The sequence below is a fragment of the Paenibacillus sp. 10L310 genome, assembly GCF_056395745.1.
The window spans coordinates 230,685-288,355 of sequence record NZ_JBFTKC010000007.1; the positions used below are offsets into that span (position 1 = coordinate 230,685).

A 57,671-nucleotide genomic window follows, 5' to 3' on the forward strand; every position below is an offset into this window, starting at 1 on the left:
ATGCAATGGACAGTATGAAGTATTATGTGTCTGTCATGGGCCGCTCCGTTATTCCGGATCCGTCGGTAACATCATATGAATGGATCATTCAGGCAACGCCGCAGGAAGCGGAGCAATTACTGGGACTGCTGAGCCTCATGCAGGAAAAGGAGGAAGAGGCCTTTCCTGGCATGGTATTCCCATGGCCAGATACACCGGAGGAGTCCGTAAACCGAGCTTATGAAACGGTATTACAACAGGTGTATCGAGAGATTTACCGATTGGGCACACCAGAGACACGATACCAGATTGAACAAAGTACATGATAAGCACAAAGGAAAAGGAGCGCGATGACGAATGTATGCCATTCAAGATGCCAAAATACGCAGATTAACCGAGGTGGATGGATTGTCTTGTGCAGAGGTTGAAGTGCAGCCTGGAAATGCCGGAGATCCGTCGTTACTTGTATACGTGGCTTCAACACAGCCCGGAAATTCGCTGGAAGTTGTTCGGATTGTACGCAATCACTCCGATTCGGCGATCGACTGGTATAACAATAATATGCATACTGCGTTTGAAGAGGCGACAGATACCGCATTTGAGAACAGCGAAGGTATGACAGTAGAAGAAGATAAAGCTCGGTTTCAAAGTGAGTTGTTTTCCTTTGGTTTACTTGGTCCAACACTTCAGCGTTATCTGATCGGGCAGGCTTAACAGGTAACGCTCCAGCAACACATGTGGCGATAGTGGGATAGAGTTCGATGTTGAGCTATATGTAGATGCGACCTGTTGCTGTTGCTGGTTGCTCTGACTGTATCTGTAACTGGAAAAACCCGCCGTTGTTGAACGGCGGGTTTTGTTATGCGATGGTCAGATCAGGTGGAGATGTGATCAAGCATACTCGCGCAGCACTTGAATCCCTTTAACCACATTGTACACAAAGCTTAATCCGTAAATCACAAAGAATAGAATGACAAACCCAACGGCGGAACCCAGACTATGCGCAGTCACGAAGAAATAAAATAACGGAATGGCAGCGAGAAAGGGGAATACATGTGAGAATAAGGCGCGTTTTGCATGTCCCTCAATGTAATCATCCTTGGCAACAATCCATATAATGATCGGAAACAGGAACGGGGCAAAGAAAATACTAAAGTAGGATAAGGCTGATAAAAGTTGTCTCATGACGATTCTCTCCTTCAATGGATCATTGAAATGTATGTATGCAAAAGATTACCCAGCAATTCTGACATTGAAAATGTCTGATGTTAATCTTACTCTAAATGTCCCAATCTCCTCAATATAACCTGGTTCAAGCTATCATATTCTCCAAGGGACTGAAGTATGAGAATAACACCGAAAAGTACATTTATCGCCTTTGATTACGAATGATGCCTAGTGGCATCATCAACATCGAATATGGAATTCAGCCGAAATATGCGGATGCTTACGAAGGTTGTTTCCTTTGGAAACAATGTAGTTGCTCACGTAGTTTGCCTACGCTCCGCTACTCCATTTCTAGCTTCATTCCATCTTCTCGGTACTGAAAACCGGAGTTTTTGAACCCGCATTTAAGTATAATTATTAATTTTTTATAAAACTATTGAAAAATATAGAAATCAGAGTATAATAAGAACCGCGCCGAAAATTTATTATACATATTTGTCTCAGTAGCTCAGCTGGATAGAGCAACGCCCTTCTAAGGCGTCGGTCGGGGGTTCGAATCCCTCCTGGGACGTAAAAAAGAAGAAGCTTCCTTCGGGAAGCTTCTTCTTTTTCGTTCAGGGGAAGAGAACCCCAACGGTTCGTCGGAGCATTCGCTTCGTTAGCACCACTTCGCAGTCTCGACTGGAAGGAGAGTATCCCTCCTGGGACGTAAAAAAAGAAGAAGCTTCCTTCGGGAAGCTTCTTCTTTTTCGTTCAAGGGAAGAGAACCCCCAATGGTTCGTCGGAGCATCCGCTTCGTTAGCGCTACATCGCAGTCTCGACTGGAAGGAGAGTATCCCTCCTGGGACGTATTAAAAAGAAACTTCCTTCGGGAAGTGTTTTGCGTTCAGAGGAAGTCTTTTATTGGTTATACCTATAAATAATATAGAATTTATATATTTAAGGAATAAACAATTCTATGCCACAATGAGGATATCAATAACGAAAGCGACGGTGGTATCCATGAAATCATTAAATCAATGGGAAGCAGATGAGTATGACAACAAACTGGCTTTTGTGTCCGGATACGGCAAAAATCTGATCTCTTGGCTTCAACCCCAAAAAGGGGAATACATTCTTGATCTGGGTTGCGGGACGGGGGATTTGACGCATGAAATTTCTCTGACTGGAGCTGAAGTTATTGGCATGGATGCATCGACGGACATGATTCGCCGTGCGAGGAAGAAATTCCCTGAACTTGAGTTCGTGGAAGGAGACGGTCATCAGTTTGAGACGAATAGACTGTATGATGCCGTCTTCTCCAATGCAGCCCTGCACTGGATGCGAAGCCCGCGATTAGTGGTGGATAGTATATGGAAATCTTTGAAGCCCGGAGGGCGTTTTGTCGCAGAGTTCGGTGGTAAAGGGAACGTGCAGACCATTGTGAATGCATTAGAGCAGGTTATGGAGCGAAACACGGGCATTCGTGCATCGGAACGCAACCCTTGGTACTTTCCTTCGATCGGAGAATATAGCCATATTTTAGAGCAACGTGGATTTGTGGTGCGACAGGCCTATCACTACGACCGTCCTACGAGACTAGCAGATGGTGAGCAGGGTATAGTAGGCTGGTTGGCTCATTTTGGAGGGGACTATTTTGAGAGTCTCAGTCATGAAGAGATACAACAAATATGCCATGAAACCAGTCAGATCGTGATGTCTCACCTTTGGAAAGATGATGCGATGTATGCTGATTACAAGCGCCTGCGTATTGAAGCCGTGAAGCCAGAATAAAGTAAAATTTTGTGATATGTAGCAATTTTTATCGATGTTAAACGAATTATCGTGATTCTTTGTATACTAATTACGCTTCCCCTATATACCAGGAATCTCTTTCGGATAAAGAGGCTCTTGGTCTTTTTTTTGATGCATTATTTTAAAAATGAAATATTCAAACGACAAATAATTACAAATGGATATTTTTATCATACTGAAGACCCATATAAGTAATTTCTATATCATATTTGTAATTATTTAGAAGGAAAATGTGGTATTTTGATAGAATAATTTACCAAGGGTCAATCTTCTTGCAGATAGGCGGTGAAATTGGAGTGTGTATTGCAGTACGCACAAACAGCAGGAACCCATCATTTGGTGACGTATTCACATTTAAAAGGAGGGGCAAAGCCTTGAGTAAACGATTGATATCCACGTTATTAAGTGTTCTGATGGTCTTTTCCATTATTCTCCCCGCGGCTGGAGCCGCTCCCGCAGATTCAGTTATTCAGCTTGACAACTTACCCAGTACAGCCGAAGCCAAACAATGGAGAGAGATTCTTGCAGGACGGGAAGCGAAACTTGCCGCAGATCCATTTTTGGATAAAAGCTTGGAAGGTCTGGGTGGAGAGAACACCCGAGTGATCGTTGAGCTTTCCAATAAACCTGTTGCAGTAGCGCAAGGTGAATCAACCCTCTCCGGAAAATCTTTTACCTCCTCTATGGAAACAAAGGCTGTGACTCAAGTTGAGCAACAACAACAGTCATTTGTACATAGCCTCACTCAGAAGAAAATCAAACATGAAGTATTGGAAGAATATGCATATGCCCTGAATGGTGTAGCGATTGAGCTTAAAGGAAACCAGGTGGGACAATTGCTTCAAATACCTGGCGTGGTCAGCGTATATCCTGACCTTGAAGTTACAATAGCGCCAGAGACAGATGAAGTGAACCCGTACATGAAAGACACAGCGCCTTTTATTGGTGCACCTGAAGTATGGGATCTGGGTTACAAAGGAAATGGCATCAAAGTGGGTGTCATCGATACAGGGATTGACTATGAACATCCTAATTTGCAGGAAGCTTACAAAGGCGGATGGGACTTTGTTGGAAACGACAATGATCCGTATGAAGCGACATATCAGGAATGGAAAGCTTCGGGTGAACCTGAGTTCAATGCTACTGGAAGCGCCTATTACACCTCCCACGGTACGCACGTAGCGGGTACCGTTGCTGCTCGTGAAGCAGGGGACTACGGTATTGTTGGTGTTGCTCCTGAAGCAGACATTTATGCTTACCGTGTACTTGGACCGTATGGTAGTGGTCAAACCTCATGGGTACTCGGCGGAATTGATCGTTCTGTTCAAGATGGCATGGATGTAATTAATCTCTCGTTGGGTAACGCCGCCAACGACCCGAGTTATATTACTTCAGTTGCTCTGAACAATGCGATGTTGTCTGGTGTGACAGCAGTTGTAGCAAGTGGTAACAGTGGACCCAACCGTTATACTCTCGGTTCTCCGGGTGCGTCTGCAATGGCTATCACGGTAGGTAACTCTACAGGACCTAGCCAGCTGATTACAGCCGATACTCACTTCTGGATTGGTGAGGAAGGCGAAGAGACACAACCTGAACAACAACCGGTGCCAGAGGTTGAACAATCTCCTGAACTGGGGACGGCACCTGGAACAGAAGAGCCTGAAGGTTCAGAGCAAGGTGTACCCGCAACTGCTGATGAGGAAAGTGCAGCGGCTGTGCAGGACGCAGTTTCTAACGAAGCTGAAGTTCCGAATGTAGAAGAAGCTACAAAGGAAGAAAATACTCCATCTGCATCACCTTCTGCACCGGTGGAAGCTTCTCCTGAAGCTGCTCCAGTGGAAGAAGAGTCTGTAATTGCTCCGACTGAAGCTCCACTGGCTATTACAGAGTCGGTTTACCGTCTGGATCTGATGGGATGGAGTCTGTCAGCAGATCCTGAAACTGTTTTGACAGGGAAATATGAGCTTGAATTTGCAACACTGGGTAAGCCAACTGACTTTGAAGGTAAGGATTTTACAGGTAAAGTGGCATTAATACAGCGTGGTGAAATCGCATTTGTAGAGAAAATCGCCAATGCTAAAGCGGCCGGAGCCGTGGCTGTTATTGTATATAACAACATTCCGGGTCCAATCGGTGTAAGTCTGGGCGATAACTTTGAACTCATTCCAACACTGAGCATGTCCAAGGAAGATGGAGATGTGATCAAGGCTGAGCTGGACGCAGGCCAAACCGTTGAAGTGAGCTTTAGTGATTTTGAACGTTCCCAAACTCCGGGCGATGAAATGAATTCATCAAGTTCACGTGGACCTGCTAAGGTAACACTGGATATCAAACCGGATATTGTTGCACCAGGTACAAGCATTCTGTCTACGATTCCCGCCTACGGCAAGGATGAGCCAGATGCAGATTACGCACAAGCTTATGATCGTAAATCAGGTACAAGTATGGCTACACCTCATGTAGCAGGCCTGATTGCGCTGTTGATTGAAAAACATCCGGACTGGACGCCATTTGATATCAAAGTTGCGCTCATGAACAATAGTAAGGTGCTGGATACAACCAAGTTTGATGTATTTGATCAAGGTGCTGGCCGCATTCAGGCTGTAAACACCATCGATCCTGCTGCTTTTGTCAAAGTGCTTGATGTAACTCAATACACAGAAAGTGGCTCTGTTGTTGAAAAGGAGAATATCACCGGAAGTATCAACTACGGTAATTTCCTGAGCACAGATGAAAAGACGATTACCAAAACGATTAAAGTTGAAGCGCTGAATGGTAGTGGCGGGGATTACACCGTAAATGTGAATCCAACTCGTAATGTTGCTGGTGTATCCGTTGCGGTAGACAAGAGTTCCTTCACACTGAATGGTGAGGAAGAACTTGCAGTAACAATCACCGTACCACGAGGGGTTACTGCGACTACAGAAGCACAAGGATACATCGAGTTGTCGAACGGAACCAATACCTTTTCGGTGCCATATGTTGCTCATTTCAACGTTACGTTGACTGGAGTTAAATATATTGAAACCGTAAAAGGAACTGAAAAAAATCCTTTCCACTATCCATTGAAGGCTGATGGTACGTTGGATACGCTTAATGTAGCAATGGAATTCTATAATCCGATGACATTTGCCCTGATTGAGATTTATGATGGTCTTAATCCGGAAGGTGGATATTATCAAGATGGTTATATCGGCTCCATTTTCGGTAACTATTTTAACTTCAATGCCAATGCAAGATACAACCTTGCTTGGGACGGCTCATATGCAGATTACACAACCGATGAAGTGACTGAGATTCCGGATGGTTTATATACGGTAGACATCACTACGATTGGTACGGACGGCAAAACCTATAAGGAAGACACTTCGCCATTTTTGGTGAAAAAGACAGCTCCGGCTGTAACTGCACCAGAAGCGTTGGAGTTCAAAGAGGATGAGTCTGCTGTCCTTAATGGTAGCGTGGAAGATTTGTACTTCCGTGTAGCTCCTGCGCTTGCCAGCGGATGGGACATCACGTTTGATCCGGCAGCTTCCCTGGAAGCAACGTATGTTGTGAAAAAAGAGGATGGATCGGTTTATAAAGAAGGAGTCTTTGAAGTACAAGCTGATGGCAGCTTCAGCCTTCCTTTGGAGGGAATTGTAGCGGGTGAGTATGCTGTTGAACTTACCGTAAAAGACCAACAGGGGCTTTCGGGCACAACCAATACGGCACTGAAATTGGAAGCCGTGGAGACCGAACCTGAAACTCCGGCAACCAAGGCCCCAGGTACGCCTGTATTGTCTCACAATAACTGGGTAGGCAACGGCCTGCCAGAGGGCGCGTATATCGTTACAATGAACCTGTGGTGGGGCGAGAACGCAACTAGCTACAAGTTATATGAGGACGGGGTTTTGGTTGATACACAAAAGTTGACTTACAACGCGCCTTGGGCGCAGTTTGCTCAGACGAAGATCACGGGCAAAGCCAACGGCACATATACGTATGTGGCCGAGTTGATCAACGACAAGGGAACAACGCGGAGTCAGACGTTGACTGTTCAGGTTACCAATGCAACGCCAGGCAAAGCGGTTCTCTCTCAAGATAACTGGGATGGCGATGGCCATTATAAGGTGACCATGAACCTGTGGTGGGGGACCAACGCTACAGAGTATCGTCTCTATGAAAATGATAAGTTGATCGATACGCAAGAACTCCGTTCGGCTACACCTTATGCGCAAAGTGCTGTGACTACACTGTCCGGGAAAGCATCGGGTACGTATACGTATCGGGCAGAGTTAATTAACGCAGCCGGAGTTACAAGCACAGACACGATTAAGGTAAAAGTGAAGTAAGTTCATTCCTCATTGAAATTGATTTAAATTGATTAAATTAATGAAGGAATTGTTCTATGCATAAACGGCCTCCATCCTGATTTGCAGGATGGGGGCCGTTTTGTTTTTTTATAAATGAATTATATGACTAACCGATCATCCTATTTTTGCTGGCTTGAATCCCTGCGATTAACAAAGCGATGGCCAGAATGACCTGTATTAGCAACGGCAGGGTCCATCCTTTTGTCCAGTCATGAAGCATACCGAACAGTAGAGGTCCAACTGCGGCCAGCATATATCCGAAGGATTGGGCCATCCCGGACAGGCTGGCAGCTTGTCTGGCATCTTTTGTGCGAAGGACGAAGAACATCGTTACCATGCCAAATGAAGCTCCAGCGCCTATTCCTGCCAACGTGACACCAATGGTAACGAGCGAAGCGATGCCACTTAACAATAAAGCATACCCGACAATTAAAGAAGAGCACGTTATCGCGGTTAGAACACGCTGATCTCGCGTTCGGCCGGCGAGGATTGGAACGATAAAGGTAGCTGGTACACTAACCATCTGCATCAGGGAGAGCATCCACCCTGCTGAGGTGGGGCTGAATCCTTGCTCAGCGAGAATCTCGGGAAGCCAGGTAATCGTTGTATAGAATATTAGAGATTGAAGACCCATAAATAAAGTAATGAACCAGGCCAGGGAAGATGTCCGTAGACGTACAGGTGTCCCTTCACTCTGTGTGGCTATGAATAACATTCGCTGACGTCCTGCGGCGATCTGGGGGAGCCACAAGAGAAGCGCCAATATGGACAACAAGGCCCACATGCCTAACGAAGCACGCCAACCCATAGATGTGGCTCCTGCTACGGGCACACTCACACCTGAGGCGATGGCGCCAAATATGTTCATGGATACAGAGTATAATCCGGTGACGATACCTACCCGTAATGGAAAATCACGTTTGATCAAACTTGGCAAAAGCACGTTGCTTAATGCAATGCCGCACCCCAAAATTGCGGTTCCTGCATATAAGGAGAGAACGGAAGGCAACAAGCGTAATGCCACCCCAATGGTTACGATCATAACAGCCAATAGCAGAGCAGATTCGAGTCCTAACCGCTTGGCAAGACGTGGTGCAAAAGGAGAGACTGCTGCAAAGGCGAGCAAAGGAAGTGAGGTCAGAAGCCCGACCATTGTATGGCCGATACCTGTATCTGAGCGGATCATCTCCACAACGGGACCCGTTGCAGTGATCGGTGACCTCATGGTAGCGGCGATGACGATAATGCCTGCTAACAACAGGCCGAATCTTTTGGATGTCGAAGAATGTTCTTCCTCGGTATGGATAGATGAGTGTTGCTGTATTGAAGATGACATTGATAAAATCTCCTGTTTCCTAAGAAGTTAATATGTATGGATTGTTACATTACCCACTGGGTAAGCATAACATTCTATGTCAATATTGAGCAATGAAATGAAAAAACACCCAATCGACAATGGGTGCCTTGACTCCCCTGTGAACTCTAACGAATCCGCGAGGTCTTATAATGGGTAAAACCGCTATTTTCAGATTCTAACGAACCTCAGCGACGTTAATCAGGCTACGAAGTGCGAATAAGTGAGTTAATACCCCAGAATGGTGAAATAAGTTCTCTAAGATTCGTTAGAATTCCACAATGCTGAATTTGGAGCAAATAAAGTGTCCTGTGTTCGTTAGAACATCGATACTTCAACGTGTTGCTTATAGAATGAGCAAATACGGATGCTCCAATGCAACGACATAGAGCATGTAACGAAGCGAATGCTCCGACAAACCGTTGGGGTTCTCATCCCCAGAACACAAAAAAAGCTTCCCGAAGGAAGCTTCTTTTTAATACGTCCCAGGAGGGATACTCTCCTTGCAGTCGAGACTGCGAAGTGGTGCTAACGAAGCGAATGCTCCGACGAACCGTTGGGGTTCTCATCCCTAGAACGCAAAAAAAGCTTCCCGAAGGAAGCTTCTTTTTAATACGTCCCAGGAGGGATACTCTCCTTGCAGTCAAGACTGCAAAGTGGTGCTAACGAAGCGAATGCTCCGACGAACTGTTGGGGTTCTCATCCCTAGAACGCAAAAAAACTTCCCGAAGGAAGTTTCTTTTTTATACGTCCCAGGAGGGGGACTCTCCTTGCAGGCGAGACTGCGAAGTGGTGCTAACGAAGCGAATGCTCCGACGAACCGTTGGGGTTCTCATCCCCAGAACGCAAAAAAAGCTTCCCGAAGGAAGCTTCTTTTTATAACGTCCCAGGAGGGATTCGAACCCCCGACCGACGCCTTAGAAGGGCGTTGCTCTATCCAGCTGAGCTACTGAGACATGAATTTTTTCAAGCAAAATTGATTTTATCATATGCATACAGGAATATCAAGCATTTTATTTTAAACTATTTTTCATATATGATATTTGGCGGCAGTAACGTTTTTTTCATTATATTTAAGGTTATGTTAGAATATCAGGAGAACTCAGAAAATAGATCAACAATCGTTTTAATATATACATCTATTTATGTTGATTCCGACTGGAGATTCAGGATATAGAGGAGGTGCTCCCATTAAGGAATCCACGACCCCGGAAACCGAGCATAACAACAATATTGTGCTGTTTCCTAAGACGCTGGACTATTACCAGATTCAATTGACAGTTATGCTTGAAAATGAACGGTATGGTGAAGCGATGAAATTGCTTCACTTTTTGTTGCAATGTCAGGGACAGGAAGAGCGCCATTATGATGAATGGCGGGCTCTGCTCGAATGGCTTCAGGCTGCGTTTCCTCAATATGAAGAAACCTCGCCTGCCGTTCTTGGAGAACGAGAAGAGGAAGAAGAGATTAGTGAGGAAGACATGGCACGGCAGCATGCCCGAATGAAGCTTGAACAGGATGATGGTTATGCAGATAAGATGCTTCGCACAGTAATGGAGGAGCCGCTGTCTGAACAGACGATGCTGGCTTTGGAGCAGCTGGCCTATCTTGATCTACCGAAGATTGACGAGGCACTTACGAGTTGGTTAAAAGATAAGTCGCTTCACCCACTGCTTCAATTTCGGGTGTTGCAAACCTTGCGTCGACGAGGTGTTCAAGGTATGATCCTGTTTACGAGAGGCGAAGAGCAGGTTGAAGTCGAGATCGACACCGTGCCTCTTAGACCAGAGGAATTCCCGCTCCAAATCGTTCAGATTCTGGAACGAGTGGCAGATCAGACGGAGGTTCATGAACCTACGCTCTTTTATTTTGCCCAAGAACTGTGGATACAATATGTCATGGCGGTGTATGGAACCCGTGATTATGTATCGATGCTGGAAGAAAATGATTCCATGACAGATATATGGGCAGCAGCTCTACATATGACCGTTGCAGACAGTCTGGGTGGTTCGCATGATGAGGAAAATACCCGCTCAATGTATGCTGTGACAGGCGCGATGCGCTTTCGACTGGAACAGGCTTATCGTTCTATGAAACAGTTTGTATCTGCCGGTTTGGATGGTTAATCGAGGCCGGAAACGTTTTCCTTAAACTGTATCAAGGGATTCCCCTTGAAAAAGAATCTAATCTTGTTTATACTAAAATGGTTATTTTGTACGTGATTGCCTACGTGAACATGTGAATTTTGGAGGGGAAAGTATACAATGAAAGCAACTTGGGAAAAGATAGAGAAGAACCTTGGGGTTCTTGAGGTTGAAGTGGATGCAGATCGTGTAACTGCAGCACTCGACAAAGCTTTTAATAAAGTGGTTAAACAAGCAAACGTACCTGGATTCCGTAAAGGTAAAGTACCACGTTCCATTTTCGAAGCACGTTTTGGTGTAGAGAGCCTTTATCAAGAAGCAATCGACATTTTGCTTCCTGAAGCTTATACAGAAGCAATCGACCAAACGGATATCTTCCCGGTTGATCGTCCTGACGTAGATGTTGAACAATTTGCTAAAGGACAAACATTCAAGTTCAAAGCAAAAGTAACTGTGAAACCTGAAGTTACTCTTGGTGAGTACAAAGGAATCGAAGTTGCTGTAGCAAAAGGTGAAGTAACTGACGCAGAAGTGACTGAAGAACTTGAGCGTCTTCAACAACGTCACGCTGAACTCGTTGTAATTGACGAAGGTTCCGCTGCTAACGGCGACGTTGCAGTAATCGACTTCGACGGTTCCGTTGATGGTGTACCTTTCGAAGGTGGACAAGCTGAGCGTTATTCCCTGGAACTGGGTTCCAACACATTCATTCCTGGATTTGAAGAACAAGTTGTGGGTCTGTCCACAGGTGACTTCAAAGACGTAGAAGTGACTTTCCCGGAGAGCTACCATGCAGCAGAACTTGCTGGCAAACAAGCGGTATTCAAAGTGAAAATTCACGAAATCAAACGCAAACAACTTCCTGCATTGGATGATGAGTTTGCTAAAGATGTTAGCGAATTCGACACACTTGAAGAGTACAAAGCTGATCTGAAAACACAATTGGAATCCCGTAAAGCTGACGAAGCCAAAGCTGCACAAGAAAATGCAGTTGTAGAAAAAGTGGCTGAGAACGCTGAAGTGGACATTCCTTCTGCAATGGTAGAGAGCGAAGTACAAAACATGATGCGTGATTTCGACAACCGTCTTCGCAACCAAGGGATGAACCTTGAAATGTTCCTGAGCTTCTCTGGCCAGACACAAGCTGACCTGAGAGGACAAATGCAAGAAGATGCTTCCAAACGTGTTCGCAATAACCTGGTGCTTGAAGCTGTAGGTAAAGCGGAAAACATTGAAGTGTCTGATGAAGAAGTGAATCAAGAACTCGAAAAAATGGCTGAATCTTACAAGCGTCCTGCTGATGAGATCCGTGGCATCCTCGAGGGTAATGGTTCCCTGGACAGCCTTCGTGATGAAGTAAAACTGCGTAAAACGATTGACGTTCTCCTTGAGAACAGCACAGTTGTTGAACCGGTTGAAGCTCCAGCTGAAGAAGTTGTTGCAGAAGCTGACGAAAAATAAGACAAGCTGTTATCAACTTGTCAGTTGAATAAACGATAAGGCACGTGAATTATTGCGTGCCTTATTTTTAAATTATGACATCCATTTTATAGAAAATGAAGTAATTATATGGATGAACACTAATTTTATTGATCCGCGTACACTTTTTACATACCTATGTACTTCATGCAAATAAAAAACGGCAAGACGGCATAGGATGGCTTCAATTTGCACATACATAGAAAACATGGTTAAATATGATCAGGCTAAAAAAGTAAACAAATTGATGTCTCACCCCTCTTGTGAAAAATGACATTGTCACAGGAAAGTGTTAGAATGAATTTGGGTTTGCTTTACAGGTGGCCTATGTCTAATTACATGTAGAAAAGAGGTTGGTCTCATGAGTCTGGTGCCAATGGTTATAGAACAAACCAATCGAGGCGAGCGGTCTTACGATATATATTCACGTTTGCTGAAAGATCGCATTATCTTTCTAACCAGTGCGATTGATGACGATGTAGCCAATCTTGTCATAGCACAGCTTTTGTTTTTGGCAGCCGACGATCCTGAGAAGGATATCAGCTTGTACATTAACTCACCTGGTGGTTCTGTCACCGCAGGGATGGGTATATACGATACGATGCAATTTATCAAGCCGGATGTATCTACCATTTGCGTAGGGATGGCAGCAAGCATGGGCTCGTTATTGCTGACAGCCGGTGCACCTGGCAAGAGATATGCGCTGACAAACAGCGAAGTAATGATTCATCAGCCGCTTGGCGGCATTCAAGGACAGGCTGCGGATATTAAGATACACGCAGAATGGATTATTAAAACACGTCAGAAACTGAATCAAATATACGTCGATCGTACGGGTCAGCCTCTTGAGAAAATTGAGCGGGATACCGACCGTGACTTCTTCATGAGCGCTGAAGAAGCTAAGACGTACGGCATTATTGACCAGGTGCTCAGTAGACCGATCAATTCCTAAAGGGGTGGTTTCATGTTTAAATTTAACGATGAGAAAGGGCAATTGAAATGCTCTTTTTGCGGTAAATCTCAGGAGCAGGTACGCAAGTTGGTCGCTGGACCAGGCGTGTACATCTGTGATGAATGTATCGAACTTTGCACCGAAATCGTTGAGGAAGAACTTGGTCATGATGAAGAAGTAGACCTGAAAGATATTCCGAAACCAAAAGAAATTCGTAATATTCTGGACCAATATGTTATTGGACAGGAACAAGCGAAAAAATCATTGTCTGTTGCGGTGTATAATCACTACAAACGGATCAACACACAAAGCAAAATTGAAGACGTTGAATTGTCAAAGAGTAACATTTTGCTGTTAGGACCAACAGGTTCTGGTAAAACGTTGCTTGCGCAAACGATGGCAAAAATTTTGAATGTTCCTTTTGCTATTGCGGATGCTACGTCATTAACAGAAGCGGGTTATGTAGGTGAGGATGTAGAGAACATCCTGCTCAAACTGATTCAAGCTGCTGATTATGATGTGGAAAAAGCAGAGCGTGGCATTATTTATATCGATGAGATTGATAAAGTAGCGCGTAAATCCGAAAACCCATCCATTACTCGTGATGTATCGGGCGAAGGTGTGCAACAGGCTCTCTTGAAAATTCTTGAAGGAACTGTGGCTTCTGTACCACCACAAGGTGGTCGTAAACACCCTCATCAAGAATTCATTCAGATCGATACAACAAACATCCTGTTCATTTGCGGCGGTGCCTTTGATGGTCTGGAGCAAATGATCAAACGCCGGATCGGTAAAAAAGTCATTGGCTTTAATACCGTTTCTGAGCAAAAAGATCTGAAACCAGGTGAATACCTGGGTATGGTATTGCCGGAAGATTTGCTGAAATTTGGTCTGATTCCGGAATTTGTAGGCCGTCTGCCAGTCATCTCCACTTTGGAGCCGCTGGATGAAGATACGCTGGTACGGATTCTTTCCGAACCAAAAAACGCGCTTACCAAACAGTACCAAAAACTGCTTGAGCTGGATAATGTGAATCTGGTATTTGAACCAACTGCATTGCTTGCGATTGCAAAAGAAGCAATTAAACGTAACACAGGTGCACGTGGATTGCGTGCCATCATTGAAGGTATCATGCTGGAAATCATGTATGAAGTGCCTTCACGTGAAGATGTTACGAACTGTGTCATTACCGAAGAAGTTGTTGAGAAAAGAGTCGTGCCTGAACTAAGCCAATCGAAGGACGATAAGCAGGAAGAGAGCGCCTAATAAAAGGCCTGAATCCCGTTGAACTCTGAAATATAGACTTGTCAGTTCTCCACTTTGGCAGAAGGCGAATTCTTGTCTCTGTCAGGGTGGAGCTTTGACGTTGTGGGGAGAGAAATCACTCATGTATTTAAGACAGGATACACGTCCCGTGAAAGTGGGAAACGTAACGATCGGTGGCAGTAACGAAGTCATTATCCAGAGTATGTGTACAACCAAAACGGCAGACGTTGAAGCAACGGTTGCAGAGATTCTGCGACTGGAAGAAGCGGGCTGTCAAGTGGTACGTGTAACGGTGAATAATGAGGAAGCTGCCGCAGCCATCAAGGAAATCAAGAAACGCATTAATATACCGCTCGTAGCGGACATTCATTTCAACTATAAGCTGGCTTTACTTGCGATTGAGAACGGCATTGATAAAGTTCGGATTAATCCAGGTAACATCGGTAAACGTGCAAAAGTGGAAGAAGTGGTTAAGGCTTGTAAAGACCGCGGCATTCCGATTCGTATTGGAGTAAATGCGGGTTCTTTGGAAAACCATCTCCTTGAGAAGTATGGGTATCCTACGGCAGATGCTATGGTAGAAAGTGCATTGTATCACATTGGTATTTTGGAAGAGCTTGATTTCCATGATATCATCGTGTCTCTCAAAGCATCAGATGTGCCGATGGCAATTGAGGCGTATACCAAAGCAGCTCAAATCATTCCGTATCCGTTGCATCTCGGGATTACCGAAGCAGGTACACTGTTCTCCGGTACAATCAAAAGCTCCGCAGGTATGGGAGCTCTATTGTCCATGGGTATTGGTTCTACGATGCGGATCTCACTGAGTGCGGACCCGGTAGAAGAAATTAAGGTCGCTCGTGATCTGCTCAAAACATTTGGACTTATTACAAATGCAGCTACATTGATCTCCTGCCCAACGTGTGGACGTTTGGATATCGACCTGTTCTCCATTGCCAACGAAGTGGAAGAGTATATCTCCAAACTGAAGGTGCCGATTAAAGTATCGGTGTTGGGTTGTGCGGTTAATGGTCCAGGTGAGGCCAAAGAAGCGGATATCGGAATTGCCGGTGCTCGTGGAGAAGGTCTCTTGTTCCGTCATGGTAAGATGATTCGTAAAGTGCCTGAAGAAATCATGGTTGAGGAATTAAAAAAAGAGATCGACAAAATCGTCGAAGCCTACGAAGAGACAGGTGTTATTCCTGGTCGTTCGCACTGATTGATTCATATCTTGTTACAACAAAAGCTCGCCAGCGATGGCGGGCTTTTTATTTTCTCGCATACAAATTCCGCATCGCCCGTTTACGTCGCGTTGAAAAGGCTATACTACCAAGTATTAGCATGATCTCATATGAGAATAGCGACAAAATAGGAGGATGTGAAGACATGGAATTTGGTATGGTCATCATGTTGATTCAGTTATTTTTTGGAGTGGTGATTGGTTTGTATTTCTGGAACCTGCTGCGTGGCCAGAAAACAAACCGCAGTGCCGTTGAGCGTGAATCTCGCAAGGAACTGGAGAAGCTGCGCAAGCTGCGTTCGATCTCACTCACCAAGCCGTTGTCGGAGAAGACGCGTCCAGCTACCATTAACGATATTGTTGGGCAAAAAGACGGGCTGCGTGCCCTTAAAGCTGCTTTGTGCAGTGCTAATCCGCAACATGTTATCATTTATGGCCCTCCCGGAGTCGGGAAGACAGCTGCCGCAAGGGTCGTTTTGGAAGAAGCTAAGAAGAATCCAACATCGCCTTTCAAGCCAGACGCCAAATTCACGGAGCTGGATGCAACAACAGCCCGTTTTGATGAGCGTGGTATTGCGGACCCCTTAATTGGTTCGGTCCACGATCCGATATATCAGGGAGCAGGAGCTATGGGCGTTGCAGGTATTCCCCAACCGAAACCGGGCGCTGTGACGAAAGCGCATGGGGGAATGCTTTTTATTGATGAAATTGGTGAATTACATTCGATTCAGATGAATAAGCTGTTGAAAGTGTTGGAGGATCGCAAGGTGTTTTTGGAGAGTGCGTACTATAACTCGGAAGACACGCATACTCCTGCTTATATCCACGATATTTTTCAAAATGGCCTGCCGGCCGATTTCCGCCTTGTTGGAGCAACGACACGTTCGCCTCATGAACTGCCACCAGCTCTGCGTTCCCGTTGCATGGAAGTTTATTTCCGTCCTTTGTTGCCTGAGGAGATTGGGCGAATTGCAGAGGATGCTGTTCAGAAAATAGGGTTCAGTCCATGTCCGGATGCCGTTGATGTGGTCAAGCGATATGCAACCAATGGACGTGAAGCGGTCAATATCATCCAGCTGGCTGCTGGACTTGCGCTGACAGAGAAGCGTGAGACGCTTCAGGCGTCTGATGTGGAGTGGGTGGCGGGTAGCAGTCAGATTCAGCCACGACCTGATCGGAAGGTCCCTACACAGCCGCAGGTGGGTTTTGTTAACGGCTTGGCGGTATACGGACCGAATATGGGAACCATTTTGGAGATCGAAGTGTCTGCTGTTCCGGCTCTTAAAGATCAAGGCCGAATCAACATTACAGGCGTTGTGGATGAAGAAGAGATTGGAGGCGGTTCGCGTACACTCCGGCGAAAAAGTATGGCCAAAGGCTCGGTTGAAAATGTGTTAACCGTATTAAAAGCCATGGGTATTCGTCCGAATGATTACGATTTACACGTGAATTTCCCAGGTGGGACACCTATTGATGGTCCATCCGCCGGGATTGCCATGGCGACTGCCATTACATCAGCCATTCAGAGGCGTCCTGTGGATCATGAGACAGCGATGACTGGCGAGATCAGTATTCATGGTCGGGTTAAGCCTATCGGTGGCGTGCTGGCCAAGGTCGAGGCTGCCTTTCAGGCAGGAGCGAAGACCGTTATTATTCCTGCGGAGAACTGGCAGTCCATTTTTGAGAATCTGGATGGCTTGCGCGTTATCCCGGTAGATACGGTGCAGGATGTATTCCGTGAAGTGTTCGCCTGGGTTCCGGAATCACAACAAATGGAACAAACGAAGCTTGCAGAGGAGACAGTTGCACCTGCACCGGAGATTTTTCCACCGGCATCCGCTTCCTATTTGCGTGCGGACGTGCCTCGTCCAGGACAGGTTACAGATTCGGGAAGCTGCTAAGCGCTTCCCTTCATTGGTTTTTTATGTGAACATTTGATAGAATAATGAATGACTACAACCTGAGAGCCATTGGAGGTGCGAAAGCGATGGGACCGAGCAAAGCGAAAGGTCGTCGTTTTCCTTTACTGCCTTTAAGAGGACTTCTCGTCTACCCGAGTATGGTACTGCATCTCGATGTGGGCCGGGAGAAATCGGTCAAGGCTTTAGAAAAAGCGATGGTAGAAGAACATCTGATTCTCCTATGTTCCCAAGCCGAAGTAAATATTGAAGAACCAACACAAGAGGACATTTTCAGAATCGGAACCGTGGCCAAGGTCAGACAGATGCTGAAGCTTCCGAACGGTACGATTCGTGTACTCGTTGAAGGCTTGGAACGGGCTGAAATTATTGAATATACGGACAACGAGGAATATTATGAAGTACTGGCTAAAGAGCTGCCTGAAGAGGAGAATACCCATCCGGAGACGGATGCCTTGATGCGTACCGTTCTGAACCAGTTCGAGAATTATATTAATCTGTCCAAAAAAGTGACACCAGAGACACTCGCAGCGGTGTCTGACATCGAAGAACCAGGGCGTCTGGCCGATGTCATCACGAGTCACCTGTCCTTGAAGATCAAGGATAAACAGGAAATTCTGGAGACCATCGACGTTCGGGAACGTCTGGAGAAATTGCTGGATATCCTGAACAATGAGCGCGAAGTGCTGGAGCTTGAACGCAAGATTAGCCAACGTGTGAAGAAACAGATGGAGAAAACGCAGAAGGAATATTATTTGCGGGAGCAGATGAAAGCGATCCAGAAAGAACTGGGTGAAAAAGAAGGCCGTGCGGGTGAGGTCGAGGAACTTCGCACTCAGATGGAAGAACTCGGCTTGCCGGACAAGGTGAAAGAAAAGGTCGAGAAAGAAATTGATCGACTGGAGAAAATGCCTGCAAGTTCAGCCGAGGGCGGAGTCATTCGCAACTACGTGGATTGGCTGCTTGGCCTTCCTTGGAGTCAGATGACAGCGGATGATCTGGATATCCAAAAAGCCGAAGATGTGCTCAATGCAGATCATTACGGACTGGAAAAACCCAAAGAGCGTGTGCTTGAATATCTGGCTGTCCAGAAGCTCGTCAAGAAGCTCAAAGGGCCAATTCTCTGTCTGGTTGGACCTCCAGGGGTCGGTAAAACATCACTTGCTCGTTCGATCGCGAGATCGCTGGGTCGGGAATTTGTAAGAATATCTCTTGGCGGCGTGCGGGATGAAGCCGAGATTCGTGGTCACCGGCGCACCTATGTAGGGGCTATGCCTGGGCGTATCATCCAGGGGATGAAAACGGCAGGGTCACTTAATCCGGTATTCCTGCTGGACGAGATTGATAAGATGGCTTCAGATTTCCGCGGAGATCCTTCCGCAGCGTTACTTGAGGTACTTGATCCGGAACAAAATAATACGTTTAGTGATCATTTTGTAGAATTGCCGTTTGACTTATCCAACGTTATGTTTATAACAACTGCCAACACGGTACACAATATTCCGCGTCCATTGCTGGATCGGATGGAAATGCTCAACATCCCTGGTTATACGGAACTGGAGAAGCAACAAATTGCGAAAAACTATTTGTTGCCCAAACAGAAGAAGGACCATGGTTTGGAAGAAGAGCAATTGGAAATCCCGGATGACGCGTTGTTGCGTGTAATTCGTGAATATACACGGGAGTCAGGTGTGCGTAATCTGGAACAGCAGATGGCTTCGTTGTGCCGGAAAGCTGCCAAGAACATCGTATCGGGTGTGGAAGGTCAGATTAACATCTCATCCGATGAGATCAAAGACTACCTTGGACCTGGCAAGTTCCGTTATGGTATGGCCGAACTGGAAGATCAGATTGGTACCGTAACGGGTCTGGCGTGGACTGAAGTGGGTGGAGATACCCTTATCATTGAAGTGACTGTTGTGCCTGGAACAGGTAAATTGACTCTCACAGGTAAACTGGGGGATGTCATGAAGGAATCGGCACAAGCCGCATTCAGTTACACCCGTTCCAAAGCTACACAGCTAGGAATTTCGCCTGACTTCCATGAGAAGAACGATATCCATATCCACGTTCCGGAAGGAGCGATTCCGAAGGATGGTCCATCTGCCGGGATTACGATGGCAACAGCGTTAATCTCAGCCTTGACGAACAAACATGTGTCCAAGGATATCGCGATGACTGGTGAAATAACACTGCGTGGACGTGTGCTGCCGATTGGTGGTCTGAAAGAGAAATCACTGGCGGCCCATCGTGCCGGCTATAAAAAAATATTATTGCCTAAGGATAACGAACGGGACCTGCGTGACATTCCAGACAGCATCAAGGAAGATGTGGAGTTTGTCCCTGTAGCCCATATGGATCAGGTATTGCAACATGCACTTGTTGAGCAGACAGGAATTCACCTGTAATCCACGTATCCGAAAGGTTCGTATGAAGATTAGACCGTTCTGCGGAGGCTTCGGCGTCCGCTGGAACGGTTTTTTTGGTATGATAGAACAATCCATGGCATAATACCTTCAACAGGTGATGCATAGCACAGGCGTTCAAGAGAGGAAAGATACAATATGAAAGTAAATCAATCTGAATTTATTATCAGTGCCGTTCGGCCTGAACAATACCCCGAGGATGGTCTGCCAGAGATTGCTTTGGCGGGACGCTCCAATGTGGGGAAATCTTCCCTGATCAACCGATTGATCAATCGTAAAAACTTGGCTCGGACGAGCTCAACACCGGGTAAGACACAGCAACTCAACTATTATAAAATTAATCAGGATCTCTACTTCGTCGATTTCCCGGGATATGGCTACGCTAAAGTTTCTAAAGAGCAACGCTTTGCCTGGGGTAAAATGATGGAGAAATACTTGTTGGGACGCGAGGAATTGAAACTGGTCATGCAGATGGTTGATATGAGACATGAACCGTCCAAAGAGGACAAGATGATGAACGAATGGCTTCGTCATAATGGACTGCCATTGGTTGTCGTAGCAACCAAGATGGACAAGATTCCAAAAACCCGCAGAGCCAAATATATCAAAGTCATTAAGGAATCACTGGGTCTTCGTTCAGGGGATTTGTTTGTGCCGTTTTCATCCGAAGAGGGATTGGGGAAAGAAGAGTTATGGGACATCATTACCCGCCATGCCCGCATAGATAAGTATGCACCAGTGCTGGATGCAGAGGGTGCTTCTGATGAGGAAGAAACCAACGGAATTAACGGATAACCGAGATAGTATACCGTTTTAGTGCAGGAAAGTGAGCATGCTAAATGAATCTTTGATGAGATCCAGATTAATCCGGTTTTTTAAGGAATTTCGTGAGAATTCATCATCTGGGTCTGGAGAAAAATAACGTTAGGGTAGTGTATAATGAGCATAGGTGCATATTGCCAACAGTACCAAAATTACCGGCCATGCCGGCCTGAAGAATTTTGAGATGACTGCTACATGTGCAGGAAGGCAAAACAATCGGGAAAGAATTGAGGGATTTGTATGGCTCAGCGGTTAGCCACAGAGTACGTTAAGGCCACTATGAAATTGTCAGAACCCCAGATGCATCAGTTTTTGCGCATGACAGAAGACGGCAGGCTTCATCACCGGGTTAAGGTGTTGGACAATGGTTGTCAGGAGGTTGTGCTGGGGGATGTAAGTGGAGAAGAAGTGCATTTCCCTTTTGACCGCATAGAAGGGTTTTATATCTGTGAATTATCTTGCCGCCTGGTGAATCTGCATCTGACCAACGTTGTCCGGAAGCTCTTTGTGACTTTTAAGGGTGACGGGGTCGTTCATCGGATCTATAAAGGGTTCACCATGACGTATGTTTATGCTCAAGGCACTGTCCGCAAAATTGTGGAGAAGACCGGGGAGAACACCCGAGTGATCTATGAATACAAAAATACGTTGCTTGAATTGCAACATCTGTTCCAGGCCAGAGATGTAGAACGCGAAATCAACCGTGTGTATGCCGAGATCGATTCACTACTGGACACTAGAAAAGATGCGACTGCTGATCAGCTCCATCAGATTGATGAGACCCTTGCTCGTCATCAAAAACGGTTGTTTGAGCTTGAAGCTTATTAGCTTAAAATTGTATGTTTATAAACGTATATGTATATAATGAATTCCCTTGTATCTTCCGTGCAGTGGCACTCGCCAATGTGGAGGTTGCAGGGGGATTTTTTGATGTGAGATGGAATATTCCGAATTGAAAATATTTATTTTACAATCTTCTGGAAAAGGGTTGATTTCACTCTGATTCAATGTTATTTTTAATCTCGTTGAAAACAAAATAGGAACCAGGATTCACTCAGGACATTATATGTTGCGAGAGATTTTTCCCTCGGGAAGTGAATGACGTAGGTCCTAGCGGATGAAATTTTTCAAACATTTTATTCCTAGGAAGGGGGAACCGAAGGATGGAATATTCAACTTTCGGAAGACACGTTGCTGTTGATACTTGGGGTGTTGACTTTAATCTACTGAACAATGCAGAGTATCTGGAAGCCCAAATGATTGAAGCAGCAGAGGCATGTGGCGCGACAGTGATGTCCGTACAATCCAAGCAGTTTGATCCACAGGGAGCGACCGTACTTGTACTATTGTCTGAGAGCCATCTCTCCATTCATACGTATCCTGAGAGAGGTTTTGCAGCGATTGATTGTTACACTTGTGGGGAGACTGTAGATCCACAGCTTGCTATTGACTACCTGGTATCCGTATTAAAGCCTGAAACAACGTATGCAAAGAAGTTGGTACGTGGTTTGGGCGAATTGCAAGTTGAAACACCAGACATGAACAACCAGATTGAACGGGTTTAAATAAAAAGTATATTGCATACACAATGTTCACATATCGGGATGGACACATAACCTCCCAAACTCTAATAGTCATGGAATAATTCCATGGCTATTTGTTTTAATATGCGTATCGTTATGAATATTCATAATGGACACTTTTTAACGCATAACGGTGAACTTTGGTGAGACACTACAATAAATGACAGTGCATATGATGATGAACATGGTGATTTCATAAACATTTCATAAAAATGACCCGGTCATGGCTATGATGTGTGATATAATTAACCTTGTCAATCATAAATGGATAGACATATGCAGTAAGCACTTTGATTGGAAATTTATTAGGCAGGTGAACTTGCAATGCACATCGTTGTCGTTGGTTTGAATTATCGCACGGCGCCTGTAGAGGTTAGGGAACGATTCACATTTGCAGAAAAGGATTTGTCTGAAGCGCTGCAGCAGCTCAAGCTGACCAAGAGTGTATTGGAAGGTGTAATCGTAGCCACATGTAACCGTACCGAGTTGTATGTTGTGGTGGACCGTCTTCACATGTGTGGTTATTTTATTCGAACATTCATGGAACAATGGTTTAACGTACCACGGGAAGAATTTACGCAACACTTATATATATATGAAGATGATCAAGCCATGCGCCATTTGTTCCGCGTCATCTGCGGACTAGATTCCATGGTCATTGGTGAGACTCAGATTCTTGGACAGGTGAAACAGGCTTTTCTTAAAGCGCAAGAAGAGAAATCAACAGGTACCTGGTTTAATATGCTGTTCAAACAGGCAGTTACGCTGGGCAAACGGGCACATTCGGAGACTTCCATCGGGGAGAGCGCCGTATCTGTCAGTTATGCTGCTGTTGAACTCGGTAAGAGGATTTTTGGCATGTTCACAGACAAGAAGGTGCTCATTTTGGGTGCCGGCAAGATGAGTGAACTAACCGTAAAACATCTCTATGCCAACGGGGCATCCGAGGTCATCGTGGCGAATCGAACGCTCGCAAGAGCTGAAGAATTGGCAGCCAAGTTCCGGGGGACACCTTGTACGATGGAACAGGCATTAGATCGACTGAATGAAGTTGATATTGTGATTAGTTCGACTGGAGCTGAACGTTATGTCATGGATGCAGCAGTGGTACGGGAGAGCATGAAGCGTCGTCAATCTCGTCCATTGTTCCTGATTGATATTGCGGTTCCACGCGATATTGATCCGGCGATTGGTGAATTATCCAACGTATTTCTCTATGACATTGATGATCTGGAAGGAATCGTGGAGAGCAACCTGGAGATGCGTAAGGTGGAAGCTGCCAAAATTGAGAGAATGATTGAGCTTGAGATGGAGGATTATTACCATTGGCTCAAAACGTTGGGTGTTCGTCCCGTTATTCGGGCTTTGCAGGAAAAAGGTGTCTCCATTCATGAAGAAACGATGGATAGCCTGTTTAATAAACTGCCTGAGCTCGATGAACATCAACGTAAAGTCATTCGTCGTCTGACCAAGAGTATTGTGAACCAAATGACGACAGATCCGATTAATCGGATTAAGGAAATGGCAGGCACGAAGCAAGGTGATGAAGCTCTGCGCATGTTTACTCAGATTTTCGCTCTGGAAGATGCAGTAGAGATGGCCGCTGAAAAAGTGAGTCAGAGTGATGCCACAGCTCTGGCGAAACCAGCCGCTCACCTTAACGAAAACCGGCAAGACCCCGTGCCGGCTTATGCTCCGGCAGGCGTATAAGGCGGGTGGGCAGCTTGACCCTTGCTGAACAAGTTTATGAAGCTCTAATCTATATGTATGCCCTGAGCCTACTGTTCTATTTCTCGGACTGCATTCGACGCAATGCGGGGGCGAAGCGGACAGGCACAGGGTTTCTTGTCGTTGTTTGGGGATTGCAGGTAACGCATGTCATATTGCGCATGTGGACTGAAGGCCATTTCCCCATCTATACCACCTTTGATTTTTTGTTTATATTTTCATTCAGTATTGTGCTGATGTCTCTCGTCATGACTCGCATCCAGCGTTCCGAATTTGTGATTTTGTTGCTGAATGTTGTAGGTTTTTCCGTTACGGTATTAAACCGACTGTGGTTTACGGCCGGAGAGATATCACTGCATAACTGGCAAACGGTACATGGATTACTCATTATGCATATTACCTTGGCGAATCTTGGTTTTGCGGCGTTAACCGTTGCTACGGTATTTGCCATGTTATATCTGTTCCTGCACCGTAAGTTGAAGAAAAAAAAGTGGAATGATACGATGCGACGGATGCCAAGCCTGGAAGTGATCGGCAAATACATGGATGGTGCTAATTTCATAGGTACACCGCTCCTTGGTGTTTCTGTGATGCTTGCCGTATTATCCATTGTGGCGGAAAGACGCTGGATTCTACTCTTGGATCTCAAAGTTATTGCGACAGGTCTTGCTATAGCCATCTATGTGGGGTACTTCGTATCCAAGAGAAGGAAACAGTTCTCTACAATTATCATGGCAAGATGGACACTGATCGGGTACGGATTTGTCATTATAAGTTTTTTATCCAATGCGTATTCAGCGTTTCATCGTTGGACGGGAGAGTGAAGGGGATGGACCGTTACACGCCCATATTTGTGAATACTTCAGGCAAGAAATGCTGCGTGGTTGGTGGTGGACGTGTTGCCGAACGTAAAATTAAGGGATTACTGCATGCTGAGGCACAGATTACGGTCATTAGTCCGGAGCTTACTCCCGTATTAAAACAACTGTATCATGAATCCCGAATTCAATGGATAGACCGGTCCTACCGCAATGGAGATTTGCGGGGGGCCTTTCTCGTATATGCAGCGACTGACCATTCAGAGGTTAATTCAACTGTGGTTCGGGATGCGGAGGCTGCGGGCATACTGGTGAATAACGCGATGTCTTCGGAGCACAGCAACTTTATTACGCCAAGCGTGGTAAGGCGTGGGAGATTAAGCATAGCGATATCCACAGCAGGAGCGGGACCGGCAGCAGCTGCGGAGATACGTGCCACACTCGAACGACAGTTCGGTGATGAGTATGAGACGTACCTTGAGTTTTTGCACCAGATGAGGACTGAGGTGAAGTCACGCGTATCTTCTTCAAGTCTCAGAAGTACGTTGCTTCGGCAATTAACTGAAATGCACATATTAGAAGATATTCGTACAGGCCATTTTCGGTGGTGGACCGAAGAAGAAATCGGGGACTGGATATCCCGTAATCAGGAGGAAGTGTAGATATGCGTACAATTAAAGTTGGAAGTAGACAGAGCGCGCTTGCGCTAACCCAGACAGGTCATGTCATTCAGGATTTACGCGATATTTGTGAGCGGGAAGGATTAGCTTTTGACTTTGAAGTACATAAGATTGTTACCAAGGGAGATCTCATTCTGGATGTAACGTTGTCAAAAGTGGGAGGCAAAGGTCTGTTTGTCAAAGAGATTGAACAGGCGATGCTTGATCGTACGATTGATATGGCTGTGCATAGCATGAAAGATATGCCCTCCGAGTTACCCGAAGGATTAATCAATGGTGCTATTCCCCGTCGTGCAGATCCACGGGATGCGCTGATATCTAATGGTGGACTAACTCTGGATCAACTGCCAGAAGGAGCTAGAGTCGGAACAAGCAGTCTGCGCCGATCGAGTCAATTAAAGGCCTATCGTCCAGATTTGCAATTGGAATCGATTCGCGGCAATATTGATTCCCGTCTGCGAAAGCTGGAGACCGAAGGATTCGATGCGATTATTCTGGCAGCTGCAGGATTGTACCGTATGGGCTGGGAAGACCGAATCACAGAGTACCTGACGGAAACAGCTTGCCTTCCGGCAGTGGGTCAAGGCGCGCTTGGTATCGAATGTCGTGAAGACGATGAGGAACTATTGCACTTGCTGCAGCTGTATAACGATCCCGAGACAGCATTTCCTGTACAGGCGGAACGCCGTTTTCTCAGTGTATTAAATGGGGGCTGCCAGGTTCCGATTGGTGCTCATGCGGTGTGGGTGCCTCAGCAAGATGCAGATTCCCTGAATGGTGAAAACACGTTACAATTAACAGGTATGGTCGGCACACCGGATGGTGGACTGATTCTTAAGGAAGCTATGATCGGCAAGGACCCGGTTCGTCTGGGAGAAGAAGTGGCGTGGAGATTGATCGAACGGGGAGCAGAGCAGATACTGGCAGAAGTTAGGGGATGAAGACATGGTGGGAAAGGTCTTTTTGGTAGGGGCAGGTCCTGGGGATGCAAAGCTGATTACGGTAAAAGGGTGGGAATCCATCGGGAAAGCCGATGCTGTAGTCTATGATCGTTTGGCAAGTCCGAGATTGTTGAAACAAATGAAACCCGGCGCAGTCAAGATTTACGTGGGCAAGCGCCCGGATCGGCATACGATGAAACAGGAAGAGATCAATCAACTGTTGGTTGATCTGGCTCTTGAAGGCAAGGTTGTGGTTCGGCTTAAGGGCGGCGATCCAACTATCTTTGGACGCGTGGGCGAAGAGGCGGGTTTGCTGCACAAAAACGGAATTCCGTTTGAGATTGTACCTGGGGTTACCGCTGCAATAAGTGTACCTGCGTATGCTGGAATTCCTGTGACTCACCGTGACTATGCATCTTCCATCTCTATTATTACGGGGCACGAGAGTCCGGACAAGCTTGATCGCAGTATCCATTGGGATAAAGTGACGAATGCAACGGGCACACTTGTATTTATGATGGGGGTTGCCAAAATTGGATATATCAGCGAACAATTGATTCGTCATGGTCGTCCAGCGCAAACACCAGTAGCTCTAATTCGTTGGGGAACACGAGCGGAACAGGATACCCTTACAGGTACCCTTGAGGATATAGAAGCGAAAGTGATCGAAGCCAATTTCCAACCACCAGCTGTTATTGTGGTGGGAGATGTTGTCAATCAGCGGGAACAATTGAAATGGGCAGAAGCGCTGCCGCTGTTTGGCAAACGAATTCTGGTAACCCGTGCTCGCAGTCAGGCGAGTGAACTGGTGAATCGCATTGAGGAACTCGGCGGCGAACCGTATGAGTTTCCGGTCATTGAGACGGTCATGCCGTCCAGTGAATCTGCCAAGCAAAGTGTCAAAGACGCCTTCAGTGCTTTAAATACCTATGACTGGGTGTTTTTCACAAGTGTGAACGGCGTGGAGTTTTTCTTCCGTCATCTGGAACAGGAAGGCAAGGATATTCGTTCGATTCATCAAGCGAGAATTACTGCCGTAGGACCTTCCACAGCGGACGCTTTGCGCAAACATGGCATCGTAGCTGAAGTTGTCAAAGGTCCTTTCCAGGCCGAAGGCATGCTTGAGGCTTTTGAAAGCGAGCTGAAGGAAGGCCAGAGAGTACTGCTTCCGCATGGTGATCTTGCACGTACGTGGTTACGTGACCAGTTGAGAGAAAGAGGGCTTCAGGTCACCGAAGCCATCACCTACGATACGATCCTCGCTGGTGAGGATGATGACGAACTACTCAAGCTACTTGAAGAAGGTGGTATTCATGCGGTGACCTTTACAAGTTCATCGACGGTTACCAATTTCATGAGTATGTTGAAACGTATGGGGTTGCAAGATCCACTGCCTTTATTGAAAGATGTGGAGGTTGCGTGTATCGGGCCTGTTACAGCGAAAACGGCAGAAGCCGCTGGACTAAAGGTTACACTGATGGCAGAGGAAGCAACGATGGATAGCTTGATCACAGTGCTATGCGACTGGAAACGGACAGGCACCAAAGAAGGCGCTCTTCGAAATTAATACACATGTAATCATGTCAACATATGAAGCGTGCTGAATTCGATAGGATACCAGCGCGCTTCCCTTTTTGCTCTATTTAACTTTCAGGGAGGTTTTACTCGTATGAGTTTTCCAATTGTACGGCATCGCCGTTTACGTCAATCCACAGGTATTCGCAATATGGTCAGAGAGACCCATCTAACCGTGGATGATTTTATTCAACCAATCTATGTGACGTATGGAGAAAATGTGAAATCTGAAATTAAATCCATGCCTGGCGTATTCCGCTTCTCGCTGGATCGTCTTCAGGAGGAAGTAACGGAAATTGCCGAGCTGGGAATTCCAGCCGTGTTATTGTTTGGTATTCCCGAGACGAAGGACAGTGTGGGTTCATCTGGCTTCGCTGAAGATGGCATTGTGCAGGAAGCGACGAGATTGATCAAATCCTGGTATCCAGAACTGCTGGTTGTTGCGGATACTTGTCTGTGTGAATTCACGGATCACGGTCACTGCGGTATGGTACACACCGTGGAGATTGACGGTCACATCTGCGGAGATGTGTTAAATGACGAATCACTTGATCTGCTCGTGCAAACGGCAGTGTCTCAAGCCAAAGCAGGAGCGGACATTATTGCACCATCCAACATGATGGATGGATTTGTACAAGCGATCCGCGCGGGGCTGGATGAGAATGGATTCAGTCACATTCCGATTATGTCTTACTCTGTTAAATATGCATCCGCATTCTATGGTCCATTCCGTGAAGCTGCGGATTCCACACCACAATTCGGAGACCGCAAGTCATATCAGATGGACCCGGCGAACGCGCGTGAAGCCTTGCGTGAAGCAGAGACGGATGTGCTCGAAGGAGCGGATATGCTAATGGTTAAACCTTCGCTGTCCTATCTTGATGTCATGCGTACGATTAAGGATCAATTTGATCTTCCGCTTGTTGCCTATAATGTAAGTGGCGAGTATGCCATGGTGAAGGCGGCGGCGATTCAAGGCTGGATCGATGAGAAAAAAGTTGCCATGGAAATCCTGCTCAGCATGAAACGCGCAGGTGCAGATATGATCATTACCTACTACGGAAAAGACGCTTCACGCTGGTTGGCTGAGAAATAAAATAAATTACATTGAGGAGGATATTCATGACTGCACAACAAGGTAATCGTCGCAATGATGAGCGCTCACGCAGCGCGTTTGAGGAAGCGAAGCAGTACATACCCGGGGGTGTGAACAGCCCTGTACGCGCATTCAAATCGGTGGGACTTACTCCGATCTATGCAGAACGTGGTGAAGGGTCCAAAATCTACGATATTGATGGCAATGTTTTTATTGACTATGTGGGATCGTGGGGCCCACTCATTATGGGACATGCACACCCTGACGTTGTAGAAGCTTTGCGTGAGACAGCCCTCAAAGGAACAAGCTTTGGTGCGCCTACCTTGCTGGAGACCGAGATGGCAAAACTGGTCTGTGAGCGTGTACCTTCTATCGATATCGTGCGGATGGTTAATTCTGGAACTGAAGCAACGATGAGTGCCATTCGACTGGCACGCGGGGTAACCGGACGCAGTAAAATTCTGAAGTTTGAAGGATCATATCATGGACATGCAGACAGCTTGCTGATCAAGGCTGGCTCAGGTGTTGCAACGCTGGGTCTTCCAGATAGTCCAGGCGTGCCTGAAGGCGTAGCTGTGAATACCATTACGGTGCCTTATAACGATCTGGAGTCCGTGAGACTTGCTTTTGAACGTTATGGTGAAGAACTGGCGGCTGTTATTGTGGAGCCTGTGGCAGGTAACATGGGGGTTGTTCCTCCGGCTTCCGGTTTCCTTGAAGGGCTGCGCAGTTTGACGACCCAATATGGCAGCCTGCTTATTTTTGACGAAGTCATGACCGGTTTCCGCGTAGGGTTGAACTGTGCTCAGGGACGGTATGGGGTTACACCTGACCTGACTTGTCTGGGTAAAGTTATCGGTGGCGGCCTCCCGGTTGGCGCTTATGGTGGTCGTCGGGATCTGATGGAACAGATTGCTCCAACAGGACCAATCTATCAGGCAGGTACATTGAGCGGGAATCCGCTGGCTATGGCAGCAGGGTATACAACGCTCAAATTGTTAACACCAGAGGTCTATGACCGTCTGGAGACATTGTCTGCACGTCTGCAAGCCGGATTCGAGAAAAATGCAGCTGAGACGGGTATTGCGATAACCATTAACCGTGTGGGTTCCATGGTTTGTCCATTCTTCAGTGCCGTTCCAGTAACCAATTATGATATTGCCAAAGAAAGCAATCTGGATCAATTCCGTCGTTATTTTGCGGCCATGATTGATCAAGGTGTGAGTGTTGCGCCTTCGCAATACGAAGGTATGTTTGTCTCTGGTGTGCATACGGAGCAGGATATTGACGATACGATTGAGGCGAATCGTAAAGCTCTTCAATCGCTATGACCATCAAAAGTTGGAAACGCCGCGGGGAATGGCTTGAGCTGATGCCAGGGAAAGCCGTAACAGGCAGCTCGGACAAACCGATGGCCGCAGAGCAATGGTTATTGTCTGAGCTTCAGTTTCCGGAGAAACTGCTCCGTCAGCTGAAAGCAAACCAAGGAATACAACTTGCAGGGGACCGGCTTCGGCTGGCCCTTTTTGCGTCCCAGCCAATCGATGTTGAGCCACGCTGGGCTGATGTGGATGTATTATATGAGGATGATTTCTGTCTGGTTATGCACAAACCGGCAGGCATGAAACTGCATCCAGATGGAAGCCGTGCTGATCAGGCGATCACGCTGGATCATGTGGTTGCCTCTTATTATGAAATGAACGGAATCCAGGCGAGCGTTCGCCATGTTCATCGACTGGATGAGGATACAACCGGACCTGTCCTGTATGCCAAAAATGCTTTTGCCCTCGCCAAACTGGATGAAGCGATGCGTCGTAAAGAGATTGGCCGCCATTATGTAGCTATTGCAGGTGGACAAATTCCCCTTGAACTCCACAAAATTGATGCTCCGATTGGCAAGGATAGACATCACAAGCAGCGCAGACGTGTCTCGGAAGGTGGACAGGAAGCTGTTACTCATGTGGAGACCGTCGAAGTGTGGGAAAGAGCAACCCTTGTACGATTAAAGCTGGATACAGGACGAACACACCAAATTCGTGTACACCTGAGTTACGCGGGACACCCGCTCATTGGTGATTCGTTGTATGGTGGTAGAGCGGATGCCATTGGGCGACAAGCACTTCATGGAGAGATGCTTAAGTTTAGTCATCCGTTAACCGGAGCGATGATTGAAGTGAACGACCGTTGGCCATCCGACTTCACACAATTGGCAGAGCGAGAGGGGTCTTACTAGTACACTATATAAGTTCGACTAACTATTTACACGAAAACGGAAAGGACAGAAACAACCAGAAGAAGTAAAGCGTTCGCCTAAAAGCTTTCTGAAAGAAAGCTACTTCGGAAGCATAAGCTATCCCCGGTTTTTCCCTTTGAAGAAGGGAATCAAAAAAAATCTGGGGATAACAGTGATCGGAAGGTTGTTCTGTCATTGGAGTGACAGTGTAAATAACCATGAGTTGAACATATATAGCAAGGTTTTTCAAAAGGTGGCATGCTCCTCTCATTCAAGGCATATAGATGGGGTAACGAAGGATTTGGACCATGGATCAGTCCCATGAGAAGGATCATGGTGAACATATGCCGAAAGGAGGACGCCACCTTTGTTGAATCAACCTTATGGTTTGCGGTTCGATATTTATGAGCGCGTTCATTTGTCTGAGGGAGTCCCTGCGATTGAGGAACTGGAGGAGATTGAACTATACCCGCGCATTCAAGTCATAGGGCAGGATGATCATGCCACGTTAAGAGGACATCTTTTACTTACAGGTGCGTACAGAGGAGAGAATGAGGCTTCAGAGGAGCTCAAACATTTCATTCCCGTGGAGATCACAGTGCCGCTGAACCGGGTCAGATCGATTGAAGATATTTCCATCGAGATCGAAAATTTTGACGTGGATCTGTTATCCAATCGCAGTCTGAATATTACAGGCGTGTTGTCGCTACGAGGTATCGAAGGTTTTCCTGTTGAAGAGCCACAAGTGTGGTCAGCAGATGAGTTTACAGTTGTTCATTCACCTGATGCTCAGCAATCCAACCGTTCCGATGAAGCAACACAGGCAGGTAGCGATCCCAACACATTTGCACAAGAGTACCTGCTCCAGCGGAGTGAGGAAGAGAGACTTACGAATGCAGCAGAACTTGCATATGGTGCTCCGGAATTCGCTGACCTGTCCACACGGGAAGAGACATTAAGGAATAGCGAAGAATGGCAGCAGGATTATGCGAATGCGTCATCCGCAGAGCCACTTCAATCTGAGGAGCTAAGTGCGGAGTACGTTAACGAAAACAGACAACCTGATGCAAATGAAGATCCCGCATCTCTGACAGCGAATGGAGATGAATTGGCATCTCATGAGCAATACAGCGAACCTTCTCCGATCTCGTCATTTATGGCTGAGACCGCAGATCGATTAGCTTCTTACCCTGAGTCGGAACCATTGTTGCCTCTGGAAGATGAGTCTTCGGGTTGGTCCGAGCCTTCCGTGGATGCATTGCCTGCGAACTCGAGAAGTGCAGATCAAGCAGTCTCAGAGCCTACTGCTCAATCATCTAATGAGTTGGCATCACCGGATGTACCGGACGCACCAGAGGTATGGCACTTCGAATCCGCGAGATCTGTACCTCAGCAGGAGAATCAGGCAGTTGCCGATGTCCCGGGCGAATCACAGGCGGAGAACTGGCAAGGTGTATTTGCTTCGTCCGAACCAGGCAACGCTGAGGAAGACCGGCCATCTTTTGAAGCGACTGGGGTAGACGAGTTCGTACAGAACGAAGCATTTGTTCCTGAACCTGTGGCTGAGACGGAAGACAAGCCGGAGCTGAAGGTTGCTTTTGGCAGCAAAAAAGAATCCGCACCACGGCAAGAAGAGGGCGTAGGTATCTCTTCTTTGTTATCCTCCGGTAGAGCGGCACGCGATGCTGAAGTGGAGCGAGGCGATGAGGTTCCTGCGGGTGTGGTACAGGAAGAAACGTATCCAGCTGATGATGTGGAATGGAAGAACCTGTTCCTGGGAACGATCGTGGACCAGACCCCGTTCCGCAAGGTGAAACTTTGCATCGTTCAGCGAGAAGATACACTGGATGCTATTGCAGATCGATATCAATTGAGCACGAGGGAACTTCAGTTGTATAACCGATTATCTGAGCAGGTTGTGGAAGAAGGTCAGATATTGTACATCCCTTAATCCGTAGTTAAAGCCTTCGTTACGACCCGTGATCCCCTTGAGGATTGCGGGTTTTTGCATGATTCGTCCTAAACCTGCATTCCAGCGCTCTTTATCCGCTGTTGTCAGGTTGACTATCGCGCACGAGCAAGGTATGATGTGTGTAGGTTTTTTGAAGAACAACGTGGAACGGGAGTAGTAGACAGTATGACCTTTCAGAGAGTGGAATTGCAACGCTGTGAGATTCCGCAGGAACCAACTGATCGAAGTCGCCCGGGAGTTGCCTGTTTGAATACAAGGGATGAATGAGATCTATCGTCATTTATTTCTGAGGTAGGATGGGCCGGTAGCAGCCGTTATCTGCTTGAAGTGTCACGTCATGTACAGAGGGTGAAGTCTATCTTGCTGTAGGCGTGAAACAAAGGTGGTACCGCGAAAGCTAACCTTTCGTCCTTTGATGGATGAAAGGTTTTTTTGTTTTTTTTGGCGAAGATGATGAAGTAACGGAGGAATGACACATGTCTGAGGAAAAAAAATCAGCTACAACAGAAATGCCGACCACTTACGATCCTAAGGCGGCAGAGGATAAATGGTACTCCACCTGGATGGAACGTGGATATTTCAAAGCCGGTCAACGTAAAGATGCCGAGCCGTATACGATTGTAATTCCACCCCCAAATGTGACCGGGATGCTGCACATTGGGCATGCGCTTGATTTTACACTGCAGGATATTCTGATCCGCACCAAACGGATGCAAGGTTATGACGCACTGTGGCTTCCGGGTTCCGACCATGCAGGTATTGCTACCCAAACCAAAGTGGAGCAGAAGCTGCGTGAAGAAGGTCTGACTCGTTATGATCTGGGACGTGAGAAGTTTCTGGAGAAGGTATGGGACTGGAAAGATCAATATGCCACTACCATTCGTCAGCAATGGGGCAAAATGGGATTGTCGCTTGATTACTCACGTGAACGTTTTACGCTGGATGAAGGTCTGTCCCAAGCGGTTCGTAAAGTATTTGTTCAACTGTATGAAAAAGGCCTTATTTACCGAGGCAAACGCATCATTAACTGGGACCCGGTGAACCGGACAGCTCTGTCCGACATTGAGGTTGAATATAAAGAGGTTCAGGGTCACCTGTACCATCTGCGGTACCCGCTCAAAGACGGAAGTGGCTACGTTACAGTGGCAACAACGCGTCCTGAAACGATGCTGGGTGATACAGCGGTTGCTGTTCATCCGAAGGATGAACGTTATGCAGATATGATTGGTAAAGTACTTGTACTGCCTATCATTGGACGCGAAATTCCAATTATCGCTGATGATTATGTGGATAAGGAGTTTGGAAGTGGTGCAGTTAAAATCACGCCTGCGCATGATCCAAATGACTTTGAAGTAGGTCTTCGTCATGATCTGCCTCAGATTACGGTAATGGATGAGAGCGGCACAATGAATGCTGAGGCAGGCAAGTATCAGGGACTGGATCGCAGTGACTGCCGCAAGCAGATTGTTGCTGACTTGAAAGAGCAGGGCGTATTGATCAACATTGAGGATCACACGCATCAGGTTGGACACAGTGAGCGTACCGGAGCTGTTGTTGAGCCGTATCTGTCTACACAGTGGTTCGTTGAGATGAAGCCACTTGCAGAGAGAGCGATTAAGAAACAACAGAGCGGCGAAGGGGTTAATTTTGTTCCAGATCGTTTTGAGAAAACCTACCTGAACTGGATCGAGAACGTTCGTGACTGGTGTATTTCCCGTCAACTGTGGTGGGGACATCGTATACCTGCTTGGTATGATGAAGAAACAGGTGAAATCATCGTATCTGCTGAAGATCCAACAACGCTGCCAGAGTATGCTGGACGCAAGCTCAGACAGGACGAAGACGTACTCGATACTTGGTTTAGCTCCGGCTTATGGCCATTCTCGACACTAGGCTGGCCGGAAGATACGGAAGACCTGAAACGTTATTATCCGACAAGTGTACTTGTGACAGGGTATGACATCATATATTTCTGGGTTGCACGTATGATTTTCACTGCATTGGAATTCACCGATGAGATTCCGTTCAAGGATGTGCTGATGCATGGTCTTGTCCGTGATGCAGATGGACGTAAAATGTCCAAATCACTGGGCAACGGTGTAGATCCGCTGGATGTGATTGAGAAATACGGCGCAGATGCAATGCGTTACATGATCTCAACCAGCAGCACGCCAGGTCAGGATCTGCGTTTCCGTTGGGAACGGGTGGAGCAGGCTCGTAATTTCGCCAACAAGATCTGGAATGCTTCGCGCTTTGCATTGATGAATCTGGAAGGATTCACCTATGAGGAACGTGACATTAGCGGAGAGCTTGGTACAGCGGATTATTGGATTTTGCACCGTCTGAACGAAACTTCCCGCGATATTACGCGTCTAATCGAAGCGTATGAATTTGGGGAAACGGGTCGTGTGTTGTATAACTTTATCTGGGATGACCTGTGTGACTGGTACATCGAGTTTGCTAAGCTGTCCTTCTATGGGGAAGATCCGGTTGCCAAGAAGAAAACACAATCCGTGCTTGCTTATGTGCTGGATCAGACCATGCGCCTGATTCATCCGTTTATGCCATACATCTCCGAAGAGATCTGGCAGCATCTGCCGCATGAAGGTGAGACCATTACGTTGGCATCATGGCCGGAATATGATCCTGCTCTTGAGAACCCAGAGGCTGTTGCCGAGATGAACCTGCTCATGGATACCATTCGTGCAGTGCGAAACATTCGTGCAGAAGTGAATGTGCCGATGAGCAAAAAGATCGAGCTGATGGTCAAAGCAAATAGTGCGGAGACGTCCAGCATCATTGCACGTAACAGTCACTACATCAAACGTTTCTGTAATACGTCCGAGTTCGATAGTGGGCTGGATTTAAACTCACCGGATAAGGCAATGACTGCGATCATTACGGGGGCAGAACTATACTTGCCGCTCGCAGGTCTTATTGATATCGAGCAGGAAGTGGCTCGTTTGGAGAAAGAGTTGGAGAACCTTGAGGGCGAAGTTCTCCGTGTAGAGAAAAAACTGGCGAACGAAGGCTTTGTTGCCAAAGCTCCTGCCAAAGTTATTGAGGAAGAGCGCGCCAAACAAGCAGATTATTCCGATAAACGGGATAAAGTGATTGCACGAATCAAGGAACTTAAAGGTTAATATATGTGGGTCGGATGGAGAGCCATTATGCCATCCGGCCGCTTTTTTCACTCAAACTCGGGACCGAAGGTGAATCAGATGACGGAATTAGACGGGACAGATGCAGCAGCTCCTTTACTTACGTACAACGAGGCCGTGGACTGGATCAATGGCCTTATTCCTTTTGGCATCCGACCTGGATTGGAACGAATCGAGAGTCTGATGTCCATGTTAGGCAATCCACACCAACGTCTCAAATTTATTCATGTCGCGGGAACGAACGGCAAAGGTTCGACTTGCGCTTTTTTGACGTCAGTGCTTCTTCAGGCTGGATATGATGTGGGTACCTTTACGTCGCCTTATATCACCAAGTTTACAAACCGTTTTCAATACAACGGTGAGGATATTCCTGAAGAAATCCTGCTTAAGCTCTCGAACCGATTACATCCACTGGTCATGGAAATGGCCTCCACTCCGCTTGGATCACCCACGATGTTTGAGGTGTCCACGGCTCTGGCGCTTCTGTACTATGCAGAGGAGTGTTACCCTGACGTTGTGGTATGGGAGACGGGGCTAGGGGGAAGGATGGACGTAACGAATATTGTCGCACCTGTTGTGTCCGTCATCACGAACATTGGTATGGATCATACGGATGTGCTTGGAGATACGATTGAGCAGATTGCTGGAGAAAAGGCAGGTATTATCAAGCCGGGAGTACCCGTTGTGACTTGCGCGACTCAACCCGAAGCTGTGAAGGTGATTCAGGAGAAAGCACAGCAGCTTCAATCAAGCGTGTATTTGGCTGGAGATCAATTCTCTTATCATAGACTGGACAGCAATGAGAACGGACAATCTTTTCATTTTACAGGCCCGTTCCGTGATCTGGACGTTCGCATACGCATGCAGGGCTCACATCAATGTGACAATGCAGCGGCCGCACTTATGGTGCTTGAATTGCTTAGACAATACATGGCATTTATGCTGGATGACAACGATATTGCACTTGGACTGGAGAATGCTTTCTGGGCAGGAAGATTCGAAAAAGTCGTCGATGAACCCCGAATTGTGCTAGATGGAGCACATAATCCGGAAGGGGCAGAGTCACTGGCCAAGAGCATTATGGATGTCTATCCGCACAACAAGTTAATTTTGATGATGGGTATGTTGGCAAATAAGCATCACGAAGCGTATTTGCAGCATATACTGCCACTAGTGGATACGCTGATCCTGACCGAGCCAGATTTCCGACGCAAAATGGATGCAGCCGAATTGCTGCAGATTGTCGAACGGGTACGTCCCGCCATTGCGAAGCAGGAACTGGAAATCATCGTCGAGCCCGAATGGGCAAAGGCACTTGATCTATTGAAGTCACGGACGGAAGCGGAAGATCTGGGGGTGGTCTCCGGCACACTGTACCTGATTGCGGATGTGCGGGCAGCCCTTTTGCATCAAACCGATTCTGAAAAAGGTTGGTGAAAGTTTTGTTAAATACATCGGAACACGTTCATTTTATAGGGATTGGCGGATATGGCATGAGTGCCATCGCAAGAGTTATGTTGGAAATGGGATACACCGTTACCGGATCGGATGTCGCTTCACAGGAGTTGACCGAGAAGTTGGCAGCCAAGGGAGCGAAAATATATATCGGACATACGGCAGAGCACGTCACTGGAGCAGATCTTGTTGTCTACTCTACGGCAGCGCCTGCTGATAATGTGGAACGGGTAGCAGCTGCAGAGCTGAACATTCCGATTCTGCATCGTTCCCAGATGCTTGCACGTTTGTTGAACGAACGTAAAGGTGTGGCTGTAGCTGGGGCTCATGGTAAAACAACCACTTCATCCATGATTGCACTTGTTATGGATAAATGTGATACAGATCCGACATACATTATTGGCGGAGAAATCATGAATGTGGGTACCAACGCGAAGGCCGGTCAAGGAGACTGGGTAGTCGCTGAAGCGGACGAGAGCGATGGTTCGTTTTTGCAGTACCATCCATGGCTCGGTATTGTAACCAATATTGAGGCAGATCATCTGGAGAATTACAACAGTGATTTTGAGGAGCTCAAAAGGGCTTATGTGCAGTTCCTGAGCCAGATTCGTCCGGAAGGAACAGCGATTGTGTGTTCTGACGACGAGAATGTTCAAGCGATTTTGCCAGAACTCAAGTCACGGATTACAACCTATGGTATTGATCGTGCTGCGGATTATACGGCAACGGATATTGTACTGGGCGATCGCCGTATCTCCTTTACGATGAATCATCAGGGTGCTGCTATGGGCACGGTGGAATTATCAGTGCCGGGTAAGCATAACGTTTATAATGCAATGGCTACTGTGATTACCTGTTTGGAAGCAGGCATTCCATTTGAGAAGATTGTAGCAGCCATCATCCAATTCCACGGAGCCAAACGCAGATTCCAGGTATTGGGCGAGGCGCGCGATATGCTGATCATCGATGATTATGCTCATCACCCGACTGAGATTGAAGCTACCATTAGTGCCGCCAAAGCAACGGGCAAACGAATTATTGCGGTATTCCAGCCACAGCGTTATACGCGGACGTTCTTCCTGCTGGATGCGTTCAGTCGTGCTTTCGCGGAAGCGGATGAGGTGCTTATTACGGACATCTATTCTCCTGCGGGCGAAAAACAGATCGAAGGGGTAACCTCAGCCCGACTGGTTGAACTGATCGTTCAAAACAGTAATGCTTCTGCACGTTACCTTCCTACAAAAGAAGAAGTGGTAGCTGATCTGCAACATCGTCTGCAGCCGGGAGATCTTGTGATTACGATGGGCGCAGGTGATATTTGGAAAGTCGGCGATACACTTGCCAAAGGTTTGAAATAGATTAATTGAGAAATCGCCTGTCTTCGATACGAAGCAGGCGTTTTTTGCGTTATATGGAATGTATTCTCCAGTCTCTGCATATAGCTTATATAAATGGGACAAAGGAGAGGGTACGGGTGAGCAATGCTAGAATGACGTTTCGCTTCGGGGATCATGAGTCGGACAAGCCTGAAAACAAGAGGATATCTGCGTCCAGTCCATTGGTGACGTTAAGTGAAGAATTACCGCATAATCAACCGCTAACGCCTAAGATGGATACAACCCCATCATGGACGCCTGAGGATATCCCCGGAGACTGGGGAGAGACGGTACTGACAAGCTCTACTGTACCTGAACCTGACGAGCGGGTGAGTCATGATTCGAACTTGAACTTGGATGAGGCCCATTATTTTGGGAACCGTTCCGGTTACGGTTATGTTAATCACACCGATAATCCGGAGGAAGAGCGTCGTGATCTGCCCAATATCCATGATGATCAAGGCCACGACTGGCTTGCAGATTCGGAGAACTATTCCTATAAACGCAATCGCCCTCCAAGGGGATGGAAAATGATTGGTTCTGTCACTGGGGCACTTGTTACCGGAGCGCTTTTTGGTATGGTTATTCTTTCATTTTTTAATAAAGAAGGAGCCGCGAAGCCAGGCGATCTTCTGCCCGTCAATCAGGCAGTTTCTACTGTGACGGGTCAGGAGGGGCCTGCAGGTACAGAACAGCAACTTCAGACAGCTACGACTGGCAGCACGTATTATGCACTTCAATACGGTGTATTCAGTTCTCCTGAACGTGCTGAGCAGGCCAAGCTTGAGCTCGCTCAGGCAGGTATAGCCGCAGGTTCTGATCCTGAAGATGGCAATCGAGTATATGCAGGCATTTCGGCTGATCGTGAAGAGGCCAAGCTACTTAGCTCCAGGCTAAAAGCCCAGGGAGTTGAACTGTATGTCAAGGAGATTGTGAACCCAGAGATCAATCCGGCTATATTCGGTGGCAAGCAAGAGGATGTGCAGCTTTTCTTCACAAACAGTTCTGCACTGGTGGAACAATTATCTACCTTGTCCATTCAGCAGCTGGGACAGTCTGTTCCGGCAGCAGTTTCTACAGAAACGATGACCGCGATTCAGAATAAGCACGAGTCATGGCTGACGGGATTGAATAGTCTTACACCTGGCCTGACCGCAGATGTACAACCTATTATTGGTGGAATGGAGAAATCAATGAACAGTGCAATTACGGCTATAGCGGAGTACAACAAAAACCCGGATGATGTACACATGTGGTCCGTGCAGTCCGATCTGATGGAATATGTACTGCAGCAGAAAAAATGGCTCGAAGCGATAAAGCAGTAACATGCTCTTTCCCATAACAACGCTTGGAAATACCCATCCGGCAAGGAACTGGAAATAGTTCCCCTTGCCGGATTTGTGTTTGTATTGACGTACAAAACCCCGTATAATAATGTGGGTGTCAAAAAATGGCGAGGGAAGATTACCGATGAAAAAAAACTTCGGCATGTTATTGCTGTTTCTGCTGCTCGGCTGGATGGCCGGAGCGTGGATCGCCAAGGCACTGCAGCCTGTAAAGGCAGTAGCCTTTCTTACGAAAGCCACGACCATACGTTGGTCGCCACAGGCTGATCTGGATATTATCAGTTATGATATTTCACTTCAATTTCAAATGAGCCTTCTGAGTCTGATCGGTATGATTGCCGCTGTGTGGCTTTATCGCAGACTGTAGGAGAATGACGAGTTATGACGAAAAAAATTAAACCAGTGACATCTATTATCGTGATCCGGACAGGATGTTGCCGTGGCATAAGGAGCCGTTCATTTTGGATAACACACAACAGCGCCCTATTATTCTGGCCTCCACATCGCCTCGGCGCAAAGAACTGATCGCATCACTCCACCTAGCGTTTGATGTAATACCAAGTCATGCCAATGAAGATACACCACCAGAGTGGACACCTGAACAGACGGTACAGGAACTTGCTTTGCGCAAGGCGCTTGCCGTGTATCGTGGGCTTGAAGGCCGCGAGCAGGAAGCCATTATTGTTGGTAGTGACACCGTTGTTGTTCTGGATGGTGAGATTCTAGGCAAACCCTTAGACGAAGCGGATGCTGAACGTATGTTATCAAGGCTGCAGGGCCGCGTACATCGGGTGTTCACGGGTGTCGCTTGTATTGATGCGGGCAATGGACAGTCGTTAGTTCATTACCGCCAGACCGATGTAACGATGAAAGAGCTGTCGGATGCGACCATCCGTGCTTATGTGCAGACAGGTGAGCCTTCAGATAAGGCAGGATCATATGCCATTCAGGGCATTGGTGCTTCACTGATCGACCGCATTGAAGGATGTTACTTTAATGTGGTTGGCTTGCCGCTATCTTTGCTAAGTGATATGTTGGACGGGTTCGGCGTACATGTGTTGCCACGAACATGAATGAAGCCAAATGTTGTGAAATGAAAAGAGGGAACATATGGAGTCGCCTCAATACATGATGCGCGACATCCCCCAGGAAGAACGCCCGAGAGAACGCATGATGGAATACGGGGCGGGCGCCTTAAGCCATGCTGAATTGCTGGCAATTTTACTTCGAACAGGCACAAGACAGGAATCCGCGGTGCATATGGCACAGCGGATTCTGGCCGAAGCGGGTGGCATTCGCTCGTTGATGGATTTGAGTCTGGAAGAACTGACCGCGATGAAAGGGATCGGCAATGCCAAGGCTGTGCAATTAAAAGCTGGCATTGAGCTGGGTCATCGGATTGCCAAGAGCAGACTAACTCAGTCGACTTCAATTCGTACACCGCGTGATGCAGCTGATATCCTGATGGAACAATTGCGTTACTTGCAAAAAGAACATTTTGTGTGTCTCTTTCTGAATAGCAAAAATCATATTATTGCCCAAGAAACACTCTCCATGGGCAGCCTTAACGCTTCGATTGTACATCCACGTGAAGTGTTCCGGGCTGCCATCAAATGCAGCAGCGCATCGATTGTGTGCGCACACAACCATCCGAGTGGTGATCCTACGCCCAGTCCGGAGGATATCCAAATAACCAAGAGACTGATTGAAGCAGGCGCTATTGTTGGCATTGACGTGCTTGATCATATTATTATCGGAGATGGAACGTACGTAAGTTTGAAGGAGAAGGGCTTAGTATAATATAATGGTTGGCGTTGATGTTTTCCTATGAATGTTAACGGCGTTGTCCGTAAAAGATAGGTTCACTTTACAAATGAAAAAAAACAAATGCGAATATTAGCTCCACGTATTGCGTGGGAATAAAATTATTACGCTCTGGATCAGAATGGAGCGGCTATATGAGGCAGAAAAGGAGATTATGTTATGTTTGGTGGTTTTACGAAAGATTTGGGTATTGACTTGGGGACAGCAAATACGTTGGTTTATGTACGAGGAAAAGGAATTGTGGTGCGAGAACCTTCGGTTGTCGCTATACGGACAGATACAAATAGCATCGAGGCAGTAGGTGAAGCCGCCAAAAAAATGATTGGACGTACACCAGGTAACATTCGTGCCATTCGTCCAATGAAAGATGGCGTTATTGCCGATTTTGATACAACGGCAACGATGATCAAATATTTCATCCGTGAGGCGCAAAAACAACGCTCTATGTTCCAGCGTCATCCAAACGTGATGGTATGTGTACCATCCGGGATCACAGCAGTAGAACAACGTGCGGTTGAAGATGCAACCAAACAGGCTGGAGCACGTGAAGCCTATACGATTGAAGAGCCTTTTGCTGCTGCAATCGGTGCAGATCTGCCTGTATGGGAACCAACAGGTAGTATGGTTGTCGATATTGGTGGCGGTACAACGGAAGTGGCTGTTATCTCTCTTGGTGGTATTGTAACGAGCCGTTCGGTTCGTGTAGCAGGTGACGAGATGGATGAATCCGTTATCCAGTACATCAAACGCCAATACAATCTCATGATCGGTGAGCGTACATCGGAGCAATTGAAGATGGACATCGGATCAGCAATGCCATTGGAGCAAGTAGAAACGATGGAAATTCGTGGACGTGACCTTGTAACAGGTCTGCCGAAGACAATTACGATTACTTCGGACGAGATCAGTGAAGCGCTGGCTGATACCGTGAATGCAATTGTTGAAGCGGTAAAAGTAACACTGGAAAAATGCCCGCCTGAACTTGCTGCCGATATCATGGATCGGGGTATCGTTCTTACAGGTGGTGGGGCTTTGCTTCGCAACCTGGACAAGCTTCTCGCTGGTGAGACAGGAATGCCTGTCATTGTGGCTGAGAACCCGCTGGATTGTGTAGCCATCGGAACAGGTAAAGCGCTTGAGAATATTCATTTGTTCAAAAGCAGAAGCAGTTCGGCAGTTCGTTCCAAACGTTAATTGGTATTTGCCTAACTTGGCATAGCGACCAAGTGGCAAGATATCTTTATAGAGGACCCGGTTAACCCCGGGGATGAGCTATTACCCGCTTAACAGGGGAGGATCGGCTGATATTCTCGCAGGGACTACAGGTCTGACAGTCTCCCCGCCGGGCATGGCTCGGAAGAGAATATGGATGTTAGAGGGTGTTCGAACTGTTTAAACTGCTAGGCAACAAAAGACTTTTTGTTTTGCTGGTGGGCCTTGTTACATTTATCGCGTTAATGGGCTTTACGCTCAGTCCGCGAACCACTCTATCCTGGCCGGAGAAATTCCTGAAGGATTCAGTTGGATTTGTACAATACGTATTTTACAAGCCCGCTTCCTATGTAGCGGGCTTTTTCAAAGATGTAGCGAACATGCGTACGGTATATGATGAGAATGAAGAGCTTCGCATCGCGATGGGTCACTATACCCGGGATCGGCTGAAGTACAATGATATGGAGCAAGTGAATGAGCAACTTCAGAAAGCGCTCAATTTCACAGAAGAACAGAAGAATCGCTATAATTACGGTTCACGAATTGCTCAGGTTATCAGTGCTAATTCGGATCCAAACAGCAGAACCATTAACATTGATATCGGTGAAAATGCGGGAATCAAGCCGGGGATGGCCGTTACCTCCCAGGAAGGGCTGGTCGGCGTGATCAGTCATGTCAGCTCATATACATCAACGGTTAATCTGTTAACGTCCATGGACGCCAATGATCCGACATCCAATGCCATTGCAGCAACGGCAGTAGGTAAGGAGAAAGTATTTGGTATGATTGAGAGTTATGATCCGAAGACGGGCATGCTCAAAATGACCAAGATCTCGGAGGATTCTAATATCAAAGAGGATGATGAGATTATCTCCTCCGGAATTATTAACAATTTTCCGAAGTACATGCGGATTGGTAAAGTGAAGAGTGTCGAGAAAAGTGAGTATGGTTTAACAAAAACAGCTACAATTGAGCCATATGCAAGTTTCCTTGACTGGAAAGAGCTGATTGTCATTATCCCGCCTGAGGTAAAAGAATAATGGTAACGCGCAAGCAAGTTCTGTTCCTGTTACTATTCGTTTTGTTCATTGCGGAAGGCACAATTTTACCGCTGCTCATCCCTTCTGGCTGGCAGATGCGTATTTCTGCCAATCTGGTCTATATCGTAATTTTGTTTATCGCTGTATATCATCATCGTCACACGGCACTAGTACTCGGTATATTTTTTGGACTATTGCATGACGTTGTATTCTACGGCGAGATGATTGGACCTTATGGATTCTCGATGGGATTATCGGCATATATGATGGGACTCATTTTTCAAGCACCACGTGCACCACTGCCGGTTATGGTATCGGTTGTCATTTTGGGAAGCCTGCTTAATGACACCATGCTATTTTTCCTGTACAAGCTCTTCCAACTTAACCACGTGACCTTTGACTGGGCGTTGATTGAATACATGATTCCTAATTTGTTCATTCATTTTGTGTTTGCCTTGATCATTTATGTCCCGCTTCGGAAACAACTGGAGCGGATCGGCAAGAGACGGAGCAAGACAGAAGAAGCTTCCTAAATACATTTATGGAGCGCAAAGCAGGAACTTGGGGCCCCGGGCACGAAATGTAATGAGATGGGAGGGACAGGCTTATGACGGTAAAATCGAATCACGTAACGATTAAAGGCATCCGAGACGGCCTGGTTTTCCTGTTGGACGATCAATGTGAATTCGAGGAATTGCTCTATGAGCTCCGCTATAAGCTGGAACACAGCCATCAAAATATTTTGACCGGACCGATTGTTCATGTGGATATCAAGTTGGGTGCCCGCGAAGTGACAGAGGACCAGAAAGAAGCAATCCTCGATATATTGAAGCAAAAAGGGAATCTGCTTATTCGATCCATCGACTCACCTGCACTCCAACCGGAGGTTAAAGGACCACCGCCGATTGTAACCATGTGTGGTATGGTGCGTTCAGGTCAGGTGCTTCATCATGAAGGAAATCTCCTGTTTCTTGGGGATATCAATCCGGGGGGCACAGTGACGTGTACCGGAGATATATATGTGTTGGGTTCACTCAGAGGTATGGCTCATGCCGGAATTGGCGGGGACGAGGAAGCGATCATTGCCGCTTCGGTATTTGCACCGACGCAGCTGCGGATTGCGGATATCATCAGTCGTCCTCCCGATGAATGGGAGAGCCGAGAGACCGGAATGGAATTTGCTTACTTACAGGACAATCAGATGCAGATAGACAAAATGAGCAATATCGTTCGGTTACGCCGAGATTTTAATGTGTTTAAAGGAGTGTAGCTCATGGGAGAGGCGATCGTGATCACTTCGGGTAAAGGCGGCGTGGGTAAAACAACCACCTCGGCAAACATCGGGACAGCGCTGGCGTTGCTCGGCAAAAAGGTTTGTCTGGTAGATACCGATATCGGCCTTCGTAATTTGGATGTCGTGATGGGACTCGAAAACCGTATTATTTACGATCTGTGCGACGTTGCGGACGGCCGCTGCCGTCTGAATCAGGCTTTGGTCAAAGACAAGCGTTTCGAAGAATTATATATGTTGCCTGCGGCGCAGACGAGAGACAAAAACTCAGTGTCGCCAGAACAGGTCAAGGATATTATCCTTGAATTGAAAAAAGATTTTGAATACGTCATTATTGATTGCCCAGCCGGCATAGAGCAGGGTTTCAAAAATGCGGTAGCAGGAGCAGATCAGGCCATCGTGGTCACTACACCGGAAAATGCTGCAGTACGTGATGCGGATCGTGTCATCGGCCTGCTGGAGAGTTCGCACATTCAATCACCAAAGCTGGTGGTGAATCGAATTCGTAATAATATGGTTAAATCGGGTGACATGTTAGATATCGATGGTATTTTACAAGTACTTAATATTGACCTGATTGGCATCGTGCCTGATGATGAACTGGTCATCAAAGCGGCCAATTCAGGAGAACCTACGGTCATGAATCCGGATTCACTTGCGGCAATTGCGTATCGCAACATTGCACGACGCATTCTGGGAGATACGGTCCCATTGATGCAGCTGGAGCAGAAAAAGGGTGCTTTTACTCGTTTCAAAAAGTTCTTGGGAATGGGTTAACTCATTTAAATGGACTTATTCATTATCTGATTACATGACAGCCGTGGCTTATAGCCCGGCTTTTTTTGTTACCTGCGGGCAGGCTTGTTCATATTATCAACCACCTCTTCATAGGATGTAGTAAACAAGCCTCGGCGGGAGGACATTCCATGAACACGAAACTCAGAATCAAGCAGAGACGAGAAGAACGTATCCGGCGACTGATGGATGGTGCCACTGTGGAGGTCTTACAGGAGCAGAAATTAGGTTCACTGTTGGACAAGAATGAGATCATACACCCGAAACCATTTACGCCGCCTAGTGAGGGGACACAGGAAAGAGATCCGGAATGGTTGTGGAAAAAAGAGAATGGTCATTTCGTTCCAGGGGGGCATTCGAGATTCAACCTGTTCAAGTCACTTCTCAAACGGACGGTTATTAGCGCTTTGATATTTGGCGGAGTATGGGGTCTATTTCAGTTGGATACATCGTGGACGACATCACCCAAAACAGTAATTGCGGATGCACTCCATCGGGATATGGATTTTGCCTCAGCAGCGGCTTGGTATGAACGGCATTTTGGAGGAACGCCTTCGTTTCTTCCGGTCCTCGGACATACGACGGATGCCGTGAACGGATTGAAAGTAAGGCAGTTACTGGGCAAACCGATCTCAGGCACAGTGGTTCAGCCATTCGCGCTGAGCATGAAGGGAATTGAGATCGTTCCGGATGCCGCAGGTGCAGAACTTATACAGGTCGCAAGTTCTGATGCTGGGCGTGTCATGGAGGTTATCGGAGATGCAGCAAGTGGATTCACAGTTGTCATCCAACATACAGGCAATGTCACGGCAATATACGGTCGGCTGAACGAAAGTGAAGTGAGCGTGAATGATTGGGTGGAAGCGGGGAATCCAGTGGGGAGTCTCAAGGCTACGGGTGGTGAACAACCGGCCACGCTCTATTTTGCAGTCAAAGAGGGGGAGGAGTACGTAGACCCGGCGGAAGTTGTTGCCCTTGATTAGGGTGTGGGGAGTCCATATTACGTTTCATCCGTTTTTTGTAATTATCATGATGGCCTCCCTTCTGACTGGACATTTTATTGAGCTTATTACGTTGTTTGCCATCGTATTCATTCATGAATGTGGACATGCTGCGGCGGCAGCACTTGTGGGCTATCGTGTCTTGTCGATCCAGATGCTTCCTTTTGGAGGAGTTGCGGTTATCGAAGATGGAGGTACGATCACGGCCTACCGGGAAATCATGATTGCTCTGGCTGGTCCATTACAAAACATCCTGATGGTTGGCGTGGTTATGCTGTTGCAGTATGGCAATCTGGGCGATCCGGTATTTCTCAACTATATCATTCAGGGGAACCTGCTCATTGCCCTATTTAATCTGTTGCCTGTACTTCCTCTGGACGGAGGTAAAGTTGTTCAGGCACTTGTCAGTCTGTGGGCACCTTACTATACAACATTAATGTGGACTTACAGAATTAGCATTCTGTGTAGCGTAGGGGTTATTTTATATGCTATCAGCCGATGGTTTACTGGAGACTACGGCCTACCGCTCAACATTCTGTTAATCGGCCTTTTTTTGTTCTATTCCAACGTAACGGATTACCGAAATGTGCCCTATCGCTTTATTCGTTTTCTGATGAATCGAGAGGGTGCGTTTGCTCGTCACGCGGCTACTGGCAGTTTGGCGCAGCCAATAATCTCATTCCCGGCGAAACCTTTGGACACTATTTTGCGTCTATTAAAGAGAGAAAGATACCATATGGTATACGTGATGAACAGACAGGGTCGAATTATGGCCGTCTTGCCTGAGCAACGGATTATCGGTTCCTATTTTCAACAAAATGGTAATAAATTGTAGTGTTCTGGTGGACCTGTTCTGAAATGGGTTAATATATGTACAATGAGAACTGAAAAGATACTGAAATGGATGTGGATGATTTGAATTGTCTTCTAGAGGTGAAGCCATGAAACAAATGATAGTACATAATGAACATAACCTCATGCAAATGGCGCTTCTGGAAGAAGGCAAAGCTGTGGAATTTACGGCAGAGCGTACACGTGATCGTGGACTGTTGGGTTCCTTTTTCAAGGGACGGGTCGTGAATGTGTTACCAGGTATGCAAGCTGCTTTTGTGGATATTGGTCAGAAAAAGAATGCGTTTCTCTATGTGGACGATGTGTTGCATCCCCATCTGGAGAAACAGCCCAAGGTGAAGCCTTCCATCTCGGAGTTGCTTCGTCCGGGTCAGGAAGTCATTGTTCAGGTTCTGAAAGAACCGGTAGGAGGCAAGGGAGCCCGGGTGACGACTCATTATTCACTCCCGGGCCGTTGGCTTGTCTACATGCCTGTTGCTGACTATGTAGCGGTATCCAAGAAAATTGCCCGTGAAGGGGATCGTTCCCGTCTTAAGGCACTTGGGGAGCAACTGAGGCGGGATGAAGAAGGACTTATTATTCGGACCGTATCTGGAGAAGAGCAGCATGAAGCCATTAAGTCGGACTTGGAAACATTACGCGCGCAGTGGTATCTGATTCGTGAAAAAGCGGACAGTTTGCCTTCACCAAGCCTCTTGCATAGGGATCATAGCATGGTACAGCGAATCATCAGAGATGTGTATACGCCAGGGAGTGACGAAGTCATCACTGATAGTGAAGGACAAGCCCGTGAGGTAAAAGCATTGCTCGAAGAGATTAGTCCTGGTCATCAACCCAAAGTACAGGTGTATCGGGGAACAGAATCCATCTTTGCTGCCTATGGTGTGCAGGAACAGTTGAATAAGGATTTTGCTCGGAAAGTGTGGTTGCCCGGAGGCGGATACATTGTTATTGATCATACCGAAGCTCTGACTGTAGTGGATGTGAACACGGGTAAATATACGGGAGCAGGCGGTGACAGTCTGGAAGAGACCGTGACAGAGACCAACATACAGGCAGCAGTGGAGATTGCCCGTCTAATGCGCCTGCGGGATATCGGTGGCATGATTATTGTCGACTTCATTGATATGGAGGAAGCTTCGAATCGGCATGAAGTCGCAGCAACCTTGGAGGGTGAGCTCAAGAAGGATCGGACCAAAGCATTTGTAATGGGTTGGACCAAACTGGGTTTGCTCGAACTTACCCGTAAGAAAGTGCGGGAAGAAAGTACGTTGCCCTATGTGGAGCCGTGTTCTTCCTGCCATGGAACGGGAAAAAGATATATTTCACCTTTGCATTGATTTTTGATATATTGCGTGATATAATCTTCAAGTATGTGTTTAGCCTAATGGTCTTGCACATGCTGTAACCGCACTGGCCGGGTATAAGAACAGTTCCGCAAGGACACTGTCACCTGAGAACGGGCGAGTCTGAGACATGAGGAGGTGCAAGGCAAATGTACGCAATTATTGAAACAGGCGGCAAACAGTACAAAGTCCAAGAGGGCGATGTTCTGTTCATCGAGAAATTGACTGCGAACGATGGCGAAAGCGTAACGTTCGACCGTGTCCTGGCTGTATCTAACGATCAAGGTTTGACAGCAGGTACACCATTGATTTCCGGAGCTACTGTAACGGCTAAAGTGGAGAAACATGGCAAAGGACAAAAGGTTATCGTATACAAATACAAACCTAAAAAGAACTACCATGTGAAGCAAGGTCACCGTCAACCGTACACTAAAGTAACTATCGAAACAATCAAAGCGTAAAGAAGGTGCGATAAGTGATTATCGTTCAAATCTTTCGTGATGAGGACGGGAACATCGAACGTTTTTCCATTGAAGGGCATGCTAATTTTGCCAAGCGGGGAGAAGACATCGTATGTGCCGGGGTATCCGCTGTTACAGTGGGTACGGTGAACTCGATTGAAACATTGACCGGTGTCGAAATGGATGCCAAGATGAAGAATGGCTTTTTAAGCGGTTCTTTACCTTTGTTAGAGAGAGGGGAAACCTGGTCCCAGGTACAATTGTTACTCGAATCCATGGTGGTTATGCTCTCTAATATTGCAGAGTCATACGGGAAGTATATTAAAATACAGCAATTCAAATAAGCAAAGAAGGAGGACAACCAATCATGTTGAAATTAAATCTTCAGTTATTCGCATCGAAAAAAGGTGTAGGTTCCACGAAGAACGGACGTGACAGTAATGCTCAACGTCTGGGTGTTAAACGTGCTGATGGTCAAACTGTAACTGGTGGTAGCATTCTCGTTCGCCAACGCGGAACGAAAATTCACCCAGGAACTAACGTTGGCATCGGTAAAGATGACACTTTGTTCGCGAAAATCGACGGCGTTGTAAAATTCGAACGTTGGGGACGCGATCGCAAAAAAGTAAGCATCTATCCTGTTAATGTTGCTCCTGTAGCAGCAGCAGTAGAAGCGTAATATCGGCATTCCGCCTAAGGAGCCTTCGGCATTTTTGCCGAAGGTTTTTTGTATTCAACGGTTATTCGATAATGAACTGGCAGAAGAGACATGTTATACTTGGTTACGGTGGGTGTAGACCAACCGAGTTTTGTAGAACGGGGAGAAGCCATGAAATCTTGGAAAAGAGTGCCGTGGATTGCGGCATGTTCACTTCTGATTCCTTTGGTTTTCGTTATGTTGTATCCGGCGATGATCTCAAGCGTCGTGTGCGCATTGTGGTCCGTCGCAGTATTGCTCATTTCTGTGAATGCGATGAAGAAACAGGCGGAGGCGGAACGCAGAGCCATCATACAATCCATGGAAAAAACAGCAATTGCTTCATTAAATCATCATCGACACGACTGGATGAACGACCTTCAGGTGTTATATGGATATCTTCGACTGGGCAAACTTGATAAATCCTTGCAATGTGTGGAAAGAATAAAAGAGCGGGTTACAGAAGAAAGCCGAATCTCCAGATTAGGTATTCCTTCCCTCGTATTTTATCTTCAGTCTTTTCGTGCCAGTGGAATTGCGCTGGACTTGCATGTGGAAATAGAAGATGAGTTGCAGCTTAGTGCTCTGGTCTCTCCCGAGGATGGCGAGTCACTTACCGGGGCGATTGCTGATGCAATCAGGGCCTATCAATATGGCGGCGGCCGGTCTTCTTGGGGAGAGGTTCGCAAACTGACCTTAAACTTCGGACAGGACCATGGAGATGTGGTTGTCCGACTGGATGGGGATCAAACACCCGATCCGGAAACATTGCGGCAGCTTACTGCCGTACTCAAAGGAAAAAAAGTCAGAACGGAGCAGTTTCCGTCTGAGGATACGTTTATACAATTCAGAATGCCGTGTGGAATATAGGAAGAAGGGGTTAACCAATGTTTGTAGATAAAGCGAAGATTTATGTAAAAGCCGGAGATGGAGGGGACGGAATTATTTCGTTCCGTCGTGAGAAGTATGTACCAAACGGCGGACCTGCCGGGGGCGATGGAGGCAGAGGAGCTGACATCATTTTCCGCGTGGATGAAGGTTTGCGTACGTTGATGGATTTCCGTTACCAGCGTCACTTCAAAGCCCCACGTGGTGAGAAGGGACGTAATAAAAGTCAGCATGGTGCAAACGCGGAGAACATGATTGTGCGCATTCCACCAGGAACTATCATCTTGGATGAAGACAGTGGAGAAGTGCTGGCGGATATGACACGTCACGGTCAACAGGTTGTTATTGCTCGTGGTGGTCGGGGCGGACGAGGTAACATCCGATTTGCTACACCGAACAATCCTGCACCTGAACTTGCTGAGAACGGTGAAGAAGGACAAGAGCGTTACATCGTACTCGAACTGAAAGTTATGGCAGATGTTGGTCTGGTTGGTTTCCCGAGTGTCGGGAAATCCACATTGCTTTCTGTCGTTTCGTCAGCCAAGCCAAAGATCGGTGCATACCATTTCACAACCATTACACCGAATCTGGGTGTAGTCGGTGTAGGAGAAGGCCGAAGCTTTGTCATGGCCGATTTGCCTGGACTGATTGAAGGTGCGCATGAAGGAGTCGGACTGGGACATGAGTTCCTGCGTCATGTCGAGCGTACTCGTATTATTGTTCATGTCGTAGATATGTCGGGTTCGGAAGGACGCGATCCTTTTGAAGACTGGCAGAAAATCAATGACGAATTGAAGTTGTACAATCCGCTTCTCGCCGAGAGAACGCAAGTTGTAGCAGCTAACAAGATGGATATGCCAGACTCTGAAGCGAACCTGGAGCAATTTTTACAGCAAGTTCGTGAAGTGCAACCTGATATTGAAGTGATGCCAATTTCATCCTTGACTCGTAAAGGGATTCAAGAACTTCTGTATCGTGCAGCTGATCTGCTGGATCAGGCTCCAGACGAGCGAGTGGTTGAAGAGGTAGCAGATGTATCTGAACGTAAAGTATACAGTCTGGACAAAAAAGAAGACGATGGTTTCAAAATTGTGCGTGAGAATGAAATGTTCGTTGTCGAAAGTGCCAAGATTGACCGCATGATGAAACGGATGCAACTGAACTCGCACGAGGCTATACTGAAACTCGCACGTACACTGCGTTATATGGGTGTGGATGCTGAGTTGCGTAAGCGCGGAGCTGTAGAAGGCACCATCGTTCGTATTGGAGACTTTGAATTCGAATTCGTGGAAGGCAGCAGTTACTACTAAGTAGCCGTCTTCCGTGGAGAGACAGATTGATATAGGAACGCAGAGAAGTGGGAAGTTGACCCGCAACTCTGCGTTTTTTTTGTTTTTTCCTGACATGGGAGAGGGATAAACTTGTATACTGTGAGGAACGTATTTCAAAAAATAGGCGTGTCATGTATTGCCCTTTTGTCATAGATCCTATATAATGTCCACTATATGAATACATGAGTCTTTGAGGAGAGGACGTTCTGTGAACGAACGCTATTACTTAGTACGGGAAGATATTTTACCAGAGGCAGTGGTGAAGACCATGCAGGTAAAAGAACTACTGGCTTCTGGTGATGTTAAAACAGTGCATGAGGCGGTTGAACAGGTCGGATTAAGCCGGAGTGCCTTTTACAAGTACAAAGATGGAATTCATCTGATCAACCAGCTTGAGCGCGAGAGAATTGTAACGATCTCCATTGATCTGGAGCATCAATCGGGTATCTTGTCTCGTGTGCTTGGACATGTAGCTGGTTATGGAGCTAATGTACTCACGATTAATCAGAGTATCCCGCTTCAGGGAAGAGCCAATGTTGTCATTTCGGTGGAAACGACACATCTTCATGGCGAAATTGGTGAAATGCTGGATCGAATGCAAGATATGCCTGGCGTAAGACGTACACGTATTGTAGGCCAAGGGTAAGTAGGCTTTAACATACAGGACTGAACGGACAAGAATAGACATTAGGGGGTAGATCGTTAGTGAAACCGGTAAAAGTCGGATTGTTGGGTCTGGGAACTGTCGGAACGGGAGTCGTTCGCATTGTGGAAGGGAATCAGGAGGATCTGAGCAGTCAGGTTGGATCGCCGATTGTCATCGAGAAGATCGCAGTGAAAAACACAGAGAAAGAACGTGTTATTGCTGTAGACCGTGCCAAGCTTACGGAAGATCCTTGGGAAGTCATTCGTCATCCGGATATTGATGTCATCGTTGAAGTCATGGGCGGCATTGATCAGACGAAGGAGTATATTCTTGAAGCGTTGGAACGTGGGAAACATATCGTAACAGCAAACAAAGATCTCATGGCACTGCATGGTACAGAGATTTTGGCGAAGGCACAGGAAAAACAATGTGACGTGTTCTATGAGGCGAGTGTTGCTGGAGGGATTCCGATCATTCGTACGCTGATTGAAGGTTTCTCTTCTGATCGGATTACCCGCATTATGGGGATTGTGAACGGAACAACGAACTTTATTCTGACCAAAATGAGTCAGGAAGGTGCATCCTATGAAGAAGTACTGGCTGAAGCACAGGCTCTGGGATATGCCGAATCGGATCCAACATCCGATGTGGAGGGACTTGACGCAGCTCGCAAAATGGCGATCTTGAGTACACTCGGTTTCCGTACCAATGTGGAGTTGAAGGATGTAACCGTTAAAGGAATATCCTCCGTAACTCGTGAAGACATTATGTATGCCAAAAGACTGGGTTATGAGATGAAGTTACTTGGTATTGCGGACCGTATTGGCGATGAGATCACGATCAGCGTTCAGCCGACAATGGTTAGACAGAATCACCCGATTGCTTCAGTCAACGGTGTGTTCAACGCAGTATATGTACACGGTGAAGCTGTAGGTGAGACGATGTTCTACGGTGCGGGTGCGGGAGAACTCCCAACGGCAACTTCGGTTGTAGCTGACATTGTGGCGGTTACCAAAAACCTTAAACTTGGCGTGAACGGTCTCAAAGCAATTGTGCCTTATAAGATTAAGCGACTACAAAGCGACGAGCAAATCGTGTCGAAAAACTTTATTTTACTACACGTAGACGACAAAGCCGGTGTATTGGCACAAATCACACAAATTTTCGCAGAATATGATGTCAGTCTGGCGTCGGTTGTTCAACAGCCGAATGAGCACAACCCGGATGCCGAGATCATTATCGTTACACATAATGCAAGTAAGGCAAGCATGGATAAAGTGTTAAAACATTTTGAATCACTCAGCGTCATTCGCCGCATTAAGAGTGTCTACCGGGTCGAAGGATAATTGTCCTTATCCCATACGGCATCTCAATTATTTCAGTTATAACGTACAAGTTAATCATATCCGGTTCAACAGGTCATCATTTCAGATTATTAAAACATAAAGGAGTTTACCCACAATGAGATATCAAGGACTTTTGCAAACGTACAGAGAGCACCTTCCAGTTAATGAAAATACACCCCTGCTTACACTTCAGGAAGGAAATACACCGTTGATTCATGCAGAGAATCTGTCTGAGGAGCTAGGTTTGAATGTTTACTTCAAATACGAAGGTTTGAACCCTACGGGATCTTTCAAAGACCGTGGTATGGTTATGGCAGTTGCCAAAGCTATGGAAGAGGGCAGCCGTACGATTATGTGTGCATCCACAGGTAATACGTCAGCAGCTGCAGCGGCCTATGCCGCACGTGGTGGCCTCAATTGTATCGTACTGATCCCGAATAACAACATTGCACTGGGTAAACTGGCCCAAGCCATGATCTATGGAGCTAAGGTGATTGCGATCAATGGTAACTTTGACCGTGCACTGGAGATTGTGCGTGAGATCACAGCCAAACATCCGATCACGCTTGTAAACTCTGTGAATCCGTTCCGGATTGAAGGACAGAAGACAGCAGCGTTTGAAGTAATTGAACAACTTGGCGAAGCGCCTGACGTTCTGGCTATTCCAGTCGGTAATGCGGGAAATATCTCGGCTTATTGGAAAGGTTTCAAAGAATATAAAGAGGCAGGCAAGTCCAGCACGCTTCCACGTATGGTTGGTTTCGAAGCTGAAGGTGCGATGGCCATTGTCAAAGGTGAGCCGATCCTTGAACCTGAAACGGTAGCAACAGCAATTCGAATCGGTAATCCTGCGAGCTGGAAAACGGCGGTAGCTGCAGCTGAGGAATCTGGTGGACAGATCAATTATGTAACGGATGAACAAATCCTGACAGCGTATCGTACACTTGCTTCTCGGGAAGGGATTTTTGCTGAACCTGCTTCTGCGGCTTCCCTTGCCGGTGTATACAAACTGAAGAGTGAAGGGTACTTTAAAGGCGGAGAGACTGTAGTTTGTGTACTGACAGGTAATGGCCTGAAAGATCCTAATATTGCGATCAAAACAGTAGCGACTGAGCCACTTGTTGTTGAAGATACGGAAGAAGCAGTAATGGCGGCTATTGCACAACTGGAGCAGCAATCTGTATGAGTTTGCGTGAAAAGGTAACCGTAAAAATACCTGCAAGCACAGCCAATCTCGGTCCGGGGTTTGATACTCTGGGCATGGCATTGTCTTTGTATGCCTGGTTGGAAATGAAACCTGCCGAGCAGACGTCATTTCATCTTCACGGCAATCATTTGACAGGCCTGCCAACAGATAAATCGAATTTGATTTACGAAGTGGCACAGATGGTATTCAATGAAGCTGGGGTATCCATCCCTGAATTGGAGATTTCCATGTATTCCGATATTCCGCTTACGCGGGGACTCGGGAGCAGTGCATCAGCCATCGTTGGTGCATTGGCAGCAGCGAATGCATTAATTGGTTCTCCTTTATCCGATGCGAAGCTTCTGGATATGGCCACATCCCTCGAGAAGCATCCTGATAATGTGGGAGCATCTCTGTATGGCGGTATTATTACGGCTGTATGGAATGGTCAACAGGTAGATCATATACGTATTGAACCACACCAGGATCTGCAGGCTTTGGTTATTGTACCTGAATTCCAGCTGTCTACTTCAAAAGCAAGGAATGTAATTCCAGAGCAATTTGGCATGTCTGATGTGGTGTATAACATTAGCAGATCTTCACTGCTCGTTGCCGCTTTGGCGAGTGGACGACTGGATATGATTCAGAAGGCGATGTCAGATCGAATTCACCAACCATATCGGGCATCATTGGTGCCAGGCATGGCTGAGATATTGGAACATGCTGTTGATCATGGAGCATTGGGAGCTGCCTTGAGCGGAGCTGGCCCGACCGTATTGACTTTGGTAGATCGTCATGACACCCGGAAAGCGGGATTGGAACAATATTTGCTGGACACTATGGAGCGGGAGGGCATATCTGCTTCTGCACTGTGGCTCGATCCGGATTTGGACG

Annotated in this window: 49 protein-coding genes, 2 tRNA genes and 2 other annotated features (1 of these 53 only partly in view); of the genes, 48 read left to right on the top strand and 3 right to left on the bottom strand. The window is 46.8% G+C overall.

The genetic code is table 11. The features are described from left to right. The first annotated feature begins 5 nt into the window (after positions 1–5). Together AC1DE7_RS17650 and AC1DE7_RS17655 are read left to right on the top strand one after the other, a co-directional pair. Complete coding sequence (locus AC1DE7_RS17650; RefSeq protein WP_017692581.1) at positions 6–305, top strand: hypothetical protein; 300 nt, start codon at positions 6–8, stop codon at positions 303–305. A 31-nt stretch (positions 306–336) separates the two neighbouring features. Then, the gene (locus tag AC1DE7_RS17655; protein WP_036605881.1) at positions 337–693 is read left to right on the top strand and encodes a hypothetical protein; all 357 of its coding nucleotides are present in this window, start codon (positions 337–339) and stop codon (positions 691–693) included. Between the two features lie 177 nt (positions 694–870). Here the strand turns inward: AC1DE7_RS17655 and AC1DE7_RS17660 are convergent, their stop codons facing one another. Beyond that, the gene (locus tag AC1DE7_RS17660; RefSeq protein WP_017692583.1) at positions 871–1,164 is read right to left on the bottom strand and encodes a magnetosome magnetite crystal formation protein family; all 294 of its coding nucleotides are present in this window, start codon (positions 1,162–1,164) and stop codon (positions 871–873) included. Positions 1,165–1,643: 479 nt separating this feature from the next. Between AC1DE7_RS17660 and AC1DE7_RS17665 the strand changes: the two genes are divergently transcribed. The 3 genes from AC1DE7_RS17665 (at position 1,644) to AC1DE7_RS17675 (ending at position 7,274) form a co-directional block, all read left to right on the top strand. Then, a tRNA-Arg gene (locus AC1DE7_RS17665) sits at positions 1,644–1,717 on the top strand. 431 nt (positions 1,718–2,148) lie between these two features. Further along, the gene (locus AC1DE7_RS17670) at positions 2,149–2,919 is read left to right on the top strand and encodes a class I SAM-dependent methyltransferase (RefSeq protein ID WP_477534897.1); all 771 of its coding nucleotides are present in this window, start codon (positions 2,149–2,151) and stop codon (positions 2,917–2,919) included. A gap of 395 nt (positions 2,920–3,314) precedes the next feature. Continuing rightward, on the top strand, positions 3,315–7,274 hold the full coding sequence (locus AC1DE7_RS17675) for a S8 family serine peptidase (protein WP_477534898.1): 3,960 nt from the start codon (positions 3,315–3,317) through the stop codon (positions 7,272–7,274). A 127-nt stretch (positions 7,275–7,401) separates the two neighbouring features. On the opposite strand, the gene AC1DE7_RS17680 is transcribed toward AC1DE7_RS17675, so the two are convergent. Together AC1DE7_RS17680 and AC1DE7_RS17685 are read right to left on the bottom strand one after the other, a co-directional pair. Beyond that, positions 7,402–8,631, bottom strand: coding sequence for a CynX/NimT family MFS transporter (locus tag AC1DE7_RS17680; protein ID WP_036605884.1), 1,230 nt, complete (start codon positions 8,629–8,631; stop codon positions 7,402–7,404). A gap of 900 nt (positions 8,632–9,531) precedes the next feature. Further along, a tRNA-Arg gene (locus AC1DE7_RS17685) sits at positions 9,532–9,605 on the bottom strand. Positions 9,606–9,794: 189 nt separating this feature from the next. On the opposite strand from AC1DE7_RS17685, the gene AC1DE7_RS17690 reads away from it, so the two are divergent. From AC1DE7_RS17690 to thrB, 43 genes are all read left to right on the top strand, one after another. Further along, entirely contained in the window at positions 9,795–10,775 is a 981-nt protein-coding gene (locus tag AC1DE7_RS17690) for a hypothetical protein (protein ID WP_477534899.1), read from the top strand. A 138-nt stretch (positions 10,776–10,913) separates the two neighbouring features. Continuing rightward, positions 10,914–12,254: a trigger factor gene (gene tig / locus AC1DE7_RS17695; RefSeq protein WP_076329940.1), complete on the top strand. Its 1,341-nt coding sequence runs from the start codon at positions 10,914–10,916 to the stop codon at positions 12,252–12,254. A 379-nt stretch (positions 12,255–12,633) separates the two neighbouring features. Then, on the top strand, positions 12,634–13,224 hold the full coding sequence (gene clpP / locus AC1DE7_RS17700) for an ATP-dependent Clp endopeptidase proteolytic subunit ClpP (RefSeq protein ID WP_036605886.1): 591 nt from the start codon (positions 12,634–12,636) through the stop codon (positions 13,222–13,224). 12 nt (positions 13,225–13,236) lie between these two features. Continuing rightward, positions 13,237–14,490 (top strand): ATP-dependent protease ATP-binding subunit ClpX, encoded by a 1,254-nt coding sequence (gene clpX, locus AC1DE7_RS17705; protein ID WP_477534900.1) that lies wholly within the window; start codon positions 13,237–13,239, stop codon positions 14,488–14,490. Positions 14,491–14,611: 121 nt separating this feature from the next. Continuing rightward, positions 14,612–15,709, top strand: a complete 1,098-nt coding sequence (gene ispG, locus AC1DE7_RS17710) for a flavodoxin-dependent (E)-4-hydroxy-3-methylbut-2-enyl-diphosphate synthase (RefSeq protein ID WP_017692591.1) — start codon at positions 14,612–14,614, stop codon at positions 15,707–15,709. A 167-nt stretch (positions 15,710–15,876) separates the two neighbouring features. Continuing rightward, positions 15,877–17,631, top strand: coding sequence for an ATP-dependent protease LonB (gene lonB / locus AC1DE7_RS17715; RefSeq protein WP_036605888.1), 1,755 nt, complete (start codon positions 15,877–15,879; stop codon positions 17,629–17,631). Positions 17,632–17,717: 86 nt separating this feature from the next. Then, on the top strand, positions 17,718–20,057 hold the full coding sequence (lon, locus tag AC1DE7_RS17720; RefSeq protein ID WP_339284069.1) for an endopeptidase La: 2,340 nt from the start codon (positions 17,718–17,720) through the stop codon (positions 20,055–20,057). Between the two features lie 156 nt (positions 20,058–20,213). Beyond that, positions 20,214–20,870, top strand: coding sequence for a ribosome biogenesis GTP-binding protein YihA/YsxC (gene yihA, locus AC1DE7_RS17725; protein ID WP_036605890.1), 657 nt, complete (start codon positions 20,214–20,216; stop codon positions 20,868–20,870). A 267-nt stretch (positions 20,871–21,137) separates the two neighbouring features. Then, a complete protein-coding gene (locus AC1DE7_RS17730) occupies positions 21,138–21,725 on the top strand; it encodes a hypothetical protein (protein WP_036605891.1) in 588 nt (195 codons plus the stop codon). A 335-nt stretch (positions 21,726–22,060) separates the two neighbouring features. Further along, positions 22,061–22,462 carry an adenosylmethionine decarboxylase gene (gene speD / locus AC1DE7_RS17735; protein ID WP_127548249.1) on the top strand — a complete coding sequence of 134 codons (402 nt, stop codon included), beginning with the start codon at positions 22,061–22,063 and terminating at the stop codon, positions 22,460–22,462. Positions 22,463–22,804: 342 nt separating this feature from the next. Next, positions 22,805–24,190 (top strand): glutamyl-tRNA reductase, encoded by a 1,386-nt coding sequence (gene hemA / locus AC1DE7_RS17740; RefSeq protein WP_036605893.1) that lies wholly within the window; start codon positions 22,805–22,807, stop codon positions 24,188–24,190. A gap of 14 nt (positions 24,191–24,204) precedes the next feature. After that, on the top strand, positions 24,205–25,032 hold the full coding sequence (ccsA, locus tag AC1DE7_RS17745; protein ID WP_036605894.1) for a cytochrome c biogenesis protein CcsA: 828 nt from the start codon (positions 24,205–24,207) through the stop codon (positions 25,030–25,032). 5 nt (positions 25,033–25,037) lie between these two features. Continuing rightward, complete coding sequence (locus AC1DE7_RS17750) at positions 25,038–25,688, top strand: precorrin-2 dehydrogenase/sirohydrochlorin ferrochelatase family protein (protein WP_340984361.1); 651 nt, start codon at positions 25,038–25,040, stop codon at positions 25,686–25,688. Positions 25,689–25,690: 2 nt separating this feature from the next. After that, positions 25,691–26,647: a hydroxymethylbilane synthase gene (gene hemC / locus AC1DE7_RS17755; protein ID WP_036605896.1), complete on the top strand. Its 957-nt coding sequence runs from the start codon at positions 25,691–25,693 to the stop codon at positions 26,645–26,647. Between the two features lie 4 nt (positions 26,648–26,651). Continuing rightward, positions 26,652–28,214 (top strand): uroporphyrinogen-III C-methyltransferase, encoded by a 1,563-nt coding sequence (cobA, locus tag AC1DE7_RS17760; protein ID WP_036605897.1) that lies wholly within the window; start codon positions 26,652–26,654, stop codon positions 28,212–28,214. A gap of 102 nt (positions 28,215–28,316) precedes the next feature. Further along, positions 28,317–29,318 carry a porphobilinogen synthase gene (hemB, locus tag AC1DE7_RS17765; protein ID WP_017692601.1) on the top strand — a complete coding sequence of 334 codons (1,002 nt, stop codon included), beginning with the start codon at positions 28,317–28,319 and terminating at the stop codon, positions 29,316–29,318. 26 nt (positions 29,319–29,344) lie between these two features. Next, on the top strand, positions 29,345–30,649 hold the full coding sequence (hemL, locus tag AC1DE7_RS17770) for a glutamate-1-semialdehyde 2,1-aminomutase (protein ID WP_036605898.1): 1,305 nt from the start codon (positions 29,345–29,347) through the stop codon (positions 30,647–30,649). Beyond that, positions 30,646–31,551, top strand: a complete 906-nt coding sequence (locus AC1DE7_RS17775; RefSeq protein ID WP_127548256.1) for an RluA family pseudouridine synthase — start codon at positions 30,646–30,648, stop codon at positions 31,549–31,551. Before hemL ends, AC1DE7_RS17775 begins: the two co-directional genes overlap by 4 nt. Before the next feature lie 367 nt (positions 31,552–31,918). Next, entirely contained in the window at positions 31,919–33,502 is a 1,584-nt protein-coding gene (locus AC1DE7_RS17780) for a LysM peptidoglycan-binding domain-containing protein (RefSeq protein ID WP_477534901.1), read from the top strand. Positions 33,503–33,657: 155 nt separating this feature from the next. Then, positions 33,658–33,939, top strand: a binding site (T-box leader). 60 nt (positions 33,940–33,999) lie between these two features. Next, a complete protein-coding gene (locus tag AC1DE7_RS17785) occupies positions 34,000–36,666 on the top strand; it encodes a valine--tRNA ligase (protein ID WP_477534902.1) in 2,667 nt (888 codons plus the stop codon). Positions 36,667–36,744: 78 nt separating this feature from the next. Next, entirely contained in the window at positions 36,745–38,121 is a 1,377-nt protein-coding gene (locus tag AC1DE7_RS17790) for a bifunctional folylpolyglutamate synthase/dihydrofolate synthase (protein WP_036673600.1), read from the top strand. A gap of 56 nt (positions 38,122–38,177) precedes the next feature. After that, positions 38,178–39,497 carry a UDP-N-acetylmuramate--L-alanine ligase gene (murC, locus tag AC1DE7_RS17795; protein ID WP_047841184.1) on the top strand — a complete coding sequence of 440 codons (1,320 nt, stop codon included), beginning with the start codon at positions 38,178–38,180 and terminating at the stop codon, positions 39,495–39,497. A gap of 116 nt (positions 39,498–39,613) precedes the next feature. Then, positions 39,614–40,840: an SPOR domain-containing protein gene (locus AC1DE7_RS17800; protein ID WP_353883435.1), complete on the top strand. Its 1,227-nt coding sequence runs from the start codon at positions 39,614–39,616 to the stop codon at positions 40,838–40,840. A 145-nt stretch (positions 40,841–40,985) separates the two neighbouring features. Next, on the top strand, positions 40,986–41,228 hold the full coding sequence (locus AC1DE7_RS17805) for a DUF4321 domain-containing protein (protein ID WP_047841183.1): 243 nt from the start codon (positions 40,986–40,988) through the stop codon (positions 41,226–41,228). Positions 41,229–41,322: 94 nt separating this feature from the next. Then, positions 41,323–41,934, top strand: coding sequence for a Maf family protein (locus tag AC1DE7_RS17810; protein WP_036673538.1), 612 nt, complete (start codon positions 41,323–41,325; stop codon positions 41,932–41,934). A gap of 37 nt (positions 41,935–41,971) precedes the next feature. After that, complete coding sequence (gene radC, locus AC1DE7_RS17815; protein ID WP_036673540.1) at positions 41,972–42,661, top strand: RadC family protein; 690 nt, start codon at positions 41,972–41,974, stop codon at positions 42,659–42,661. Between the two features lie 183 nt (positions 42,662–42,844). Next, the gene (locus AC1DE7_RS17820) at positions 42,845–43,879 is read left to right on the top strand and encodes a rod shape-determining protein (protein ID WP_017692612.1); all 1,035 of its coding nucleotides are present in this window, start codon (positions 42,845–42,847) and stop codon (positions 43,877–43,879) included. A gap of 185 nt (positions 43,880–44,064) precedes the next feature. Further along, positions 44,065–44,937, top strand: coding sequence for a rod shape-determining protein MreC (mreC, locus tag AC1DE7_RS17825; RefSeq protein ID WP_127548268.1), 873 nt, complete (start codon positions 44,065–44,067; stop codon positions 44,935–44,937). Further along, on the top strand, positions 44,937–45,470 hold the full coding sequence (mreD, locus tag AC1DE7_RS17830; RefSeq protein WP_036605906.1) for a rod shape-determining protein MreD: 534 nt from the start codon (positions 44,937–44,939) through the stop codon (positions 45,468–45,470). Before mreC ends, mreD begins: the two co-directional genes overlap by 1 nt. Positions 45,471–45,544: 74 nt before the next feature. After that, positions 45,545–46,207, top strand: a complete 663-nt coding sequence (minC, locus tag AC1DE7_RS17835; protein ID WP_017692615.1) for a septum site-determining protein MinC — start codon at positions 45,545–45,547, stop codon at positions 46,205–46,207. A gap of 3 nt (positions 46,208–46,210) precedes the next feature. Then, the gene (gene minD, locus AC1DE7_RS17840) at positions 46,211–47,005 is read left to right on the top strand and encodes a septum site-determining protein MinD (protein WP_017692616.1); all 795 of its coding nucleotides are present in this window, start codon (positions 46,211–46,213) and stop codon (positions 47,003–47,005) included. A 149-nt stretch (positions 47,006–47,154) separates the two neighbouring features. Then, positions 47,155–48,006 (top strand): M23 family metallopeptidase, encoded by an 852-nt coding sequence (locus AC1DE7_RS17845; protein WP_076320302.1) that lies wholly within the window; start codon positions 47,155–47,157, stop codon positions 48,004–48,006. After that, positions 47,999–48,859: a M50 family metallopeptidase gene (locus AC1DE7_RS17850; RefSeq protein ID WP_477534903.1), complete on the top strand. Its 861-nt coding sequence runs from the start codon at positions 47,999–48,001 to the stop codon at positions 48,857–48,859. The genes AC1DE7_RS17845 and AC1DE7_RS17850 overlap by 8 nt, the downstream gene beginning before the upstream one ends. 106 nt (positions 48,860–48,965) lie before the next feature. Continuing rightward, positions 48,966–50,216 (top strand): Rne/Rng family ribonuclease, encoded by a 1,251-nt coding sequence (locus AC1DE7_RS17855; RefSeq protein ID WP_036605911.1) that lies wholly within the window; start codon positions 48,966–48,968, stop codon positions 50,214–50,216. 56 nt (positions 50,217–50,272) lie between these two features. Continuing rightward, positions 50,273–50,357, top strand: a sequence feature (ribosomal protein L21 leader region). 14 nt (positions 50,358–50,371) lie between these two features. Continuing rightward, the gene (rplU, locus tag AC1DE7_RS17860; RefSeq protein WP_017692620.1) at positions 50,372–50,683 is read left to right on the top strand and encodes a 50S ribosomal protein L21; all 312 of its coding nucleotides are present in this window, start codon (positions 50,372–50,374) and stop codon (positions 50,681–50,683) included. Between the two features lie 14 nt (positions 50,684–50,697). Then, positions 50,698–51,027: a ribosomal-processing cysteine protease Prp gene (locus tag AC1DE7_RS17865; protein WP_036605912.1), complete on the top strand. Its 330-nt coding sequence runs from the start codon at positions 50,698–50,700 to the stop codon at positions 51,025–51,027. A 23-nt stretch (positions 51,028–51,050) separates the two neighbouring features. Further along, on the top strand, positions 51,051–51,362 hold the full coding sequence (rpmA, locus tag AC1DE7_RS17870) for a 50S ribosomal protein L27 (RefSeq protein ID WP_017692622.1): 312 nt from the start codon (positions 51,051–51,053) through the stop codon (positions 51,360–51,362). A 90-nt stretch (positions 51,363–51,452) separates the two neighbouring features. Next, positions 51,453–52,250: a Spo0B domain-containing protein gene (locus AC1DE7_RS17875; protein ID WP_235193928.1), complete on the top strand. Its 798-nt coding sequence runs from the start codon at positions 51,453–51,455 to the stop codon at positions 52,248–52,250. Between the two features lie 17 nt (positions 52,251–52,267). Next, the gene (obgE, locus tag AC1DE7_RS17880; RefSeq protein ID WP_036673545.1) at positions 52,268–53,578 is read left to right on the top strand and encodes a GTPase ObgE; all 1,311 of its coding nucleotides are present in this window, start codon (positions 52,268–52,270) and stop codon (positions 53,576–53,578) included. Between the two features lie 229 nt (positions 53,579–53,807). Beyond that, positions 53,808–54,245: an ACT domain-containing protein gene (locus tag AC1DE7_RS17885; RefSeq protein ID WP_017692625.1), complete on the top strand. Its 438-nt coding sequence runs from the start codon at positions 53,808–53,810 to the stop codon at positions 54,243–54,245. A gap of 59 nt (positions 54,246–54,304) precedes the next feature. Next, positions 54,305–55,591, top strand: coding sequence for a homoserine dehydrogenase (locus AC1DE7_RS17890; RefSeq protein WP_017692626.1), 1,287 nt, complete (start codon positions 54,305–54,307; stop codon positions 55,589–55,591). 115 nt (positions 55,592–55,706) lie between these two features. Then, on the top strand, positions 55,707–56,777 hold the full coding sequence (gene thrC / locus AC1DE7_RS17895; RefSeq protein WP_036673546.1) for a threonine synthase: 1,071 nt from the start codon (positions 55,707–55,709) through the stop codon (positions 56,775–56,777). After that, positions 56,774–57,671, top strand: partial view of a homoserine kinase gene (gene thrB / locus AC1DE7_RS17900; protein WP_340028530.1) — the 5' portion only. Its footprint extends 71 nt past the window's final position; 898 of the gene's 969 nt are visible here — the first part of the coding sequence; the start codon lies at positions 56,774–56,776; the stop codon falls past the right edge of the window. Before thrC ends, thrB begins: the two co-directional genes overlap by 4 nt.

Bases quoted from the DNA above. Each gene is read 5' to 3' on its own strand.
- AC1DE7_RS17650 (WP_017692581.1), top strand. From the start codon at position 6: ATGGACAGTATGAAGTATTATGTGTCTGTCATGGGCCGCTCCGTTATT.
- AC1DE7_RS17655 (WP_036605881.1), top strand. From the start codon at position 337: ATGTATGCCATTCAAGATGCCAAAATACGCAGATTAACCGAGGTGGAT.
- AC1DE7_RS17660 (WP_017692583.1), bottom strand. From the start codon at position 1,164: ATGAGACAACTTTTATCAGCCTTATCCTACTTTAGTATTTTCTTTGCC.
- AC1DE7_RS17670 (WP_477534897.1), top strand. From the start codon at position 2,149: ATGAAATCATTAAATCAATGGGAAGCAGATGAGTATGACAACAAACTG.
- AC1DE7_RS17680 (WP_036605884.1), bottom strand. From the start codon at position 8,631: ATGTCATCTTCAATACAGCAACACTCATCTATCCATACCGAGGAAGAA.
- AC1DE7_RS17690 (WP_477534899.1), top strand. From the start codon at position 9,795: ATGTTGATTCCGACTGGAGATTCAGGATATAGAGGAGGTGCTCCCATT.
- tig (WP_076329940.1), top strand. From the start codon at position 10,914: ATGAAAGCAACTTGGGAAAAGATAGAGAAGAACCTTGGGGTTCTTGAG.
- clpP (WP_036605886.1), top strand. From the start codon at position 12,634: ATGAGTCTGGTGCCAATGGTTATAGAACAAACCAATCGAGGCGAGCGG.
- clpX (WP_477534900.1), top strand. From the start codon at position 13,237: ATGTTTAAATTTAACGATGAGAAAGGGCAATTGAAATGCTCTTTTTGC.
- ispG (WP_017692591.1), top strand. From the start codon at position 14,612: ATGTATTTAAGACAGGATACACGTCCCGTGAAAGTGGGAAACGTAACG.
- lonB (WP_036605888.1), top strand. From the start codon at position 15,877: ATGGAATTTGGTATGGTCATCATGTTGATTCAGTTATTTTTTGGAGTG.
- lon (WP_339284069.1), top strand. From the start codon at position 17,718: ATGGGACCGAGCAAAGCGAAAGGTCGTCGTTTTCCTTTACTGCCTTTA.
- yihA (WP_036605890.1), top strand. From the start codon at position 20,214: ATGAAAGTAAATCAATCTGAATTTATTATCAGTGCCGTTCGGCCTGAA.
- AC1DE7_RS17730 (WP_036605891.1), top strand. From the start codon at position 21,138: ATGGCTCAGCGGTTAGCCACAGAGTACGTTAAGGCCACTATGAAATTG.
- speD (WP_127548249.1), top strand. From the start codon at position 22,061: ATGGAATATTCAACTTTCGGAAGACACGTTGCTGTTGATACTTGGGGT.
- hemA (WP_036605893.1), top strand. From the start codon at position 22,805: ATGCACATCGTTGTCGTTGGTTTGAATTATCGCACGGCGCCTGTAGAG.
- AC1DE7_RS17750 (WP_340984361.1), top strand. From the start codon at position 25,038: ATGGACCGTTACACGCCCATATTTGTGAATACTTCAGGCAAGAAATGC.
- hemC (WP_036605896.1), top strand. From the start codon at position 25,691: ATGCGTACAATTAAAGTTGGAAGTAGACAGAGCGCGCTTGCGCTAACC.
- cobA (WP_036605897.1), top strand. From the start codon at position 26,652: ATGGTGGGAAAGGTCTTTTTGGTAGGGGCAGGTCCTGGGGATGCAAAG.
- hemB (WP_017692601.1), top strand. From the start codon at position 28,317: ATGAGTTTTCCAATTGTACGGCATCGCCGTTTACGTCAATCCACAGGT.
- hemL (WP_036605898.1), top strand. From the start codon at position 29,345: ATGACTGCACAACAAGGTAATCGTCGCAATGATGAGCGCTCACGCAGC.
- AC1DE7_RS17775 (WP_127548256.1), top strand. From the start codon at position 30,646: ATGACCATCAAAAGTTGGAAACGCCGCGGGGAATGGCTTGAGCTGATG.
- AC1DE7_RS17785 (WP_477534902.1), top strand. From the start codon at position 34,000: ATGTCTGAGGAAAAAAAATCAGCTACAACAGAAATGCCGACCACTTAC.
- AC1DE7_RS17790 (WP_036673600.1), top strand. From the start codon at position 36,745: ATGACGGAATTAGACGGGACAGATGCAGCAGCTCCTTTACTTACGTAC.
- murC (WP_047841184.1), top strand. From the start codon at position 38,178: ATGAGTGCCATCGCAAGAGTTATGTTGGAAATGGGATACACCGTTACC.
- AC1DE7_RS17805 (WP_047841183.1), top strand. From the start codon at position 40,986: ATGAAAAAAAACTTCGGCATGTTATTGCTGTTTCTGCTGCTCGGCTGG.
- radC (WP_036673540.1), top strand. From the start codon at position 41,972: ATGGAGTCGCCTCAATACATGATGCGCGACATCCCCCAGGAAGAACGC.
- AC1DE7_RS17820 (WP_017692612.1), top strand. From the start codon at position 42,845: ATGTTTGGTGGTTTTACGAAAGATTTGGGTATTGACTTGGGGACAGCA.
- mreD (WP_036605906.1), top strand. From the start codon at position 44,937: ATGGTAACGCGCAAGCAAGTTCTGTTCCTGTTACTATTCGTTTTGTTC.
- minC (WP_017692615.1), top strand. From the start codon at position 45,545: ATGACGGTAAAATCGAATCACGTAACGATTAAAGGCATCCGAGACGGC.
- minD (WP_017692616.1), top strand. From the start codon at position 46,211: ATGGGAGAGGCGATCGTGATCACTTCGGGTAAAGGCGGCGTGGGTAAA.
- AC1DE7_RS17845 (WP_076320302.1), top strand. From the start codon at position 47,155: ATGAACACGAAACTCAGAATCAAGCAGAGACGAGAAGAACGTATCCGG.
- AC1DE7_RS17855 (WP_036605911.1), top strand. From the start codon at position 48,966: ATGAAACAAATGATAGTACATAATGAACATAACCTCATGCAAATGGCG.
- rplU (WP_017692620.1), top strand. From the start codon at position 50,372: ATGTACGCAATTATTGAAACAGGCGGCAAACAGTACAAAGTCCAAGAG.
- rpmA (WP_017692622.1), top strand. From the start codon at position 51,051: ATGTTGAAATTAAATCTTCAGTTATTCGCATCGAAAAAAGGTGTAGGT.
- AC1DE7_RS17875 (WP_235193928.1), top strand. From the start codon at position 51,453: ATGTTATACTTGGTTACGGTGGGTGTAGACCAACCGAGTTTTGTAGAA.
- obgE (WP_036673545.1), top strand. From the start codon at position 52,268: ATGTTTGTAGATAAAGCGAAGATTTATGTAAAAGCCGGAGATGGAGGG.
- thrC (WP_036673546.1), top strand. From the start codon at position 55,707: ATGAGATATCAAGGACTTTTGCAAACGTACAGAGAGCACCTTCCAGTT.